This window comes from Streptomyces sp. NPDC051913 (assembly GCF_044593635.1).
In the GTDB taxonomy this organism is placed as follows: domain Bacteria; phylum Actinomycetota; class Actinomycetes; order Streptomycetales; family Streptomycetaceae; genus Streptomyces.
On sequence record NZ_JBIUCI010000006.1, the window covers coordinates 477,289 to 534,959 of the forward strand.

The 57,671-nt window shown below is 72.3% G+C and carries 48 protein-coding genes and 1 pseudogene (2 of these 49 only partly in view); 27 read left to right on the top strand and 22 right to left on the bottom strand.

Annotated features, from left to right (window positions below; genetic code table 11):
* Positions 1–800, bottom strand: the beginning of a protein-coding gene (locus ACIHIX_RS21530) for an AAA family ATPase (RefSeq protein WP_399958417.1). Its footprint begins 1,057 nt before the window's first position; the window shows 800 of its 1,857 coding nt (coding positions 1–800); it begins with the start codon at positions 798–800; the stop codon falls past the left edge of the window.
* A 432-nt stretch (positions 801–1,232) separates the two neighbouring features.
* A complete protein-coding gene (locus ACIHIX_RS21535) occupies positions 1,233–1,853 on the bottom strand; it encodes a uridine kinase (RefSeq protein ID WP_399958420.1) in 621 nt (206 codons plus the stop codon).
* A gap of 199 nt (positions 1,854–2,052) precedes the next feature.
* Here ACIHIX_RS21535 and ACIHIX_RS21540 point away from each other — a divergent pair, with 199 nt between their 5' ends.
* The 3 genes from ACIHIX_RS21540 to ACIHIX_RS21550 all read left to right on the top strand — a co-directional run bounded on the left by ACIHIX_RS21540 (position 2,053) and on the right by ACIHIX_RS21550 (position 4,367).
* Complete coding sequence (locus ACIHIX_RS21540; protein WP_399958423.1) at positions 2,053–3,417, top strand: peptidase C39 family protein; 1,365 nt, start codon at positions 2,053–2,055, stop codon at positions 3,415–3,417.
* A gap of 84 nt (positions 3,418–3,501) precedes the next feature.
* Complete coding sequence (locus ACIHIX_RS21545; RefSeq protein WP_399958425.1) at positions 3,502–3,642, top strand: SCO1431 family membrane protein; 141 nt, start codon at positions 3,502–3,504, stop codon at positions 3,640–3,642.
* A 65-nt stretch (positions 3,643–3,707) separates the two neighbouring features.
* The gene (locus ACIHIX_RS21550) at positions 3,708–4,367 is read left to right on the top strand and encodes a TetR/AcrR family transcriptional regulator (protein ID WP_399958428.1); all 660 of its coding nucleotides are present in this window, start codon (positions 3,708–3,710) and stop codon (positions 4,365–4,367) included.
* A 59-nt stretch (positions 4,368–4,426) separates the two neighbouring features.
* On the opposite strand, the gene ACIHIX_RS21555 is transcribed toward ACIHIX_RS21550, so the two are convergent.
* Positions 4,427–5,665: a glycoside hydrolase family 18 protein gene (locus ACIHIX_RS21555; RefSeq protein ID WP_399958430.1), complete on the bottom strand. Its 1,239-nt coding sequence runs from the start codon at positions 5,663–5,665 to the stop codon at positions 4,427–4,429.
* A 338-nt stretch (positions 5,666–6,003) separates the two neighbouring features.
* On the opposite strand from ACIHIX_RS21555, the gene ACIHIX_RS21560 reads away from it, so the two are divergent.
* From ACIHIX_RS21560 to ACIHIX_RS21570, 3 genes and pseudogenes are all read left to right on the top strand, one after another.
* On the top strand, positions 6,004–7,176 hold the full coding sequence (locus ACIHIX_RS21560) for an acyl-CoA dehydrogenase family protein (protein ID WP_399958433.1): 1,173 nt from the start codon (positions 6,004–6,006) through the stop codon (positions 7,174–7,176).
* Positions 7,177–7,516: 340 nt separating this feature from the next.
* Entirely contained in the window at positions 7,517–8,617 is a 1,101-nt protein-coding gene (locus tag ACIHIX_RS21565) for a hypothetical protein (protein WP_399958436.1), read from the top strand.
* An 11-nt stretch (positions 8,618–8,628) separates the two neighbouring features.
* Positions 8,629–9,730 (top strand): annotated as a pseudogene (locus ACIHIX_RS21570) (phosphotransferase family protein).
* Between the two features lie 28 nt (positions 9,731–9,758).
* On the opposite strand, the gene ACIHIX_RS21575 reads toward ACIHIX_RS21570, so the two are convergent.
* Complete coding sequence (locus ACIHIX_RS21575; protein ID WP_329341442.1) at positions 9,759–10,193, bottom strand: hypothetical protein; 435 nt, start codon at positions 10,191–10,193, stop codon at positions 9,759–9,761.
* 267 nt (positions 10,194–10,460) lie between these two features.
* On the opposite strand from ACIHIX_RS21575, the gene ACIHIX_RS21580 reads away from it, so the two are divergent.
* The 4 genes from ACIHIX_RS21580 to fxsA all read left to right on the top strand — a co-directional run bounded on the left by ACIHIX_RS21580 (position 10,461) and on the right by fxsA (position 14,646).
* Positions 10,461–10,901, top strand: coding sequence for an Lrp/AsnC family transcriptional regulator (locus ACIHIX_RS21580; RefSeq protein WP_030677853.1), 441 nt, complete (start codon positions 10,461–10,463; stop codon positions 10,899–10,901).
* A gap of 107 nt (positions 10,902–11,008) precedes the next feature.
* Positions 11,009–12,607, top strand: a complete 1,599-nt coding sequence (locus ACIHIX_RS21585; RefSeq protein WP_399958439.1) for an amidohydrolase — start codon at positions 11,009–11,011, stop codon at positions 12,605–12,607.
* Positions 12,608–13,143: 536 nt separating this feature from the next.
* Positions 13,144–13,998, top strand: a complete 855-nt coding sequence (locus ACIHIX_RS21590) for a polyprenol monophosphomannose synthase (protein WP_399958441.1) — start codon at positions 13,144–13,146, stop codon at positions 13,996–13,998.
* Between the two features lie 93 nt (positions 13,999–14,091).
* Complete coding sequence (gene fxsA, locus ACIHIX_RS21595; protein ID WP_399958444.1) at positions 14,092–14,646, top strand: FxsA family membrane protein; 555 nt, start codon at positions 14,092–14,094, stop codon at positions 14,644–14,646.
* Between the two features lie 96 nt (positions 14,647–14,742).
* Here the strand turns inward: fxsA and ACIHIX_RS21600 are convergent, their stop codons facing one another.
* The 4 genes from ACIHIX_RS21600 to ACIHIX_RS21615 all read right to left on the bottom strand — a co-directional run bounded on the left by ACIHIX_RS21600 (position 14,743) and on the right by ACIHIX_RS21615 (position 18,179).
* The gene (locus ACIHIX_RS21600) at positions 14,743–15,117 is read right to left on the bottom strand and encodes an RNA polymerase-binding protein RbpA (protein WP_003977404.1); all 375 of its coding nucleotides are present in this window, start codon (positions 15,115–15,117) and stop codon (positions 14,743–14,745) included.
* Positions 15,118–15,372: 255 nt separating this feature from the next.
* The gene (locus tag ACIHIX_RS21605; protein WP_399958447.1) at positions 15,373–16,707 is read right to left on the bottom strand and encodes an MFS transporter; all 1,335 of its coding nucleotides are present in this window, start codon (positions 16,705–16,707) and stop codon (positions 15,373–15,375) included.
* Between the two features lie 54 nt (positions 16,708–16,761).
* Complete coding sequence (locus ACIHIX_RS21610; RefSeq protein WP_399958449.1) at positions 16,762–17,529, bottom strand: glycerophosphodiester phosphodiesterase; 768 nt, start codon at positions 17,527–17,529, stop codon at positions 16,762–16,764.
* Entirely contained in the window at positions 17,526–18,179 is a 654-nt protein-coding gene (locus ACIHIX_RS21615) for a YitT family protein (RefSeq protein WP_399958451.1), read from the bottom strand. Before ACIHIX_RS21615 ends, ACIHIX_RS21610 begins: the two co-directional genes overlap by 4 nt.
* 99 nt (positions 18,180–18,278) lie before the next feature.
* Between ACIHIX_RS21615 and ACIHIX_RS21620 the strand changes: the two genes are divergently transcribed.
* Positions 18,279–19,778 (top strand): PLP-dependent aminotransferase family protein, encoded by a 1,500-nt coding sequence (locus ACIHIX_RS21620; RefSeq protein ID WP_399958452.1) that lies wholly within the window; start codon positions 18,279–18,281, stop codon positions 19,776–19,778.
* A 73-nt stretch (positions 19,779–19,851) separates the two neighbouring features.
* On the opposite strand, the gene ACIHIX_RS21625 is transcribed toward ACIHIX_RS21620, so the two are convergent.
* Together ACIHIX_RS21625 and ACIHIX_RS21630 are read right to left on the bottom strand one after the other, a co-directional pair.
* A complete protein-coding gene (locus ACIHIX_RS21625; protein ID WP_399958455.1) occupies positions 19,852–21,420 on the bottom strand; it encodes an ATP-binding protein in 1,569 nt (522 codons plus the stop codon).
* A 43-nt stretch (positions 21,421–21,463) separates the two neighbouring features.
* Positions 21,464–21,658, bottom strand: coding sequence for a hypothetical protein (locus ACIHIX_RS21630; RefSeq protein WP_059196315.1), 195 nt, complete (start codon positions 21,656–21,658; stop codon positions 21,464–21,466).
* Between the two features lie 260 nt (positions 21,659–21,918).
* On the opposite strand from ACIHIX_RS21630, the gene ACIHIX_RS21635 reads away from it, so the two are divergent.
* The 5 genes from ACIHIX_RS21635 to ACIHIX_RS21655 all read left to right on the top strand — a co-directional run bounded on the left by ACIHIX_RS21635 (position 21,919) and on the right by ACIHIX_RS21655 (position 27,461).
* On the top strand, positions 21,919–22,311 hold the full coding sequence (locus ACIHIX_RS21635; RefSeq protein WP_399958458.1) for an ankyrin repeat domain-containing protein: 393 nt from the start codon (positions 21,919–21,921) through the stop codon (positions 22,309–22,311).
* A 301-nt stretch (positions 22,312–22,612) separates the two neighbouring features.
* The gene (locus ACIHIX_RS21640; RefSeq protein WP_399958461.1) at positions 22,613–24,034 is read left to right on the top strand and encodes a HEAT repeat domain-containing protein; all 1,422 of its coding nucleotides are present in this window, start codon (positions 22,613–22,615) and stop codon (positions 24,032–24,034) included.
* Between the two features lie 159 nt (positions 24,035–24,193).
* Positions 24,194–25,321 carry a glycosyltransferase family 4 protein gene (locus ACIHIX_RS21645; RefSeq protein ID WP_399958464.1) on the top strand — a complete coding sequence of 376 codons (1,128 nt, stop codon included), beginning with the start codon at positions 24,194–24,196 and terminating at the stop codon, positions 25,319–25,321.
* The gene (locus ACIHIX_RS21650) at positions 25,318–26,622 is read left to right on the top strand and encodes a glycosyltransferase (RefSeq protein ID WP_399958466.1); all 1,305 of its coding nucleotides are present in this window, start codon (positions 25,318–25,320) and stop codon (positions 26,620–26,622) included. Before ACIHIX_RS21645 ends, ACIHIX_RS21650 begins: the two co-directional genes overlap by 4 nt.
* Complete coding sequence (locus ACIHIX_RS21655; RefSeq protein ID WP_399958469.1) at positions 26,619–27,461, top strand: SGNH/GDSL hydrolase family protein; 843 nt, start codon at positions 26,619–26,621, stop codon at positions 27,459–27,461. The genes ACIHIX_RS21650 and ACIHIX_RS21655 overlap by 4 nt, the downstream gene beginning before the upstream one ends.
* Positions 27,462–27,477: 16 nt before the next feature.
* Here ACIHIX_RS21655 and ACIHIX_RS21660 read toward each other — a convergent pair whose 3' ends face one another.
* Genes ACIHIX_RS21660 through ACIHIX_RS21680 form a run of 5 tightly spaced genes read right to left on the bottom strand, consistent with a single transcriptional unit; the run spans position 27,478 to position 31,876 of the window.
* Positions 27,478–28,347 carry a biotin-dependent carboxyltransferase family protein gene (locus tag ACIHIX_RS21660; RefSeq protein WP_399958472.1) on the bottom strand — a complete coding sequence of 290 codons (870 nt, stop codon included), beginning with the start codon at positions 28,345–28,347 and terminating at the stop codon, positions 27,478–27,480.
* Positions 28,344–28,967, bottom strand: coding sequence for a 5-oxoprolinase subunit PxpB (gene pxpB / locus ACIHIX_RS21665; protein ID WP_399958475.1), 624 nt, complete (start codon positions 28,965–28,967; stop codon positions 28,344–28,346). Before pxpB ends, ACIHIX_RS21660 begins: the two co-directional genes overlap by 4 nt.
* Positions 28,964–29,722, bottom strand: a complete 759-nt coding sequence (locus ACIHIX_RS21670) for a LamB/YcsF family protein (RefSeq protein WP_399958478.1) — start codon at positions 29,720–29,722, stop codon at positions 28,964–28,966. The genes pxpB and ACIHIX_RS21670 overlap by 4 nt, the downstream gene beginning before the upstream one ends.
* Before the next feature lie 40 nt (positions 29,723–29,762).
* The gene (locus ACIHIX_RS21675; RefSeq protein WP_399958480.1) at positions 29,763–30,584 is read right to left on the bottom strand and encodes a putative hydro-lyase; all 822 of its coding nucleotides are present in this window, start codon (positions 30,582–30,584) and stop codon (positions 29,763–29,765) included.
* Positions 30,581–31,876, bottom strand: a complete 1,296-nt coding sequence (locus tag ACIHIX_RS21680) for an MFS transporter (RefSeq protein ID WP_399958483.1) — start codon at positions 31,874–31,876, stop codon at positions 30,581–30,583. Before ACIHIX_RS21680 ends, ACIHIX_RS21675 begins: the two co-directional genes overlap by 4 nt.
* A gap of 140 nt (positions 31,877–32,016) precedes the next feature.
* Here ACIHIX_RS21680 and ACIHIX_RS21685 point away from each other — a divergent pair, with 140 nt between their 5' ends.
* The 4 genes from ACIHIX_RS21685 to ACIHIX_RS21700 all read left to right on the top strand — a co-directional run bounded on the left by ACIHIX_RS21685 (position 32,017) and on the right by ACIHIX_RS21700 (position 39,903).
* Positions 32,017–32,712: a GntR family transcriptional regulator gene (locus tag ACIHIX_RS21685; RefSeq protein WP_399958486.1), complete on the top strand. Its 696-nt coding sequence runs from the start codon at positions 32,017–32,019 to the stop codon at positions 32,710–32,712.
* Between the two features lie 82 nt (positions 32,713–32,794).
* The gene (locus ACIHIX_RS21690; protein WP_399958489.1) at positions 32,795–34,321 is read left to right on the top strand and encodes a hypothetical protein; all 1,527 of its coding nucleotides are present in this window, start codon (positions 32,795–32,797) and stop codon (positions 34,319–34,321) included.
* 31 nt (positions 34,322–34,352) lie between these two features.
* A complete protein-coding gene (locus ACIHIX_RS21695; protein WP_399958492.1) occupies positions 34,353–35,243 on the top strand; it encodes a hypothetical protein in 891 nt (296 codons plus the stop codon).
* 37 nt (positions 35,244–35,280) lie between these two features.
* Positions 35,281–39,903 (top strand): hypothetical protein, encoded by a 4,623-nt coding sequence (locus ACIHIX_RS21700; protein ID WP_399958494.1) that lies wholly within the window; start codon positions 35,281–35,283, stop codon positions 39,901–39,903.
* Between the two features lie 88 nt (positions 39,904–39,991).
* On the opposite strand, the gene ACIHIX_RS21705 is transcribed toward ACIHIX_RS21700, so the two are convergent.
* Positions 39,992–40,534, bottom strand: coding sequence for a hypothetical protein (locus ACIHIX_RS21705; RefSeq protein ID WP_399958497.1), 543 nt, complete (start codon positions 40,532–40,534; stop codon positions 39,992–39,994).
* 418 nt (positions 40,535–40,952) lie between these two features.
* On the opposite strand from ACIHIX_RS21705, the gene ACIHIX_RS21710 reads away from it, so the two are divergent.
* From ACIHIX_RS21710 to ACIHIX_RS21730, 5 genes are all read left to right on the top strand, one after another.
* The gene (locus ACIHIX_RS21710; RefSeq protein ID WP_399958500.1) at positions 40,953–44,219 is read left to right on the top strand and encodes a nitrate- and nitrite sensing domain-containing protein; all 3,267 of its coding nucleotides are present in this window, start codon (positions 40,953–40,955) and stop codon (positions 44,217–44,219) included.
* A complete protein-coding gene (locus tag ACIHIX_RS21715) occupies positions 44,216–44,653 on the top strand; it encodes a roadblock/LC7 domain-containing protein (protein WP_399958502.1) in 438 nt (145 codons plus the stop codon). The genes ACIHIX_RS21710 and ACIHIX_RS21715 overlap by 4 nt, the downstream gene beginning before the upstream one ends.
* 9 nt (positions 44,654–44,662) lie before the next feature.
* The gene (locus ACIHIX_RS21720; protein WP_399958505.1) at positions 44,663–45,058 is read left to right on the top strand and encodes a DUF742 domain-containing protein; all 396 of its coding nucleotides are present in this window, start codon (positions 44,663–44,665) and stop codon (positions 45,056–45,058) included.
* A gap of 138 nt (positions 45,059–45,196) precedes the next feature.
* Complete coding sequence (locus ACIHIX_RS21725; protein WP_399958508.1) at positions 45,197–48,847, top strand: hydantoinase B/oxoprolinase family protein; 3,651 nt, start codon at positions 45,197–45,199, stop codon at positions 48,845–48,847.
* A complete protein-coding gene (locus ACIHIX_RS21730; protein WP_399958510.1) occupies positions 48,828–49,436 on the top strand; it encodes a GTP-binding protein in 609 nt (202 codons plus the stop codon). The genes ACIHIX_RS21725 and ACIHIX_RS21730 overlap by 20 nt, the downstream gene beginning before the upstream one ends.
* A 109-nt stretch (positions 49,437–49,545) precedes the next feature.
* Here the strand turns inward: ACIHIX_RS21730 and glpK are convergent, their stop codons facing one another.
* The 5 genes from glpK to ACIHIX_RS21755 all read right to left on the bottom strand — a co-directional run bounded on the left by glpK (position 49,546) and on the right by ACIHIX_RS21755 (position 55,812).
* On the bottom strand, positions 49,546–51,057 hold the full coding sequence (gene glpK, locus ACIHIX_RS21735; protein WP_399958513.1) for a glycerol kinase GlpK: 1,512 nt from the start codon (positions 51,055–51,057) through the stop codon (positions 49,546–49,548).
* Positions 51,058–51,079: 22 nt separating this feature from the next.
* Positions 51,080–51,805 carry an MIP/aquaporin family protein gene (locus ACIHIX_RS21740; RefSeq protein ID WP_399958516.1) on the bottom strand — a complete coding sequence of 242 codons (726 nt, stop codon included), beginning with the start codon at positions 51,803–51,805 and terminating at the stop codon, positions 51,080–51,082.
* A 644-nt stretch (positions 51,806–52,449) separates the two neighbouring features.
* Positions 52,450–54,075 carry an EAL domain-containing protein gene (locus ACIHIX_RS21745; protein WP_399958519.1) on the bottom strand — a complete coding sequence of 542 codons (1,626 nt, stop codon included), beginning with the start codon at positions 54,073–54,075 and terminating at the stop codon, positions 52,450–52,452.
* A gap of 121 nt (positions 54,076–54,196) precedes the next feature.
* Entirely contained in the window at positions 54,197–55,387 is a 1,191-nt protein-coding gene (locus ACIHIX_RS21750) for a lipid-transfer protein (protein ID WP_399958602.1), read from the bottom strand.
* On the bottom strand, positions 55,384–55,812 hold the full coding sequence (locus ACIHIX_RS21755; RefSeq protein WP_399958603.1) for a Zn-ribbon domain-containing OB-fold protein: 429 nt from the start codon (positions 55,810–55,812) through the stop codon (positions 55,384–55,386). The genes ACIHIX_RS21750 and ACIHIX_RS21755 overlap by 4 nt, the downstream gene beginning before the upstream one ends.
* A 98-nt stretch (positions 55,813–55,910) precedes the next feature.
* Between ACIHIX_RS21755 and ACIHIX_RS21760 the strand changes: the two genes are divergently transcribed.
* Together ACIHIX_RS21760 and ACIHIX_RS21765 are read left to right on the top strand one after the other, a co-directional pair.
* The gene (locus ACIHIX_RS21760; RefSeq protein ID WP_399958522.1) at positions 55,911–56,720 is read left to right on the top strand and encodes a M15 family metallopeptidase; all 810 of its coding nucleotides are present in this window, start codon (positions 55,911–55,913) and stop codon (positions 56,718–56,720) included.
* A 47-nt stretch (positions 56,721–56,767) separates the two neighbouring features.
* Positions 56,768–57,304: an NUDIX domain-containing protein gene (locus ACIHIX_RS21765; protein WP_399958525.1), complete on the top strand. Its 537-nt coding sequence runs from the start codon at positions 56,768–56,770 to the stop codon at positions 57,302–57,304.
* Between the two features lie 3 nt (positions 57,305–57,307).
* On the opposite strand, the gene ACIHIX_RS21770 is transcribed toward ACIHIX_RS21765, so the two are convergent.
* Positions 57,308–57,671 carry the end of a glycoside hydrolase family 31 protein gene (locus ACIHIX_RS21770; protein ID WP_399958528.1) on the bottom strand. It continues 2,003 nt past the right edge of the window, so 364 of the gene's 2,367 nt are visible here — the last part of the coding sequence; the start codon falls outside the window, past its right edge — the gene reads right to left on this strand; the stop codon is at positions 57,308–57,310.

Sequence of the window (57,671 nt, forward strand, 5' to 3'; positions counted from 1 at the left end):
AGCGTGATCGCCGCGAGGTCGGCCGCGTCGTCGTACCCGTCGGACTCGGCGATCGCCGCCAACCGGGCCGAGGTGTCCATGAACGCCGGGTCGACCCGGTGCACGGCGCGGTAGAGGGGGAGCGCGGCGGCGGAGCGGCCGGTGCCCTCGTGGGCCCGGGCGAGCCAGTAGCGCAGTTCCTTGCGCTGCGGCTGCTCGCTGCGGCAGCGCATCAGCGCCGCCGACAGCAGTGGTTCGGCCTGGCCGTACATCTCCAGGCGCACCCGGGCCATGCCACCGAACAGCCCCGCCTCGATGCCGAGCAGTGGATCGTCGATCAACGGGTCGGTGTGCCGGACGAGTTGGTCCCAGTCCTTGACCAGATAGGACCGGCACGCGTGCAGAAAACGCACCTGCGGATCGGCGTCCACGGGCGGCAGACCCGCCAACGCCCGGTCCAGCTCCGGGACATGGCGTCCGTCGAGCCAGTGCGAGGCGTGCGCGAGCAACAGGTCGCGCGGGCTCTCCAGCACCGGCTGCACCCACCAGCCCAGCCAGTACCAGGAGTTGAGGGTGCGGCGATGCCGGGCGCGCTGTTCGCCGAAGCGCTCCCGGTGCCGGAACATGCGCAGCAGCGCGGTCGTCGTGTCGACGCGCAGCGCGTGCAGCCCGAGCCAGCCGTCGGCCATCCCCGGGTCCATCCGCACCGCGGTGCGGAACTCCTCCTCCGCCTGCGGATAGGCGCCCATCGTGTAGGCATCCACACCTCGCAGCCAGGCGAGGTCGGCCGGGGCCTGCGGGCCCTGCGTGCCGAAGTCCATCACGTCCCCCACAAACCGTGCCCCCGCTGGTTGGTCACCGAGCCGTCGCCCGCCGACCGCCTTGATCGAACCGCCTTGCGGCGGACCGGAGTTGCGACGGTGCGCAGAGCTGCTGTCCGTAGGTCGCACCGAGGGCATCGTACCCGCGGGGGTGGGGCCCGCCGAAGGGTGCCGCACTGGACGTTTGACGAGGTGGGAGCAGATGGGGCGCATTCCCGATGGTGACCGAGGGTGAGCGAATCGCGCCTCGGAGCGCCCGAAAAGGGGGCCCAGGGCAGAACGAAGCCCCCGATCACGGGGGAACAACCGGGGGCTTCGCGACTGCGGGCGGCTGCGAAAGGCCGCACATTGAGAACGTAAGTCCTGTACGGCCCCTCGGTCAAGCGGAGTTGAGGCACTCCGGGAAGTTCGGCCGCAAGGGTCTTCACAAGTTCAGCACATTGCGGATGGTTCGTCACCCTGAGTGATTTCCCGGTCCGGTCCAGCGGTCCCAGAAGGCCCGGGAAGCACCTCGTACCCCTTCTCTCCCTGTCGCACCAGAAGATCGGCGAAGGGTCGGGAAGGGTCCTCCGCGAAGTGCGCGCGCTCCGCCCGGACCCACCCGGCCCAGAACTCCCGCTGCTCCGCCCCGTCCCGGGAGCGCCCCCGGTCCCAGGACTCCGCACGGGGCAACTCCATCCACAGCAGCTGTGCGAGGTGCGGCCGCAGCGCCCGGCGCCCCGCACCGACGCCCTCGACGAGGAGCACGGGGGCCGGGGCCAGCTCCCGGACCGGTCCGAAGCGCCGCGCGTGCCAGTCGTAGGGGGCGTAGCGCGCGCTCTCCCCTCGCCGCAAGGGCTCGATCACCTGCTCCAGCAACCGCCCGGTCCAGCCGAACAGCTCCTCATGGCTCGCGATGTCGTCGAGATGCAGCACCGGCGCACCACCGAGCGCGACCGCCAACTCCCCGGCGAACGTGGACTTCCCGGACCCGGCGTGCCCATCGACCCCCACCAGCCGGACCGGCCCGCAGGACGGGGGCAGCCGACGGAGCCGGGAGACGAGCTGGTGCATGGCCGGTTCCTGGGTGTCGAGCGGCGGTGAGCGCTGTGCACTTTAGCCCCCGCAGGTCATGCCAGTGGTCGAGGCCAATATTCGTGGGCGTGGCATGGGGCGAAGTGCTGGCAGGAGCCTGTCGGGTGTGGTCATAGTGGGCGCACAAACGTGCAGGGGATCTGCCCGAACTCGGACACACTTGGGGGTCGTTCCACCCATGAGCAGAGCCGAACAGCCGTCCCGGAGAACCGTTCTGGCCGCCGCGGTCGCCGCCGCGGTGGCGGGCAGTGCGGGCCCGGCCGTCGCCGCCGACGCCAAGACCGACGCCGGTGGGCCCGCCCAGGCGCCCGCCCGCCTGGTCGACAACCGTTTCTGGACGTCGTACGCCGACTGGCGCGGCGGCCTCGCGAAGGGCACGCGCGCCGTCGCGGGCGCCCGTCCGGGGCTGGTGATCGGCGCCGCGGCCGGCACCGTCGACTACACCGACCCGCACACCGGCACGACGGCCTCCTGGGAGTACGGGACCTGGACGTCCCCCGTCCACAAGCTGGCCGTCCCCTCCACGGAGGCCATCGCGTCCTGGAACGCGCACACGCCGGACGGCACCTGGCTCCAGGTGGAGCTGAAGGGCACGTACTCCGACGGCACGGCGACCCCCTGGTACGTGATGGGCCGCTGGGCGGCCGGTGACCTGGACATCCGTCGGACCTCGGTGGACGACCAGACCGACGACAAGAGCAGCGTCTGGACGGACACCTTCTCGATCGACGACCCGGCGACCGGGCTGCGCCTCACCTCGTACCGGCTGCGGCTGACCCTCTACCGCAAGCCGGGGACGAAGAAGACCCCCACGGTGTGGCGGCTCGGCGCGATGGGGTCCGACATCCCCGACCGGTTCTCCGTGCCCGCCTCCACACCGGGGCTCGCCCAGGAGCTGAGCGTTCCGCGGTACTCGCAGGAGATCCACGCCGGTCAGTACCCCGAGTACGACAACGGCGGCGAGGCCTGGTGCAGCCCCACCTCCTCGCAGATGATCATCGAGTACTGGGGCGGCCGGCTCACTCCCGAGCAGCTGGCCTGGGTCGATCCGACGTACGCCGATCCGCAGGTGTGCCACGCGGCCCGGTACACGTTCGACTACCAGTACGCCGGCTGCGGCAACTGGCCGTTCAACGCCGCCTACGCGGCCACCTTCGACGGCCTCCAGGGCGTGGTCACCCGGCTCGGCTCACTCACCGACCTGGAGACGCTGATCGCGGCCGGCATCCCGGCCATAACGTCCCAGTCCTTCCTCAAGGAGGAGCTCACCGGCGCGGGATACGGCACCTCCGGGCACCTGATGACCGTCATCGGCTTCACCGCCGAGGGCGATGTGATCGCCAACGACCCGGCCTCGCCCAGCGACGAGGCGGTGCGGCGCGTCTACAAGCGGGCCGAGTGGGAGAAGATCTGGCTCCGCACCAAGCGGTACAACGCCAGCGGCAAGGTGGTCTCCGGCACAGGCGGCGTCTGCTATCTGTACTTCCCCGCGCGCCCGACCCCGCGGCAGTGCAAGGCGCTCGCGGCGGTGGGAGTGCGCTGAACCGATGCGGGGCCCCGGTGCGTGCCGGGGCCCTGTGACCAAGCTCTCGGCCGCAAAAGCCCCGGGCGGTGGCAAGGTGGACGAATGACCGCATCAGCAGCCACAGCCACCCGCACCCGCACCGGCGGCCCCCGGGACGACGGCCCGAAGGCCCTCGAACACCTCGCGGGCTGGACGCTCGTCCTGGTGATCGCGATGCTCGTGACCCAGCTCGGCCTTCTGTGACCTGACTCCCGCTTGACCTGACATACTGCGGGAGTCCCGCCACCAGCCCGAGACCAGGGTCGAAATTGAATATCAGTGATCAGCGTGCAGCCGCCCGGCCACGGGCGCGCGGCACCGAGCGCTCGGTCGCACGCCGCGCCGAACTCATCGCGATCGGGCGGCGGTTGTTCGCCGACACCTCGTACGACGCGCTCTCCATGGACGACATCGCCCGTCAGGCGCATGTCGCCAAGGGGCTGATCTACTACTACTTCCAGTCCAAGCGCGGCTACTACCTGGCGATCATCCAGGACTCCGTCGCCGACCTGGTCACCTTCGCGGCGAGCGGTCTCCAACTGCCCCAACTGGACCGGGTCCAGCGCACGATCGACAGCTATCTGCGCTACGCCGAGCACAACCAGGCCGCCTACCGCACCGTCGTCAGCGGCGGCGTCGGCTTCGACACCGAGGTGCACGCCATCCGGGACGGCGTGCGTGAGGCGATCGTCGCGACCATAGCCGAGGGGGCGTACGGCCGCACCGACATCGCCCCACTGGCCCGCATGGGCCTGCTGGCCTGGGTGTGCAGCGTCGAGGGCGCCACCCTCGACTGGATCGACCGTCCCGAACTGCCCCGCGACACCATGCGCGAGCTCCTCGTGAGGACCCTGGGCGGCGCCCTGCGCGCCATCGAGGAACTGGATCCGTCCTACCCGGCCCCGGAACCGGCCCGCCGGGACGTCTGAGCCCGACGCCACTCGGGGCGGAGGCCGCGGCCCCCACCCCAAGTACGCTCACTCCGGGGTCAGTTGATGGCCTTGATCAGCTCCCCGCCCGTGGTGTCACCGCTCAGCTCCCAGAAGAAGGTGCCGCCGAGCCCCTGCTGGTTCTTGTACGCCATCTTCGTCCCGATGGTCGCGGGCGTGTCGTAACTCCACCAGTTGGTCCCGCACTTGGCGTACGCGGTGCCGGCCACGGTCCCGGTCGCCGGGCACTTCGACTTCAGCACCTTGTAGTCCTCGATGCCCTGCTCGTACGTCCCCGCCGCCGGGCCGGTCGCCGTCCCGCCGGGCGCCGCCTGGGTGACGCCGGTCCAGCCGCGGCCGTAGAAGCCGATGCCGAGCAGCAGCTTCGAGGCCGGGACGCCGAGGCCCTTGAGCTTGGCGATGGTCGCCGAGGTGTAGTAGTTCGCCGTCGGGATGCCCGAGTAGGAGTTCAGCGGCGAGTGCGGTGCCGTCGGCCCGGTCGAGGCCCAGGCGCCGAAGTAGTCGTACGTCATCGGGTTGTACCAGTCGACGTACTGGGCCGCGCCCGCGTAGTTCGCCGCGTCGATCTTGCCGCCCGAGGTGGCGTCGGCGGTGATGGCGGCGGTGACCAGGTTGCCGCCGCCGAACTTCGAACGCAGCGCCGCCATCAGGTTCTTGAACGCCTCACGCCCACTGGTGTCACAGGTGTTGCCGCAGGCGTTCGGGTACTCCCAGTCGATGTCGATGCCGTCGAAGACATCGGCCCACTTGGAGTTCTCGACCAGGTCGTAGCAGGACTGGGCGAACGCGGCCGGGTTCTTCGCGGCCTCGCCGAAGCCGCTCGACCAGGTCCAGCCGCCGAAGGACCACAGGACCTTGAGGCCGGGGTGCTTCTTCTTCAGCTCCCGCAGCTGGTTGAAGTTCCCGCGCAGCGGCTGGTCCCAGGTGTCGGCGACCCCGTCCACCGACTCGGCGGCGGTGTAGGTCCGGTCGGTGGCGGCGTAGGCGTCGCCCATCGCGCACTTGCCGCCGGTGACGTTGCCGAAGGCGTAGTTGATGTGCGTGAGCCTGGCCGCGGAGCCGGAGGTCTCGATGTTCTTGACGTAGTACTTGCGGTCGTAGGTGCCCCATTCGGTGAAGTAGCCGACGACCTTCGAGCCGGCTTTCACCGTGGGCTGCGCGGCCGGCTCGGCGGTCGCGGTACCCGCGCCGGCCAGCAGTCCGGCGCCCAGGACCGCGCAACAGGCGGCCGACACGAGCGCCCGGAATCGGGTGCGGGGACGGGGGGAGTCGTGCATCGGGTGTCTCCTCGTGGGGGAGAGGGGAGCGTGCGCCGATTGGCATGAACGCGGTAAGGCGTGTGGTCCGTCACGGTAGGAGGACTAGACCAGTACGTCAATGGTTCGGACCAATTTCGCTCTCTTCGAGCCCCGCTCCAGGTTTCCTGAAGTAAGCGGTCGTTAACTGGTGACTCGGTGCCGCCGATCGGGCATACTCTCAGCGCAGAGCCGCTGGTCAGCAGCTTCCGAGACCCGGGAGTGCGAGCATCGGCACAGCCCTCAGCAAGACCCGGCGGAGTCGCCCCCACCCAGGGCGCACATCCGTCGAAGTGCCCGACAGGGAGGAGAGCGTCGCCATGCCCGACCGCGCCCCGCAGCCGGTGGACCGTCAACTGCCCACGGACGAGGCCCGGGATCTGATCTCACTCGTCCGCGACATCGCGCAGCGAGAGATCGCCCCGAAGGCGGCCGAGGAGGAGGACGCCGGACGGTTCCCGCGCGAGGTCTTCACCCTGCTCTCGGAGTCCGGCCTGCTCGGACTGCCCTACGACACCGAGTACGGCGGCGGCGACCAGCCGTACGAGGTCTACCTCCAGGTCCTCGAAGAGCTCGCCGCGGCCCGGCTCACCGTGGGCCTCGGAGTCAGCGTGCACACCCTCGCCTCCTACGCCCTCGCCGCCTACGGCAGCAAGGAGCAGCAGGTCGAGCACCTGCCCGCGATGCTCGGCGGCGGCCTGCTCGGCGCGTACTGCCTCTCCGAACCGGCCTCCGGCTCGGACGCGGCCTCCCTGCGGACCAAGGCCGTCCGGGACGGCGACCACTGGGTCATCACCGGCACCAAGGCCTGGATCACCCACGGCGGCATCGCCGACTTCTACACCGTCATGGCGCGCACCGGCGAGGAAGGCGCCCGCGGGATCACGGCCTTCCTGGTGCCGGGTGACGCGGCGGGCCTCAGCGGGGCGGTGCCGGAGAAGAAGATGGGCATGAAGGGCTCGCCCACCGCCCAGGTCCACCTCGACGGCGTGCGCGTGGGCGACGACCGGCGGCTCGGCGACGAGGGCCAGGGCTTCGCGATCGCCCTGTCCGCGCTGGACTCCGGGCGCCTCGGCATCGCGGCCTGCGCGATCGGCGTGGCCCAGGCGGCGCTGGACGCGGCCGTGGGGTACGCGACGGAGCGGCGGCAGTTCGGCAAGCCCATCGCCGACTTCCAGGGGCTGCGGTTCATGCTCGCCGACATGGCCACCCAGATCGAGGCGGGCCGCGCCCTGTATCTGTCGGCGGCACGGCTGCGGGACGCGGGCCGGCCGTTCGCCAAGCAGGCCGCGATGGCCAAGCTGATGTGCACCGACGCGGCGATGAAGGTCACCACGGACGCCGTCCAGGTCCTCGGCGGCTACGGCTACACCGCGGACTTCCCGGCGGAGCGCTATATGCGCGAGGCCAAGGTCCTCCAGATCGTCGAGGGCACCAACCAGATCCAGCGGATGGTCATCGCCCGTCACCTGGCGGGGCCGGAGACGCGCTGAACTGGCCCGGTCTGACCTGCGGCGCCGCGAGCCGGACCCACTCCGGATCGTGGCGCCCGGGCAGGGTCCGGCCCCGGTCGGCCCACATCCGCAGCAGATCGCGGTAGATCGGCGGATCCTGCTGCTGTGGCGGCGGAACCGATTTTGCGGGGGGTGGCACGAACACTCGGCGCTGACGCCCGGTCGCTGAATATGTGGGGGTCATACGAGGGCAACGCGGTGACGGCCGGGCAGGTCACCCGACGACGGAATCGACCGTGAGTTCACGGCCGTCCCCGTGTCTGGCCTCCTACGCCTGTCTGACGTACCGTCAGCCCAGCCGTCTCCAGGGAGGTTGGCCGTGGCCGACGACCGCCCCGTACCGCTCGACGAGTACCCGGTGCACCAGGTCCCCCTCTCCATGAAGCATGTGGCGACCGGCGACCGGAACGCCTATGACCGCTGCATCTTCCACGTCCTCGACCACGAGGGCCGCGCCCTGCTGATCCTCGGGCTCGGCGTGTACCCGAACCTGGGCGTGATCGACGCGTACGCGACCCTGCGCACCGGCGAGGTCCTGCACGCCGTGCGCGCCTCGGACGCCCTCGGCGAGGACCGCATGCGGCTCACCGTCGGCCCGCTCCGGATCGAGGTCGAGGACCCCCTGCGCCGGCTGCGCCTCGTCTGCGACGACGACGCGCTGTCGTACGACCTCGTCTGGAGCGCCGACTTCCCTGCCCTCTGGGAACCCCACCACGTCCAGCGCCGGGGCGACCGGCTCACCCTGGAAGGGCGGCGGTTCGTGCAGGCCGGGAGCGTGGCGGGGGTCGTGCGCGCGGCCGGCGAGGAGTTCCGGGTCGCGCCGGGGGAGTGGACCGGCACGCGGGACCGCAGCTGGGGTGTGCGACCGATGCCCGGCGAGGACGGCGGCCGACTCGCCGCGGATAACCCCACGGAGGGCTTCCACTGGATCTGGTGCCCCGTCCGCTTCCCGGACCGGTTCCTGATGGTGATCGTCCAGGAGGACGCCGACGGCTACCGCACCCTCAACGACGCCACCCTCGTCCGCCCGGGCCATCGAGACCGCCAACTCGGCTGGCCCCAGCCGGAGATCGCCTACCGCCCCGGCACCCGCCACCCCGAGCGAGCGCTCATCCACCTCGGCGACCCGCGCAAGCCCCAGGAACTGGAGGTGGAGATCCTCGCCTCCTCCCCGCTGGCCCTCGGCGCCGGCTACCCGCCCGCCGACGACTGGCAGCACGGCACCTGGCGCGGCCACGGCTGGACCGACCGTCGCACCTACGACCTCACCGAACCGCACCCGCTCGCCGGGTACGGGGTCACAGACCACGCCGCCCGCTTCCGCCTCGACGGACGGATTGGCCACGGCATCTTCGAGCACGGCTCCTTCGGCCGGCACGACCCGAGCGGGTTCACCGGCTTCGACTCAGTCGCACCGTAGGGGAGTTGACGATGACGTCCCGGCAAGAGCCACGCCCTCGTACGACCACCCGCGACCCGGAGGACCTCGCCCGCCGCCTCACCGCCTGGCTCGACACCCGGCTGCCCGGCGCGAAGGCCACCGGCGTGACCGCGCCCGCCTCGAACGGCATGTCCAGCGAGACCCTCCTCTTCGACATAGAGCACCCCGAACCGCCCCTGTGCTCCTGCGCGTTGAGACTGGCGGCGGACCCGGCGGCGTACACCGTCTTCCCGGTCTACGACATGGTCCGCCAGTACCGCACGATGCGCACCGTCGGCCAACACTCGGACCTGCCCGTACCGCGGGTGCTGTGGCTGGAGGAGGACCCGGGCCCGCTCGGTGCGCCCTTCTTCGTCATGGAGCGTGTGGAGGGCCGCGTCCCGCCGGACGTCATGCCGTACACCTACGAGGGCAACTGGCTGCACGCGGCGAGCGACGAGGAACGCGAGCACCTGGAGGCGGACACCGTAGGGCTGTTGGCCCGCCTGCACGACCAAGTGCCGGCGCGCGCTGCCGAGTTCCTGACGCTTCCCGGGCGAGGGTGACGCGCTTCGCCGCCATGTCACGGCCCAACGGGCCTACTACGACTGGGTGATCGACGGCACGGCCCGCTCACCGCTCATCGAGGCGGGGTTCGACCGACTGGAGGAGACGTGGCCCGACGATCCGGGCCCACCCGTCCTCAACTGGGGCGACGCGCGGATCGGGAACATCGTCTACGACGGCTTCGCGCCCGCCGCCGTCCTCGACTGGGAGATGGCGGCCCTCGCTCCACGCGAGGTCGACCTCGGCTGGACCGTCTATCTGCACCGCTTCTTCCAGGACCTGACCGAGGCCTTCGGGCAGCGCGGACTGCCCGGCTTCCTGCGCCGCGACCGCATCGAGGCGCGCTACGCCCAACTCACCGGCCACACCCCGCGCGACATGGACTTCTACATCCTCTACGCCGCTCTGCGGCAGGCCGTCGTCATGCTGCGGGTCGCCTATCGGCAGGTGTACTTCGGCGAGGCCGTCGTCCCGCCCGACCCGGACACGCTGATCCTGCACCACGGCAGCCTGCGAGCCATGGTGCAGGGCAGCTACTGGGGCTGAGCGACGAACGACCGGCCGGCCCGTGGGCTCAGGCGGCGTGGCGTCGCATCTCGGGGACCCTCATGGGGCGCGAGCCCGGTCCGCCGACGTGCGAGAAGGGCTGGGTCCGCCAGTCGAGACCCTGAGGGAGCGTCAACAGCAGGGCGGTGTCCTGCTCCTGGGGCTCGACGTCCTCGTCCGCGGGGCGCGCCTCGGCGGCGCGGCGGCCCGTACCGGCGCAGACCGTGAGACCGAAGGGGTTCCAGGGCGAGGCGCACAGCGCGTGCTCCGGCAGGACCTCCTCGTCCGCCAGCAGCGCGATGGGCTGCGCACAGTCCGGGCAGATCACCCGGAACATCTCGAAGGTGTCGTACGCGTCGAACTCGTCGTCGAGGGCGTCGGGTTCGACGCCCTCCGGCTCGGGCTCGGCGACCGCCTGGAGTCGCTTGGGTGCGGTACGACCAGGGCGCTGAAGACTCTGCATGGGTTCTCCCCCTCGGGCTGGGCCGTGAAGGCGCTGCGGCCTCGACCACAGCAAGCACTTCCCGCCCGGTCTCGGCGGTAATCACGAGAACATCACGGAGACCGTTCGGGGCCTGTGTCCTTCGTCACATGCCCCGCGCAGGTGCCCGGCGCGGCCGTTTTGTCCCTCAGTCGGCTCACAGGCTGCTCTCGGCCACATCACGAACCGGGTATGACCTGGGCTGCTCAGGTATCCGAGGAGATCACCCGCGCTGTAAGTTCTTGCGCCATGGAGGAGCTGGACCGTCAAATCGTGCAGCTGCTCGTCAAGGACGGGCGGATGAGCTACACAGACCTCGGCAAGGCCACGGGCCTGTCCACGTCGGCCGTGCACCAGCGGGTGCGCCGGCTGGAGCAGCGTGGCGTCATCCGTGGCTATGCCGCCGTCGTCGACCCGGAGGCCGTCGGGCTGCCCATGACCGCCTTCATCTCGGTGAAGCCGTTCGACCCCAGCGCACCGGACGACATCGCCGAGCGACTCGCGGGCGTGCCGGAGATCGAGGCCTGCCACAGCGTCGCCGGTGACGAGAACTACATCCTCAAGGTGCGGGTGGCCACGCCGCACGAGCTGGAGGAGCTGCTGGCGCGGCTGCGGTCGCTGGCGGGGGTGTCGACGCGGACGACGGTGGTGTTGTCGACGCCTTATGAGGCGCGGCCGCCGAGGATTTGAGTTCGGCTGCGGGCGCGTGGGGGCTGGTCGCGCAGTTCCCCGCGTCCCTGGGGGTTGATGGCGGCCCCTGTGTGGAAGAGCCGGCATGAGGCGCGAGACTGGTCCCCATGAGTGAGCGCAGCCCCGAGTCCAAGACCGTTCTTCTTCGCCGAGGCGAGGTCCACAGCCCCGCCGATCCCTTCGCCACCGCGATGGTCGTCGAGCGGGGCCAGGTCGCCTGGGTGGGCTCCGAGGGCGCCGCCGACGCCTTCGCGGAAGGTGTCGACGAGGTCGTCGACCTGGACGGCGCCCTGGTCACCCCCGCGTTCACCGACGCCCACGTCCACACCACCGCCACCGGCCTCGCCCTGACCGGCCTCGACCTGTCCGACGCGCCCTCCCTGGAGGCGGCCCTCGCCCTCGTCCGGGACTTCGCCGCCTCCCGGCCGGACGACCGCGTGCTGCTCGGCCACGGCTGGGACGCCGCCCGCTGGCCCGGTGGCCGTCCGCCCACGCGCGCGGAGCTCGACGCGGCCACCGGAGGCCGCCCGCTCTACCTCTCCCGCATCGACGTCCACTCCGCGGTCGTGACGACGGCCCTGCTCGACCTGACCTCCCTGGGGCACGTGGACGGGCCGCTCACCGCTGACGCCCACCACGCCGTACGCGCCACCGCGCTCGGTGCCATCACCCCGGCCCAGCGCGTCGAGGCCCAGCGCACCGCCCTCGCCCACGCCGCCTCCCTCGGCATCGGCTCCGTGCACGAGTGCGCCGGGCCGGACATCTCCTCCGAGGACGACTTCACCGGGCTGCTGCGGCTGGCCGCCGAACAGGCCGGGCCGCGGGTCGTCGGCTACTGGGCCGAGCGGGACGTCGACAAGGTGCGCGAGCTGGGCGCTCTCGGCGCGGCCGGGGACCTGTTCGTCGACGGCGCCCTCGGCTCCCACACCGCCTGTCTGCACGGTCCTTACACCGACGCCGAGCACACCGGCATCGCCTACCTGGACGCGGCCGCCGTCGCCGCCCATGTCGTGGAGTGCACCGAGGCGGGCCTCCAGGCGGGCTTCCACGCCATCGGCGACGCCGCCGTGGCCGCCGTGGTCGAGGGCGTCCGCGCCGCCGCGGAGAAGGTCGGCCTGGCCCGCCTCCGCGCCGCCCGCCATCGTGTCGAGCACGCCGAGATGCTCACGCCCGAGACGATCGCCGCCTTCGCCGAGCTGGGCCTCACCGCCTCCGTGCAGCCCGCGTTCGACGCGCTGTGGGGCGGTGAGGACGGCATGTACGCCCAGCGTCTGGGCGCGGAGCGGGCCCGCACCCTGAACCCCTTCGCGGCCCTCCTGCGCGCCGGCGTACCGCTCGCCTTCGGCTCCGACAGCCCGGTCACCCCGCTCGACCCGTGGGGCACGGTCCGCGCCGCCGCCTTCCATCGCACGCCCGAGCACCGGGTCTCGGTCCGTGCCGCGTTCACCGCGCACACGCGGGGCGGCTGGCGGGCGGTCGGCCGGGACGACGCGGGCGTCCTGGTACCGGGCGCGCCCGCCGATTACGCGGTCTGGCGCACCGACGAGCTGGTCGTCCAGGCCCCGGACGACCGGGTCGCCCGCTGGTCCACCGACCCCCGCTCCGGCACCCCGGGCCTGCCCGACCTCTCCCCGGGCGCCGACCTGCCGATCTGCCTGCGGACCGTGGTCGGCGGACGGACGGTGTTCGTGCGGCCGAGCGAGTGATCTCCGGGGGTGGCGCAGCTCCGTTCGGCTGCCGTCGCCGCCTCTCGCGACCTGCGCATCCTCCGCACTGACCTGGGCATTGAGGAGAGAGTCGCAGGTCAAACGGCTGTTGACAGCCAACGGCAGGGGGCCGGTAGGTTCGGCCCAGTCCACCACCGGACGCCCTACCGGGGAACGTCCGTGAACTCGTCGCCGCGCCGCTGGGTCAGGGACGGTGTGCCGCACCGGGGCACCGCCACTGGGAGCCAGGCTCAGCGCCCGCGCCGCTGCGAGGGAACGTTCCGGCCGGTCGGGGAGGTGTGACCCGGGTGGGGCCCGGGCGCTCAGTAGACAACGGCTTTCGGTCGATCCGCAGCCAGCGGGTCCCAGGTCGGCCCGAAGGGCGCCGGGCCCCCATCCGCCGTACGCACAGGCGTCGAAAAGCGGGTACTTACCCAGCTCTTGTTAAAACGACACCACCATACGAACCTCCTGTCACGTCGGTGCACGCGCCGCGCACTATGGTGGACGCCTGCGGACGGACTGAAGGGGCAGTAGTGAACGACGGCGACGGGACCCTGGCGGGGAGGCAGTTCGGCCCGCTCGGCACGGCCTTGGTGATCATCCCGACCTACAACGAGGCGGAGAACATCAAGAAGATCGTCGGCCGGGTCCGCGAGTCGGTCCCCGACGCGCACGTGCTCGTCGCCGACGACAACAGCCCCGACGGCACCGGCAAGCTGGCCGACGAACTCGCCGCCTCGGACGACCATGTGCAGGTCCTGCACCGCAAGGGCAAGGAAGGCCTCGGCGCCGCCTACCTCGCGGGCTTCCGCTGGGGCCTGGACAACGGCTACGGCGTCCTGGTCGAGATGGACGCCGACGGCTCGCACCAGCCCGAGGAGCTGCCCCGGCTGCTCACCGCCCTCAAGGGCGCCGACCTCGTCCTCGGCTCGCGCTGGGTGCCTGGCGGCCGCGTGGTGAACTGGCCCAAGTCCCGGGAGTTCATCTCCCGCGGCGGCAGCCTCTACTCGCGCGTCCTGCTCGACGTCCCCATCCGGGACGTCACCGGCGGCTACCGGGCCTTCCGCCGCGAGACCCTGGAGGGCCTCGGCCTCGACGAGGTCGCCTCCCAGGGCTACTGCTTCCAGGTCGACCTGGCCCGCCGCGCCATCAAGGCCGGCTATCACGTGGTCGAGGTGCCCATCACCTTCGTCGAGCGCGAACTCGGCGACTCCAAGATGAGCCGCGACATCCTGGTGGAAGCCCTGTGGCGGGTCACCACCTGGGGTGTGGGGGAGCGGGTCGGCAAGGTGCTGGGCAGCGACAAGAAGCCGGACACGAAGCCGGACACGAAGCCGGACACGAAGCGGGACACCAGGGCGGACGTGAAGGCCGACGAGAAGGCCTGACCTCGGCCTGACCTCGGTCGTCGTACGGCCGCACCGGGCCCCGTTGATCGCCCCCTTATCCCGTGTTGAGCCGGGCCCAGGCACACTGGACGCATGACGACTGGCGCTCCGACCCCCACGTACCCCGCCCGGCCCCGGCGCTCCCGACTGCGCACCTTTCTGCCGCTGGGGATCGCGGCATGGCTGGTGCTGGAGATCTGGCTGCTGACCGTGGTCGCCGGCGCCGCGAGCGGGTTCACGGTGTTCCTGCTGCTGCTCGCCGGGTTCGTGCTCGGCGCGGTGGTCATCAAGAGGGCGGGCCGGCGTGCCTTCCAGAACCTCAACCAGGCGCTCCAGCGTGGCACGGCCCCCTCCAGCGGCGGTGGCAACGGCCTGTTGATGCTGGGCGGCCTGCTCCTGATGATCCCGGGCCTGATCTCGGACGTGATCGGCCTGGCGCTGCTGATCCCGCCGGTCCAGAAGGCGCTGAGCCGCTACACGGAGCGCACGGTGGAGCGTCGGCTGCGCGAAGCCGCCCCGGGCACCCTGGGTGACGCCTTCCAGCAGGCCCGGATGCGCCGCCCCGACGGCAAGGTGGTCCAGGGCGAGGTCATCCGTGACGAGCCGGGCCGCACCCCCGAGGAGCCGCGCCCGCCGCTGACGGGCTGACGGCCCGCGGACATGACTTCGGGCGCCGTACGTGAAACTCACGTACGGCGCCCGAAGTCATGTCGTGCGCAGTGTTTTCCGCTCAGGCCCTGGGGACTATGCGGACTTGCGGCTGTCCCGGGGGTGAACGGCGATGTTCATCGCCCCCGAGCGGAGTACCGCCAGACGCTCCTCGAGGACCTCTTCGAGTTCCTCGCGGGTGCGTCGCTCCATCAGCATGTCCCAATGTGTACGCGCGGGCTTGGCCTTCTTCTCTTCAGGGCCATCGCCGTCAACGAGGAGTGCCTGGGCCCCGCAGACCTTGCACTCCCACTCCGGCGGGATCTCCGCCTCGACCGAGAAGGGCATCTCAAACCGGTGCCCCTTCTCGCATGCGTACTCCACGGCCTGGCGCGGGGCCAGGTCGATGCCGCGGTCCGTCTCGTAGCTGGTCACCACGAGGCGCGTGCCGCGAAGAGCTCGCTCACTCATGAATCGTGCCTCCCGGGCTTGTCGCCCACAGGACAGGTGTCGCTGTCGTCGTCATCCGGTCAACGTCCGGTCGGCGGTAAAGATTCCCGTTCTGGGTCATGCGTCGCCGTCGTAGCCGCCCCTTGTTGTACCCACCGGCGCCCGGTTTGTCACATCTGCTAGCAGATGTCACCCAGCGTTTCGGCATCTTTGACGCGCAGTAACGGTACGCCAGGCAGGCCAAACGCGTACACTACCGCCCTTTCGCGTCGAACGCTAAATCTTCTCCGGAACGGGATTGCCCGCGTCGCCGATCGCCTGCCGTACAGGTACCCGCGCGAGCAGGACGAACCCGATCGCGAAGAAGGCGACCAGGGAGATGATCGCGTCCCGATAGCTCCCGGTCAGCTGGTAGGTGATCCCGAACAGCAACGGGCCCAGCCAGCTCATGCCCCGGTCGCTCATCTCGTACGCCGAGAAGTATTCGGCCTCCTTGCCGGGCGGTACGAGATGGGAGAACAGGGAGCGGGACAGGGCCTGGCTGCCGCCGAGGACGAGGCCGATCCCGGCGGCCAGCACGAAGAACCACACGGGTGCCCCGGCGGGCAGGAAGTAGCCGGCCGCCAGGGTCACCGTCCACGCCACCAGCGAGCCGAGAATCGTCCGCTTGGCGCCGTACGTGCGGGCCAGTCGGCCCATCCCGAGCGCGCCCGCGACCGCGAGCACCTGGACCAGCAGCACCGCCCCGATGAGCGTCGACTGGCCGAGGCCCAGTTCCTCGGAGCCGTAGACCGACGCCTGGGAGATCACGGTCTGGATGCCGTCGTTGTAGACGAGGTACGCCAGCAGGAACGACAGCGTCAGCGGGTGGCGGCGCATGTCCCGGACGGTGGCCGCCAGCTGCCGGAAGCCCGGCGCCGTCGCCTCCCGCGCCGGTGCCCGGCGGTCGCGCAGTCGCCGTAGTGGTACCAGGGTGAACGCGCCCCACCACAGGCCCGCCGAGGCCAGACAGATCCGGACGGCCATGCCCTCGGAGAGGCCGAAGGATTCGTGACCGGTGTAGAGGACCAGGTTCACGACCAGGACGAGGGAGCCCGCCGCGTAGCCGAAGGCCCAGCCGCGGGAGGAGACCGCGTCACGCTCCTCGGGCGGGGCGATCTGCGGGAGATAGGAGTTGTAGAGCATCGTCCCGACGGCCGACGCGGCGTTCGCGACGATCAGCAGCAGGCCGCCGAGCAGATAGCGGTCGCCACCGAGGAAGAACATGGCCGTGGTGGCCGCGGCTCCCGTGTAGGCGGCGGCCGCCAGGAGCGGCTTCTTGCGGCCCGTGCGGTCGGCCGCCGCGCCCACCAGGGGCATCACGAGGACGGCCGCGATCACCGACAGGGACACCGAGTACGCGAACAAGGACCCCGCGCGCACCGGGATCCCCAGGGGATGGACATAGCCGTCCGCGTCGGCGGCGTCCTCGGCCACCGAGGTCAGATAAGGGCCGAGGAACACGGTGAGCACGCTCGTCGAGTAGACGGAGCACGCCCAGTCGTAGAAGTACCAGCCGCGCTGTTCGCGCCGCCGGTCGGCGGCCTCCGCCACCAGGGTGTCCGTGCCCATCCCGCCCCTCGCTGGTCCCGCGCGCGGGTGGCGGTTCCGGGGGCGTGAGGTCGCTCAGACCCAGACGCCGCGGTCCTCCATGACCTTGCGCAACGTGTCGATGTGATCGGTCATGATGCCATCGACTCCCAGGTCCAGAAGACGGTGCATGCGATCGGGATCATTGATGGTCCACACGTGCACATGCAGCCCGCGCGCGTGGGCGGCGCGGACGAAGCGGTGGTCGACCACCTGGATGCCCGACTGGGCCTCCGGCACCTGGGCGGCGACGGCGGAGCGGCGCAGCGCGGCCGGCACGCCCCAGGAGCGCAACCGAAGGTTGAGGACGCCTCGGGTGCCGTACGAGGTGGCCAGGCGAGGGCCCGCCAGCCGCTGTGCGCGCATGACCCGGGCCTCGGAGAACGAGCCGACGCAGACGCGGTCCCAGGTCCGGGTGCGCTCGACGAGGTCGAGGAAGGGGCGGAGCGCCGACTCCGCCTTCAGATCGACGTTCCAGCGCGCGTCCGGGAAGGTCTCCAGGAGCTCCTCGAACAGCGGCACCGGTTCCTGGCCCGCCACGCGCGCGCGGCTCACGTCCGCCCAGGGCAGATCAGCGATCCGGCCCGCGCCGTCCGTCACCCGGTCCAGGGTCGCGTCGTGGAAGGCGACGAGCTTGCCGTCCGTCGTGGCGTGGACGTCGGTCTCCAGATACCGGTAGCCCGTCTCCACCGCCCGCCGGAACTGCGACAGGGTGTTCTCCAGGCCGTCCGCGGCCCCGCCCCGGTGGGCGAAGGGGATCGGGCCGGGATGGTCGAGGTAGGGGTGACGTATCCGGGTGCTCACCGACGCAGTATCGCTCCCCGGGGTTGCCCGCCGGCAACGACCGTGCTGCCGCCCGATGCCGACGGGACGTCGAAGACCCGCAGGAAGAACTGGGCGAGGGGGCCGATGGAGACCGCGTACAGCACCGTCCCCACGCCGATCGTGCCGCCGAGGAGGAAGCCGGTCACGACGACCGCGATCTCGACGGCTGTCCGCATCAGCCGGACCGAGCGTCCCGTGCGCCGGTGCAGACCGGTCATCAGGCCGTCCCGGGGGCCGGGTCCGAAGCGGGCGGCGATGTAGAGGCCGGTCGCCACACCGTTCAGGACGATGCCGGCGACGAGGAGGGGTACCCGCACGGCCAGGGTGTGTGCCTCGGGGACCACCGCGAGCGTGCCGTCCATCACGACGCCGATCACGAAGACGTTGGAGACGGTGCCGAGGCCGGGCCGCTGACGCAGCGGGATCCACAGGAGCAGCACGGCCGCGCCCACGATGATCGACACCATCCCGATCGTCGGCCCGGTCAGCTCGGCGAGGCCCTGGTGCAGCACGTTCCAGGGCTCAAGTCCCAGACCCGCCTCTACGAGCAGCGCGGAACTCGCTCCATAGAGGGCGAGACCGACATACAGCTGGATCAGCCGACGCCCGAGTCGGCTCTGTGCGGACAAGTGGTGCCCCTTGTGGTCGTGGTGGCCTGCTCCATGACACCCTGGGGCTTGGGTGGAAGCCTCATCCATGGCCAATTCCGGGAAGGTGGACTGATTTCCATGGTGCAGTGGACCTCGGCGGTGGGACCGGCGCAGCTCGCTCGGCTGCTCAACTCCCAGCAGGACCGCCCCGCGGGCCCCGGCACCCGCCGCCCGCCCGCCTACCGCGCCCTGGCCGACGGCATCCGGCTGCTGGTCCTGGAGGGCCGCGTCCCGGTGGCCGCCCGTCTGCCCGCGGAACGCGAACTGGCCCTGGCCCTGTCCGTCAGCCGTACGACGGTGGCGGCGGCCTACGAGGCGCTGCGCACCGAGGGATTCCTGGAGTCACGGCGTGGGGCGGGAAGTTGGACGGCGGTACCGGCCGGGAACCCGCTGCCCGCGCGCGGCCTCGAACCCCTGCCGCCCGAGGCCCTGGGCTCGATGATCGACCTCGGCTGCGCGGCCCTGCCGGCGCCCGAGCCGTGGCTGACCCGAGCGGTTCAGGGCGCCCTGGAGGAGCTGCCGCCCTACGCCCACACCCACGGTGACTACCCCGCGGGACTGCCCGCGCTGCGCTCGATGATCGCCGAGCGGTACACCGCGCGGGGCATCCCGACCATGCCCGAGCAGATCATGGTGACGACCGGTGCGATGGGTGCCATCGACGCCATCTGCCATCTCTTCGGGGGGCGCGGCGAACGCATCGCCGTCGAGTCGCCGTCGTACGCCAACATCCTCCAGCTGATGCGTGAGGCGGGCGCGCGGCTCGTGCCGGTCGCGATGGCCGACGGGCTCGCCGGATGGGACATGGACCGCTGGCGCCAGGTGCTGCGGGACGCGGCGCCCCGGATCGCCTATGTCGTCGCCGACTTCCACAACCCGACCGGCGCGCTCGCCGGCGACGACCAGCGGCGGCAGCTGGTCGACGCGGCGCGCTCCGCGGGGACCGTGCTGGTCGCCGACGAGACGATGACGGAGCTGTGGCTGGAGGAAGGCGTCGAGATGCCGCGCCCTGTCTGCGGCTTCGACCCGGCGGGCTCCACCGTGATCACCGTCGGCTCGGCCAGCAAGGCGTTCTGGGCGGGGATGCGCATCGGATGGGTGCGGGCCGCGCCGGACGTGATCCGCAGCCTCGTCGCCGCGCGGGCCTACGCGGATCTGGGCACGCCGGTGCTGGAGCAGCTGGCGGTGAACTGGCTGTTCAGCACGGGCGGCTGGGAACAGGCCGTACAGGTGCGGCGGGAGCAGGCCCTGGAGAACCGGGAGGCCTTGGTGACGGCGGTACGCAGGGAGCTGCCGACCTGGGAGTTCGACGTGCCGCGCGGCGGTCTGACGCTCTGGGTACGGGCGGGCGGCCTGTCCGGGTCCCGGTTGGCCGAGGCGGGCGAGCGCGTCGGGGTACGAGTACCGTCCGGGCCGCGCTTCGGGGTCGACGGCGCCTTCGAGGGCTATGTGCGGCTGCCGTTCACCGTGGGAGGCGCGGTCGCGGACGAGGCGGCGGCGCGGTTGGCGGCCGCGGCACGGATCGTGGAGAGCGGGGGGACGGGGGGCGGGGAGGCGCCGCGTACTTTCGTGGCTTAACGGCGCCCGGACCAACCTAGGGGCGCGGGGAACTGCGTGCGCAACCCCCACGGAACCGCACGCGGACGACTGCTTATGGCGCTTCGACAGCGACAGCTGGCGCTTCCGCCGGAATCTGCTCCGCCTCCACGGGAGTGGTCCGCGGCGGCAACAACGCCAGCACCGCCTGCCGGTCCGCGTCACTCGTCTCGTCGTCGTACGGATCCGGCGTCGACGGCACCTGGAGCCGATGGACCGGCCCCGTGCCCAGGCGGGCGTAACCCCGGCCCGGCGGGACGTCGGAGACCGGAGTGGTGCGCGGGGGAGCGCCCAGGACCGCCTCCAACTGCGCCGGCGTCGCCGGGCCGAGGACGACCCGCGCGCGCGTGTGCTGGCGTACCGCGTCGCTCAGCGCGTCCGCGCCGTCGAACTGGTCGGCCACGACGACCGTGACGCTCGCCGCGCGGCCGTGCCGCAGCGGGACCTGGAGGAGGGACTGCGGGTCACGGTGGCCGTCGGCCGTGGCCAGGTGCGTGAACGCGCTGGGACGGTCCAGCAGGATCCACAGCGGGCGCCGGGTGTCGTCCGGCGCCGGATGGCCCGCCTGGCGAGCCCGGTTGAGGGCGATCAGGCGCCGTTCCGTCTCGGTGGCCGCCCACTCGAGGCTGGCCAGCGCTCCGGTCAGCCCGCACTCGACCGCCAGGACGCCGTCCCGGCCGGTGAGGCAGGCGTACTCGCCGGTGCCGCCGCCCTCGACGATGACGATGTCGCCGTGCGGCAGGGCCTGGAGGGCGATGGAGCGCAGCAGGGTCGAGGTGCCGCTGCCCGGCTGGCCCACGACCAGGAGGTGGGGCTCCGTGGAGCGGACGCCGGTGCGCCAGACGACGGGGGGCACGTCGCGCTGTTCCTCGCCGTGGGTGAGGGGGAGTGTGCGCTGGACCTCGGTGGGATCGGTGAAGCCGAGGACCGTCTCGCCGGGTGCCGTGACGAATCGCTGGGCGGCGATGTCGGTGGGCAGCGGTGGCAGGACGGAGACGGAGAGCTGGTTGCCCTCCTCGTCCCACGCGAAGCGGTACTCACGGCCGCGGCCCGACTTGGCGTGCAGCAACTGCTCGATACGCGCGCGTGAGTCGGCCTCGCCGTCCGTGAAGTAGGCGGGGTAGCGGATCACCAGCTGGGTGATCCGGCTCGTCTCGTCGAACTCGTACTCCGGGAAGGCCTTCTCCCACTCGCCGCCGTGGGCGTAGAGCGGGGCCGGGTCCTCGGCGGTCGAGAAGTACGGCACCAGGGCGTCGTAGAGGGACTTCAGCCGCTGGGTCTGCGACTCGTCCGGGCCGTCCGGCGCGGGCGGGGTGCGGTCCCTGCCCTGCCACGCTGCCGCCGCCATCAGGGCGATGACGGCGAGCAGCGGACCGTACGGCACGAGTGCCACGACCAGGACCACCGACGCGACCAGGAACAGCAGCGGCCCGCGCTTGTCCTTGGGGGTGTCGGCCCACCTGCGCCGCCCGGCCGAGGCCAGCCGGCGCAGTCCGCGGGTGATCGTGATCAGCGGGTGGAGGACGTCGGTGGCGCTGTCGGCCGCCGTCCGGGCCAGCTCCCGGCTCCGGGCGATCTGCGCGCTGCCTGTGCTCAGGATGCGGGGGAGGGGGCGCCGGGCCACTGCAGTCTCCTGGTTGTGCGTACGGACGGGACGAGGGACGGGGTCAGAACTTGATGCCGCCCAGCAGGCTCGCCAGGCTCTCCCCGCCGGCTCTGATGCTCGGAGCGATGGCGGTGCTCGCGAGATAGAAGCCGAAGAGGGCGGCCACGAAGGCATGCGACGCCTTGAGTCCGTCCTTGCGGAAGAAGAGGAAGACGATGATGCCGAGCAGGACCACGCCTGAGATGGACAGGATCATTTGAGGTCTCCTGGTTCGGGGGGACAGTCACCATGAGTACTTCCAGGCTCACAGGATGTATCCATACGATAAAAGGTGCAACTGGGTGAATTCCGGGATGTTTCACCCGTCTGACGGTGCCGACTTGGGCCGGATGGGCAGGGGACTTGCGTCCGACCGGGTCAGTGGTGATCTTTACCTCCGGCACATCGGGTCATGTGCCGCGCGAGCCAGTACCCTGGCGATTCACCTGAACGGTTGTATGAGAGGCGGTCCGGCCGATGACTGAAGCCCCCGACCCCGAGGTCGTGGAGCTGGCGACCAAGATCTTCGATCTGGCCCGCAGGGGACAGACCGAGGCCCTCGTGTCGTACGTCGACGCGGGTGTTCCGGCCAACCTCACCAACGACCGCGGTGACTCCCTCGTGATGCTCGCCGCCTACCACGGCCACGCCGAGGCGGTGCGCGCGCTGCTCACCCGCGGGGCCGCGGCCGACGAAGTCAACGACCGAGGCCAGACCCCGCTCGCCGGGGCGGTCTTCAAGGGGGAGACGGACGTCATCAAGGCACTGCTCGAGGGTGGTGCCGACCCGGCCGCGGGGACCCCGTCGGCCGTCGACACCGCCCGGATGTTCGGCAAGACGGAACTGCTGGAGTTGTTCGGCGCACACTGATCCGAACGTTCTGACCAGCGAAGACACGGAAAACGGGGGAGGCGGTACAGGGCCGCCGAAATTTCGGTCGCGGCAGATGTAAGTGCCGAGTCATCATGACGTCGTGATTCACGGACGCGATGGCTGGGCAGGTGTTGCCGCACCGCGCGGGCCGTGATGCGGCCCGCATGGGCCACCGACGAGAGGCAGAGGAAAATGGTCTACAGCAAGCAGGAAACGGCGGGCGCCCCGACGTGTTGTCACGCGGCCAGGTGAAGCAAGAACCCCGGTTGCGTCGACGCTTGATGTGAGGCTGTTTCCCATGTTCGAACCGGTCATAGCGCCCAGCGGTACGCTGCTCGGCCTGCTTCAGCGGGGCCGCGGCGACGGCACACTGCACGCGCTCACCGCCCCGCGAGCCGAAGCGCTCGCGGCCCTGAACCACTGTGTGCTGCGGGACCCCCGCCACGACTGGCAGGTGGAGAACCGCTCCCTTTACTACGCCCGTCTCTACCTCGACCTCGGCGGCGAGCTGGACCGCATCGAGGCTCACCTCTTCGACGTCGAGGACCACTTCGACGACGAGGAGTCACGGACGGGGCTCGCCCTGGCCGTCCTCGGGCACCTCGCCTCCTACGGCAGGCAGGACGCGCTCGAACTGCTGCGCAGGTATGCCGCCTCGGGCACCAACTGGGCCTGGGCCCTGGACGAGCTGGCCCTCAGGGACGACGACGCGGGGCTGCGCGCCCTGGCCGCGCCCGTGCTGGCCCGTTTCACCACCGACGCCGAGGGCGAGGCCGAGCTGGCCGCGACCGTACGCGACGCCTTCGAACCCCGGCCCTGGCGGCTGTGGGCCGAGGATCCGCGCGAGGAGATCGCCGCGCGCGTGCGTGCCGCCCACGAGGCTGGCTGCTTCGACCGCTGGCAACGGCAGATGCGACCTACCGGGCCCCGTCCGGGGTGGAGCGTGCAGGCCGTCTTCGAGTGGGCCGAGCAGGGCGTCGAACGCGGCGCCGCGCTCCATGTGCCCGCCGCCCGCTGCCTCATGGCGGTCGCCGGACCCGAGGACCGGCCCGAGATCGTCGCCGCCGCGAAGGACGGCACCGAGGGAGCCCGCTGCACCGCACTGCGCTACCTCGCCGACAGCAATGATCCCGACGCCCTCGATCTGATCGAGGTGGCCGTGGTCACCGGCACGGCGCCGGTCGTCGAGGCCGCCGTCGACGCCTTCGAGCGGATGCGCAGCATCGCCGCCGTCGACCGTGCCCGCGGCTGGGCCCACCGGCCCGATCCGCTGGGCGCCGCCGCCGGACGCATGCTCGCCTGCCGCGGCGGGGTCGAGGACAAGGACCTGGTCCTCGCCGCCCTGCGCGAGGCCGTACGGGGCGAGGGGCCGGACGCACCGACCCTGTGGACCCTCGTCGACGGGACCGGACGGCTCGGCATCGCCTGCGCCGCCCCCGTACTGCGCCACATCTACCGTGAGACGGCCTCGTCCCATCTGCGCGGCAGGGCCGCCCGGGCCCTCGCCGCCACCGACCCCTCCTTCGCCACCGGCTTCGCCGTCGAGTGCCTCTGGGACTGCGAGGAGACCACCCGAGAGATCGCCGCCCGGCACGCCGAGACCGCCGACGCCCGCGTCGTCGAGCAGCTCCGCCGGCTCGCCGCCGACCCGGCCGAGGAGGCCGAGGTCCAGACCGCCGTACGCAGCCGGATCGGCCCCCCGGACGCCGCCGCCATGTGACCGGCACGCCCTCAGGGTGAACTCGGGACGACCCGCGGGTCAGGCGCGTATGGACACGGCCTGACCTGCGCGGGTGCGCGACGGAACGCTCACGGGACGTTCCTCGTCCGGAAAGATCCACGTTGACGCGTCCACGTCCGGTGCGGCGACAACACCGGTATGCGTGTCGTCATCGTGACCGAATCCTTTCCCCCCGACGTGAACGGCGTGGCCCACTGCGCGCTCCAGACCGCCCGGCACCTCGTGGATCGCGGTCATTCCCCGCTCGTCGTCGCGCCGGCCACCGCGGCCGGTACCGGGACCGACGCCTCGGCGCCGTGCCCCGTCGTCCGTGTCCCCTCCCTCCCCCTCCCGGGCTACCCCCAGGTCAGGGTCGCCCTGCCCAGCCGCCGCGTCGCCGCGGCCATCGCCGAGCACCGCGCCGACCTCGTCCATCTGGCCAGCCCCTTCGTCCTCGGCGTCCGCGGCATGGCGGCGGCCGCCCGGCTCGGCATCCCCGCCGTCGCCGTCTACCAGACCGACCTCGCGGGGTACGCCCGCACCTACGTCCACGCGGGCGAGGCGGCGGCGTGGCGCCGCATCCGCTCCGTCCACGCCGCCGCCGACCTCACCCTCGCCCCGTCCGGTGCCGCCCTGCACGACCTCGAGTCCCACGGCGTGCCCCGGGTACGGCTGTGGCCGCGTGGCGTGGACACCGCCCGCTTCCGCCCCTCACTGCGCGACGAGGCACTGCGCCGTGAACTCGCCCCGAACGGCGAGCTGATCGTCGGCTACGTCGGACGGCTCGCCCCCGAGAAACAGGTGGAGCTGCTGGCGGGTGTGTGCGGCCTGGAGGGCGTCCGTGTGGTCGTGGTGGGCGACGGGCCGAGCCTGCCTTCGCTCACGGCGGCCCTGCCGGGCGCGGTCTTCCTGGGGCGTCGCACCGGCGACGAACTGGCGCGGATCTTCGCCTCCTTGGACGTCTTCGCGCACACGGGTCCCTTCGAGACCTTCTGCCAGACCGTGCAGGAGGCCATGGCCAGCGGGGTCCCCGTGGTCGCGCCCGCCGCGGGCGGTCCGCTGGACCTAGTCGCCCACGGCCGCACCGGCCTGCTGGTCCCCCCGCGCGACGCGGCCGCCGTACGGGACGCCGTCTGGGCCCTGGCCGCGGATCCCGGTCTACGGGCCGCGTACGGCGCCGCGGGGCGGGCCACGGTCGAGGGACGCACCTGGGCGGCCGTCGGCGATCAGCTGCTCGGGCACTACGCGGGCGTGCTGGCGACGCGGCGGACGGCGGTGGCGGCGTGACCGGTTCATGGACCGACGCCGGGGGCGGTGTCCGGCCGTTGCGGATCGTCCGGCTCGCGAACTTCGTGGCGCCCGCCTCGGGCGGTCTGCGGACCGCGCTGCGGGAACTCGGCAAGGGCTACCAGGCGGCCGGGCACGAGCCCGTGCTCGTCGTGCCGGGTGAGCGGGTCAGTGACGTCGCGACCGAGCAGGGACGGGTGATCACCCTCCCCGGGCCGCTGCTCCCGGGTACCGGCGGCTATCGCGTGCTCGCCGACCGGCGGCGGGTGGCCCGGCTCCTGGAGGCGCTGGCCCCCGACCGCCTGGAGGTCTCCGACCGTACGACGCTGAGGTGGACCGGGAAGTGGGCGCGTCGGGCGCGGGTGCCTGCCGTGATGGTGTCCCACGAGACCGCCGACGGTGTGCTCCGCACCTGGGGCGTCCCGGAGGGCGCGGCCCGGCGCACCGCGGACGCCCTGAACCTCCGTACGGCACACACCTACGCGCGCGTGGTGTGCACCACCGAGTTCGCCGAGCGGGAGTTCGTGCGGATCGGCGCGCGCAACGTCGTACGGGCGCCGCTCGGCGTCGACCTGGCCGAACGGCATCCCGCGCTGCGGGACGCGCGGCTGCGTGGCGTTTACGCGCGCGTGGACGAGGCGCTGCTGGTGACGTGCACCCGGCTGTCGGTGGAGAAACGACCCGGCACCGCGCTGGACGCCTTGGAGGCGCTCGTACGGCGTGGTCGGCGGGCGGTGCTGGTGGTGGCGGGGGACGGGCCGTTGCGGTCGCGGCTCGAACAGCGGGCGCGGGAGCGTGGGTTGCCGGTCGTGTTCCTCGGGCACGTCGCCGACCGCGGGCTGCTCGGCGCGCTCCAGGCCTCCGCCGACATCTGTCTGGCTCCCGGACCCGCCGAGACCTTCGGGCTCGCCGCGCTGGAGGCGATGGCCTGCGGTACACCCGTCGTGGCGAGCGCCTCGTCCGCGCTGCCCGAGGTGATCGGGGCGGCGGGAGCGGTGGCGGCGGACCACGGGGGCGGCTTCGCGGACGCCGTGGAGTCGCTGCTCGGCCGGCCGGTGGCGGAGCGCCGAGAGGCCGCACGCGCGCGTGCGGAGTGCTTCGGGTGGGGGGCGGCTGTCGAGGCGTTCCTTGCGGCGCATGACGCGGTGGTGGGGCTGCGGGGGGCCGGGGCTGGTGTGGACGGTGCCTCGGTTCGCGGGCGTTCGGCTCACGGCGGCTCGGCCGGTGGCGGCTCGGTGGCCGGCGGCTCGGTCGGTGGCGGCTCGGTCGGTGGCGGTTCGCTTCATGGAGGTCCGCGGTGAGCGCTCTGCGGTTCGTCGCCCTCGGAGACTCGCTGACCGAGGGGGTGGGCGACCCCGTCGGCGACGGCCGGCGGGGGTGGGCGGCCCTGCTCGTCGGCGGCCTGGGGCGGTCCGTGGAGTTCACCAACCTCGCGGTGAGCGGGGCGCAGACGCGGGACGTGCTGGAACGGCAGCTGCCCGCCGGGCTGGCCCTGCGCCCGGATGTCGTGTCCGTCGTCATCGGTGTCAACGACACCCTGCGCTGCACCTTCGACATCCATGCCGTGGCCGCCCGGCTCGACGCGGTGTACGCGGCCGTCACCGCACAGGGCGCGGTGCTGCTCACGGCCTGTTTGCCCGATCCCGGCGCGATGCTGGGACTGCCGGGGGCGCTGGCGAGTCCGCTGGCCCGGCGGCAGCGCGCGGTCAACTCCGTCGTCCACGCGCTGTCCGAGCGGTACGGGGCGGTGCATCTGCATGCCGCCGAGGGGGCCTGGATCAGCGACCGCGCGATGTGGAGCGCGGACCGGCTCCACCCGGGTGAGCGGGGGCACCGGCAGCTCGCCGTACGGTTCCACGCGCTGCTGGCGGAGGCGGGGCTGGCGGCGGGGGCAGCGCCCTCGGCCGAGCCGGAGTTCCCGGTTCCCACCAGGTCGGCGAGCCTTTGGTGGCTGGCGACCGCGGGGACGGGGTGGGTGGCTCGGCGGTGTACGGATCTGTTGCCGCAGTTGCTGAGGCTCGCGGCTGATGAGATACGGCATCGGGCGCGGGGGAGCAGTGCGTGGCTGGATGTGCGGGCCGCGCACGCGGTTTCCGCCGCGCTGGCGGCGTTGTCCGTGGACGCCGCCCAGGGGCACTGAGGTGGCCCTGGGCGGGTCAGCGTCGCCGCACCGCCAGGAAGCGCACCGGGGTGCCAGGAACCGCCTGGCCGGCCGCGGGGAGGTCTGCTGTGCGGACCACCGCTATCACCGGATACCCGCCCGTCGTCGGATGGTCCGCCAGGAACACCACCGGCCGGCCGTCAGGCGGGACCTGCACCGCGCCCAGGACCATGCCCTCGCTGGGGAGTTCACCCGGTCGGGCCCGCTCCAGCGCGGGGCCCTCCGTGCGCAGGCCGATGCGGTTGCTCGCGGGGGACACCCGGTAGGCACGGGACGTGAAGGCCCGTACCGCCTCGGGCGTGAACCAGTCGTCGCGCGGGCCGAGCGTCACCCGTAGGACGAGCTCCGCCGGGGGCGCCGGCTGGGGAGCCACGTCCACGCGCGCGGGGAGGGCGCTCGGGGTGCCCAGGGGCAGGACCGCCCCGTCCGTGAGCGGGGCCGGGCCCAGGCCCGAGAGGAGGTCCGTGGAGCGGCTGCCGAGCACCGGCTCGACGGCGATGCCCCCGGAGACGGCCACATAGCCTCGTACGCCGCCGCGGGCGGTTCCGACGTCCAGGAGCGCCCCGGCGGGCACGTGCACCGGCGCACCCCAGGCGGCCGGGCGGCCGTCCACCCTGACCGCGCAGGGGGCGCCCCCGATGGCCACGGTGACCGCGGAACGCGGCCGTACCGAGCAGCCGTTGAGCGTGGTCTCCAGGACGGCCGCCTCCGGTGGATTGCCGACCAGGCGGTTGACGAGGGCCGCCGTGGGCCCGTCCAGGGCTCCCGAGCGGGGTACGCCGAGGTGGGCGTGGCCGGGGCGGCCCAGGTCCTGCACGGTGGTCAGTGCTCCGGCGCGTACGACGCAGAGCGCGCGGTCCGTCACGCCTCCACCGCCCCTGCCGGCACGAACCTCACGCGCGTGCCGGGCGACAGCAGTGCGGCCGGTACGCGCGCGTGGTCCCAGAGAACGGCCTCCGTGGTGCCGATCAACTGCCAGCCGCCGGGGGAGGAGCGGGGGTACACACCCGTGTAGGGCCCCGCCAGCGCCACCGCCCCGGCGGGGACGGCCGTGCGCGGCGTCGCCCGGCGCGGGACGTCGTACCGCTCCGGCAGACCGGTCAGATAGCCGAAGCCGGGGGCGAACCCGCAGAAGGCGACGGTGAATTCGGTGCCCGCGTGGATACGGGCCACCTCGTGCGGGGGGACGCCCCAGTGCGTGGCCACGTCGGCCAGGTCCGGACCGTCGTAGCGCACGGGGAGTTCGACGACGGCACGCCCGCGTGGGGGAGCGGGCGGTACGTCCGCGGCGGTGAGCTCGGCGGCCAGGCGGGCCGGGTCGGCGAGGCCGTCGAGGAGGACCGTGCGGGCCGCGGGGACGATCTCCCGGACGGACAGGGAGCCCTCCGCGCGGCGGCGCAGCAGCTCCGCGTGCAGGGCCTGGGCCTCCTCGCCCGAGGACACCTCTACGAGCAGTGCGGTGTCGCCGACGGGCAGCGCCCTCATACGAAGGCCTCCACACGGATGCCCGACCCGGTCAGCCGCGCGCGCACCCGTCGGGCCAGTTCCACGGCCCCCGGGGTGTCCCCGTGGAGGCACAGCGAGCGCGCCCGGACCGCCACGCGCGAGCCGGAGTGCGAGGTGACCGCGCCGTCGCGGGCCAGGCCCAGTGAGCGCTCCACGACGGCCTCCGGGTCGGTCACCACGGCTCCCTCCTCGGCGCGCGGCACCAGCGTGCCCGCCGCGGTGTACGCGCGGTCCGCGAACGCCTCCGTGACCGTCGGCAGACCGGAGTCGCGCGCCAGCTCCAGCAGGCGTGAGCCGGGCAGGCCGAGCACGGGCAGGGTGGCGTCCGCGAGGCGGATCCCGTCGACGACGGCTCCGGCCTGCTCCTGGTCGTGCACGACGCGGTTGTAGAGCGCGCCGTGCGGTTTGACGTACGACACGCGCGTGCCGGCCGCTCGCGCGAAGACCTCCAGGGCGCCGATCTGGTAGGCCACCTCGGCCGCCAGCTCGGCGGGCGGCACGTCCATCGCGCGCCGCCCGAAGCCGGCCAGGTCCCGGTAGGAGACCTGGGCCCCGATCCGTACGCCGCGCTCGGCCGCCTGCTCGCACACCCGCCGCATGGTGGCCGCGTCCCCGGCGTGGAAGCCGCAGGCCACGTTGGCGCTGGTGACGACGGAGAGCAGCTCCTCGTCGTCGGTCAGCCGCCAGCGGCCGAAGCCCTCGCCGAGATCGGCGTTCAGATCGATCGAGACCATGGAACTTCTCAATCTCCTTCCGTGCTTGGACCGGCGGCGCTCACGCCACGCGGTACTGCTGGTCGCGGGCGTCGGTCAGGAACATCTGGCCCGGCGCGTGCGTGAGGGCGAACGGCGGGCGCGAGGCCATCACCGCGGCCTGCGGGGTCACTCCGCAGGCCCAGAACACGGGGATGTCGTCCGGTTCGACGTCCACCGGGTCCCCGAAGTCGGGGCGGGCGAGGTCGTCGATGCCGAGGGTCGACGGGTCGCCGCAGTGCACGGGGCCGCCGTGGACGGCGGGGAGCAGACTGCTCTCCCGGATCGCCGCCGACAGATGTTGCGGCGGCACCGGCCGCATCGAGACCACCATCGGGCCGTGCAGCCGCCCCGCCGGCCGGCACTGCCAGGTCGTCTCGTACATCGGCACGTTGCGCCCCTGCTCCAGGTGGCGCAGGGGTACGCCCGCCTCGGCCAGCGCCCACTCGAAGGTGAAACTGCACCCGATGAGGAACGACACGAGGTCGTCCCGCCAGTGCGCCCGCACGTCGGTCGGCTCGTCCACGAGTTCGCCGTCCTGCCACACCCGGTAACGCGGCAGGTCGGTACGGAGGTCGGCGCCGGGGGCCAGGACCGTCGTAGGAGATCCGGCGTCGGTGACGTCGAGCACGGGGCACGGCTTCGGGTTGCGCTGGCAGAACAGGAGCATGTCGTACGCCCAGTCGGCGGGCACCGAGATCAGGTTGGCCTGGGTGTGGCCCGCGGCGACGCCGGCGGTGGGGCCCGTGAGTCCGTCCCGGAAGCGGGTGCGGGCCTCCCGCGGGCTCCACGCGTGCGCGTGCTCGTCGGCAAGGGTCAGGGGGCGGTCTTCCGTACGGTTCACGCGAGTTCCTTCCCACGGGTCTCCGGCAGCCCGAACAGCGCCAGCGCGGCGAGCGCGTAACCCAGTGCGCCGAAGACCAGCGCGCCGCCCACGCCCCAGCTGTCGGCCAGGAAGCCGACCGTGGTGGGGAAGACGGCACCCACGGCCCGTCCGGCGTTGTACGTGAAGCCCTGTCCGGTGCCGCGCACCGCCGTCGGATACAGCTCGGCCAGGAAGGAGCCGAAGCCGCTGAAGATCGCGGACATGCAGAACCCGAGCGGGAAGCCGAGCACCAGGAGCAGGGTGTTGGCGCCGTCCGGGATGTTGGCGTACGCCAGGATGCAGATCGCCGAGAGCAGGGCGAAGAGCCAGATGTTGCGGCGGCGGCCCAGCCGGTCGGTGAGGTAGCCGCCGGTCAGATAGCCGAGGAAGGCGCCGGAGATCAGGAAGGTGAGATAGCCGCCCGTACCGACGACCGACAGTCCGCGGTCGCTCTTGAGGTACGTCGGCACCCAGGTGGCGAGCGTGTAGTAGCCGCCCTGGACGCCGGTCGACAGCAGCCCCGCGAAGATCGTCGTACGCAGCAGCCCCGGCTTGAAGATCGCCGTGAAGGAGGTCGCGCCGCGGCTCTTCTCGCGTACCGCGATCGCCTCGGGCGCGTCCTGCACACGGCGGCGCAGCCAGACGACGAGCAGCGCGGGCAGTGCGCCCGTCCAGAACATCACGCGCCAGGCCAGGTCGTCGTCGAGGAACGAGAAGACCAGCGTGTAGACGACGGCGGCGAGCGCCCAGCCCACCGCCCACGAGCTCTGGACGGCGCCGAGGGTGCGGCCCCGGTGCTTCGCGCTCGCGTACTCGGCGACCAGGATCGCGCCGACCGCCCACTCGCCGCCGAAGCCGAGCCCCTGGAGGGCGCGGAAGACCAGCAGGGACTCGAAGTTGGGCGCGAAACCGCAGGCCACGGTGAAGACCGCGTAGGTGATCACCGTGATCATCAGGGCCCGGACCCGCCCGGCCCGGTCGGCCAGCACCCCCGCGAGAGCTCCGCCGACGCCGGAGGCCAGCAGTGTGACGGTGGTGAAGAGCCCGGTCTGGCCGCTGTCCAGGCCGAAGTAGGCGGCCAGCGCGACCATGCTCAGCGGCAGCGTGAAGTAGTCGTAGGAGTCCAGGGCATAGCCGCCGAACGCGCCGGCGAAGGCACGCCGGCCGCGCGGACCGAGGGCGCGGAACCAGCCCAACGCCCCGTCATCGGCGGGGCGTTCGGTCGTCGTGGGGTGAGCGGTCAGGGCCTGCGGTGGAGGAGTCGTGCTCATGTGCACCTCGCAGTGGGAGGACGGAGGGTGCGGAACTGAGCCGTGCGGTGCGGTGTGATGGGGATGAAGGTAGAGGATCGTTGAACGATCCTTCAATACCCCTGTTGTTTCGTTCTCGTGTCTGCGGTTGAATTCCGGGCATGGCAGAGCAGCTGAGCGGACTGGCCGACGACCGCGCCCTCCTGGGCCGTACCAGCACGGCGGAGCGGGTCTCGGACATCCTCAGGAGCCGCATCGCCGAGGGCTACTTCCCGCCCGGTACGCGGCTGTCGGAGGACAGCATCGGCGGCGCCCTCGGGGTGTCCCGCAACACACTGCGCGAGGCGTTCCGACTGCTCACCCATGAACGCCTGCTCGTCCACGAGCTGAACCGGGGGGTGTTCGTCAGGGTCCTGACCGTCGAGGACGTCGAGGACATCTATCGCACCCGCCGGCTCGTGGAGTGCGCGGTGGTGCGGGGCCTCGGCGAGCCGCCGTACGCCCTGGAGGGGCCCGCCGAAGCCGTGGCCGAGGGGCTGCGGGCGGTGCGCGAAGGTGACTGGAAAGCGTTGGGTACGGCCAACATCCACTTCCACCGGGAACTGGTCGCTCTCGCCACCAGCGAGCGCACCGACGAACTCATGCGCAGCGTCTTCGCCGAACTGCGGCTCGCGTTCCACGTCGTGGACGACCCGCGGCGGCTGCACGAGCCCTACCTTGCGCGCAACCAGCAGATCCTCGGGGCGTTGGAGGCGGGCGACAAGGAGGAGGCGGAGAAACTGCTCGCGGTCTATCTGGAGGACTCGTTGGAGCGGGTGGTGGAGGTCTACCGGCGGCGGGTGGGGGAGGACGGCTAGCGTCCGGATCCTGTCGCCGGCGGGTGGGGTGTGATCTGCGTCGTTTTAGTCGTTGTCAGACCGAGGACCTAGTCTGTGCACCGTGACTTCGCCTGCACCGACGGACCGCGTTCCGCCCCAGCTCAGCGCAGCGTCCCGCCCCGCTCCGGGACCGGCCGCCGACGAGGGGCTGGCGCGGCGGCTGCGCGCGCTCGCGTGCACCGCGCCGCTGCACGACCTGGACGCGCGCAAGGCGAACCTCGCGGGTGAGTACTCGGTGTACGGCATGGCGGAGGTCGCCCTCGCCGCCATCGACCTGGTCACCCTGAACATGGACTTCGACACGGGCGCGGACCACGACCAGATCGTCGCCCGCCTCATCCCGCGCATCGCCGCCCAGGCACCCCAGCGGCCCGTCGCCGAGCACGAGCGCGTGGCCCGCTGGGTCCTCGAGAACCTGATCAACGTCGGCAGCGTCGACCGCGGTTTCCGCGCCGTGTACGGCACGTTCGCGCAGGACGGCACCTATGTGCGCCGCGACTACGACTTCAAGCTGATCGAGGAGGTCCCCGGGCCCGGCGGTTCGGTGTACCTCCGTACGACGGACGAGGCGGTCAACGTCCTGGTCGGCGCCCTGGACACCGACGTCACCAGCGCCCAGATCGCCGCCGAGGTCAAGCTGGAGGTGCTGATCAGCCGCGGGCGGCTCGCCGACGCCCAGCTCGCCGCCGAGCAGGCCCGGTACCGGACCGTGCAGTACTCGGAGACCCTGCGCCGGGCCCTGGACGCGACGCGGCGCAATGTCCGCGCGGTGGACTGGCTCAACGCCGTCCCCGACATGATCACCGAGGCGCTGGACCACGTCGCCGACCGCTACCGCCATGAGAACGCGATCCTGACCAACATCCGCAAGGCGCGCGACGAGTCCGAGGACCCGGAGCAGAAGCGACGGGCCGCCGAACTGGTCGACATCGTCAAGGACTGCATCCGGCGCCACACCCAGCTCCAGTCCCGGCTCCTGGAGGCCGGACCGCTGTTCCGCGCCGAGCAGGACCGGCAGGCCTTCGCGACGCCGATGACGACCTCGGGCATAGACCTGTACGGGCACCTGGTCGCGCCCGTGCTGCCGCTGCCGCTGGAGCAGGCGGTCCGGGTCACCGACGCCTTCTTCGCGCGGGGGACCGGGCTGCGCACGCCCGTGTCGGTGCGGGTCGGCGACCTCGTCGACATACTGCTGACGCCGCCGGCGGAGCGCGAGCATCTGGGCGCAGAGATGCCCGAGCCGGACCTCATCGCCACGCCGGACGACAGCCGCTTCAGCGAGGAGCAGCTGGCCTCGGCGATGGAGCTGCTGGACCTGCCGGCCGACGCGCCCCGCCGGCTGTCCGGGCTGCTGACCGAGGCGCGGCGGCAGGACCCCGATCTGCCGTATCTCGTCGCCCTGTTGGCCGTGCACGCGGCCAGTCCGGCGGTGGGCACCGCCTACCGGCAGGGCGAGGAGAAGCTGCTGTTCGCCGTGGACGACGGGACCGAGCTGGACGACCCCGAGTTCGGCGGGGCGGATCTCATCGTCGGGACGGCCCTGCTGGACGCGGTGGGCATGGCGGCGGACAGGACGGAAGCAGCATGAGTCGAGGAACAGTGGACCGAGGAGACCGACCGTGACAGAGCACGTCGAGTGGAGTGAGCCGGAAGCCGGGTCAGCCCCCGTCTCCGCCGCCGTCACGCCCGCCGACGCCGCCGACGCGGCTCGGCTCGTCGCCTTCGGCCTTCAGCCCAAGCTCCAGCCGGCCCGCGACCAGGAGTACACCGACCTGCTGCGGCGCTACCGCGAGGACGGGGCGTTCGCGCGGCTCGCCGACGCCGTGGCCGCCGGGCTCGGGCTCGTCGTGCTGGAGGTGTCCCCGCGCGCGGGCATGGCGGTGACCGCCGCCGAGGACTCCGTGTTCGCCGTGCGGATGGGCGACTACGCGCGTCGGACCTCCGCCGACGGCAGCGACCGGTTCCTGCACGGCCTCGCCCATCTCGCCGTCGCCGCCATGGCCTACCCGCGCCCCGAGGACCTCGCCGACGACGGCTACATCGGACGCGTCAGCGTCAACGGCGTCGACGCGTTCGTCCGGCAGGCGTGCAGGCGCCTGGAGGAGCGCGCCGAGGAGGTGGGCGAGAACACCGACCCCGCCACCGAGGCACCCGGCCTGGAGTCGGCCTGGCGGATCTGGGCGAGACGCAGCGCCACCGGCGCCACCAAGGACGCCCGCCGCCTCGCCGGTTCGACCACCGGCATCGTCGGCAAGGCCGCCGCGTTCCTCACCGACTCCGGCTTCCTCCAGCGCACCGGCGACGACAACGGCGGTACGTACCGCACCACGGCCCGCTATCAGCTCCAGGTGCGTGACATGGCCGGCAGCGCCGCCATGGCCGAGCTGCTGGAGCTGGGCGTCGTCCCGGTCACCGACGGCACGCCGACGCTGCTGCCCGCGGAGAACACCGAGGACCTGGAGCTGGTGGCCGACGCCGGGCTGCCGTTCCACACGCCTTCCCCGTCCTGAACTCCCCCCACCTGCCGAAGACTTACGAGAGTCCGCCATGTACGAGCTGTCCCGGGTCCGCCTCTACTCCATCGGTCCCGCCGGTGCGCGCTACGCCGACACCGTGCTTGACCTGCGGGGCGTGGGCGATGTCGTGCCCGATCCCGCGCCCGCCCAGGCGGAGTTCTTCGAGGAGGAGCCGGTCGGCCCGCCGCGCCGCCCGGCACCCGCCGGCGTGCTCTTCCTGGAGAACGGCGGCGGCAAGTCCGTACTGCTCAAGCTGATCTTCTCGGTGATGCTGCCCGGTCACCGCAACACACTGGGCGGCGCCAGCTCCGGCGTGCTGCGCAAGTTCCTGCTCGCCGACGACTGCGGGCACGTCGCGCTGGAGTGGCAGCACACGCTGACCGGTGAGTGCGTGGTCGTCGGCAAGGCCAGCGAGTGGCGGGGGCGGCAGGTCTCCAACGACCCGCGGAAGTTCGCCGAGGCCTGGTACTCCTTCCGGCCGGGCCCCGGGCTCTCGCTGGACAATCTGCCGGTCGCCGAGTCCACCGCCGTACGCAGGCCCGTCGAGGGCGCGTCCGGGGCGCAGGGCCGCCGGCGCACCATGAAGGGCTTCCGGGACGCCATCACCGAGGCGGGCAAGGCGTATCCGCACCTTGAGGTGCACTGGGAGGAGATCCACGACCGCTGGATCGAGCACCTCGGCGACCTCGGCCTCGACCCCGAACTCTTCCGCTACCAGCGGGAGATGAACGCCGACGAGGGTGAGGCCGCCGGTCTCTTCGCGGTCAAGAAGGACTCCGACTTCACCGACCTGCTGCTGCGGGCCGTGACCGACACCCGGGACACCGACGGGCTCGCCGACCTGGTCAGCGGCTTCGGCAACAAGCTGGGGCGACGCGCCGAACTGATCGCCGAACGGGACTTCACGGCAGGGTCGGTCGATCTGCTCGGGCGGATCGTCGAGGCGGCCGAAGCCCGGGCACGCGCGCGTGACATCCACGCCGGAGCCGAGCGCCGTACGCGCACCCTGGCCCGGCGGCTCTCCGCGCGCGGCACCCAGGAGCGGGTGCGGGCCGCCGACCTCGCCCAGCGGGTCACCGCGGCGGCCTACGCCGTCACACATGCCGAGGGGGCGCGTGAGCGCAGCGCGCTGATCGCCGCCGAACTCGCCTACCGGCACGCTTCCTTGGCGCTCGCCGGGGCCGAGAAGTCCGCCGCCGCGCAGAAGCGCGAGCTGGCCGACGCCCGCACGCTGCACTCGGCCTGGCAGGCCGCCGAGGCCGTCCTGCGTCACCGCGCCGCCGCCGACCGCGTCGCGCGCGTGTCGGCCGCCATCCAGGAGGCCGAGCGGGACGCGGCCCCCGCGCTGGCCGCCCGCGCCAAGGCCGCCGTGGACCTCGTCCGGGCCCTGCACGCGGCCGCCGAGAGCGCCGAGACCCTCGCCAACGAGGAGGAGGAGCGCTCCGCCGCCCTTCAGGAGGTCGGCGAGTCCGCGCACCGGGACGCCACCGCCGCCGCCACCGAGGCCCAGCGCGCCCGCAGCGAGGTCGGGCATCTGCGCCAGCGCCTCACCGAGGTCGAGCAGGAGACCGCCGAGGCGGTACGGGCCGGCTGGCTCGACGACAGCGCACCCGACGCCGATCCCGCGCGCGCGGCCCTCGCGGCCAGCGACGCCGAGAAGACCGCCGTCGCCGCCTGGGACACCGCCCGGGAGACGGCCCGCCGGGCCACCGAGCACGCACGCGAGGCGGGCGCCGCCGAGTCGAGGGCCGAGCTGACGGCGGCCCGCGCGGCCGACGCCGCGACGGCCGCCGAGCGGTCCTACGACGCGGAGCGACGCCTCGCCGAGGCGCTGGCCGCGGAGCCCCGGCTGGCCGAGCTGCTGGGCCTGACGGGCGGCGAGGCGCGCTCCGTCGTCCCGCAGCCCCGGCAGGACGGCGACGACGAGGACGGCACCGGCCTCACCCCCGAGGACCTCGACCGCTTCGCCGACGAATTGCGTGAACTGCTCGACGACTCCGTGTCCTCCGCGGAACGCCAGCTCTTCGAGCTGCGCACCGCCGCCGCCGACGACTCCCGGATCCTCGGCGCGCTCGGCGACGGCGGGCTGCTGCCGCCCGGCCCGGACGTGCTGGCCACCGTGGAGTTCCTGGGGGAGCACGGCATCCCGGCGCTGCCCGGCTGGCGCTACCTCGCCCAGGCCGTCGACCCCACCGACCACGCGCGCGTGCTGGCCGCCCGGCCCGAGCTGGTCGACGGCGTGATCATCACCGATCCGGACACCCACGCGCGCGCCCGCGAGGCCCTCGGCGAGGCGGCTCTCCTGCCGCGCTCAGCCGTCGCCGTCGGTACGGCCGCCGCCCTGCTCGCCCCTACCCCCGCCGCCGACTCGGCGGGCAGCGAGGCCGTCTTCCTCGTACCGCCGAACCCGGCCATGCACGACGAGCACGCCGCCGACGAGGAGCGGCAGGCGCTGCGCGCGCGGGCGACCGAGCGCGACGAGGAGATCCGCTCGCTCGCCGCCCGGCTCGGCAAGGACCGGGAACTCGCGGCGCGGCTCGCCTCCTGGCGCACCGGCTGCCCGGCCGGTCGCCTCGTCGAACTCGCGCAGACGGCGCACGAAGCACGCGCCTTCGCCGAGGAGTCCGAGGCCGAACTGGCCGAGGCGCGGACCGTGCGGGCCGAGGCCGACGAGGTCGCCGCCGAGGCCACGCAGGTGCGCGACGAGCGACAGGAGGCCGCACAGAAGGCACGGCGGGCCGCCGACGCCCTCGCCGGACTCGCCTTCCGGCTGCGGGAGCGGGCCGGCTGGCAGGTCAAACTCCGTGAACTGGCCGACGAGGCCACCGAGTCGGAGGCCCGCGCCCAGACCTGCCTGGAGCGGGCCCGCGCCGCCGACGAGGACCGGCGCGCCGCCCAGCGGGCCGCCGACGACGCCCGCCGCACCGCACGTGCGCTGCGCTCCGAGCGCTCCGAGATCGCGGGCGCCCCCGACGACGTACCGGACAGCGACCCGGACGCGCCGAAGACGTCCCTGCCCGCGCTCCGCGAGGCCTACCGCGCCGCCTCCCAGGTCTACGAGAAGGTCGGCGTCGGAGCGGATCTGCGCGCCGAGCAGGCGCGGGCGGAGAGCGACGAGAGCGCCGCCCTGGCCGAGCTGAACCGGCTGAGCAACAAGGTCCGCACGCGCGCCGAGCAGCTGCTTCAGTCACCCGACGGCTCCGACGGGCCGTCCCGGCAGGCCGCCGCGGCCCGCGCCGAGGAGCTGGTGCAGCTCCTGGAGACACGGATGTCCAGCGCGAGCGAGCAGCTCGGCCGACTGCGCGGCGAGGCGGAGCGGCACGCGCCCGAGGACGGCGAGGCCCACACCGAGCTCGCGGAGGAGCTCCAGCCGCGCGACGCCGACCACGCGCAGGCGCTGCTGCGCACGGCCACCGCGGAACTCGCCTCCCGCACCGAGGCCTTGACGCAGGCCCGGGAGGCGCACGCCGAGCTTCTCGACGCCCATCGCGCCGCCGAGGACGCCGCCGGCGGCTTCGACGAGATCGCCGCGATGCTCCGCGACCTGCTGCGCGAACACGTCTCGGAGGAGGAGCAGGAGGAAGCCGAGGCCTACCCCGGAAGCACCGAGGAGGCCAGGCAGTCCGCCGCCGAGGCACGCCGGTCGCTGCGCGGCTGCGCCGCCGACCTGTCGGCCGCCGAGGGCGCCGTGCGTGAGGCGAGCGATGTCCTCGTGCGGCACGCCAACTCCACGCGCTACGAGCAGGTCCGTACCCCCGCCCGCCAGCAGATCCGCGAGCTGCCCGCCTCCGCGCTGCCGGAGCACGCGCAGAAGTGGGCCGATGCCTTCGCTCCCCGACTCCGCGTCCTCACCGACGAGTTGGCGCAGCTGGAGCGGAACCGGGACTCCATCGTCGACCGGCTCAGGGGGCTGGTCGAGTCGGCGCTCGCGACCCTGCGGTCCGCTCAGCGGCTGTCCCGGCTGCCCGAGGGCCTCGGCGAGTGGTCCGGGCAGGAGTTCCTGCGGATCCGTTTCGAGGAACCCGACCAGGCGACGCTGACCGAGCGGCTCGGTGACGTCATCGACGAGGCGACGCGCGCGGCGGTGAAGAAGAACTCCGACCTGCGGCGCGACGGCATGTCCCTGCTGCTGCGGGGCGTGGGCGCGGCCCTTGAGCCCAAGGGCGTCGCCGTGGAGATCCTCAAGCCGGACGCGGTGCTGCGCGCGGAACGGGTGCCGGTCGGGCAGATGGGCGACGTGTTCTCCGGCGGTCAGCTGCTCACCGCGGCCATCGCCCTGTACTGCACGATGGCCGCGCTGCGCTCCAACGACCGGGGCCGCGACAAGCACCGGCACGCGGGCACGCTGTTCCTCGACAACCCCATCGGGCGCGCCAACGCCACCTATCTGCTGGAGCTCCAGCGGGCCGTCTCCCGCGCTCTCGGTGTCCAACTCCTGTACACCACGGGCCTGTTCGACACGACGGCCCTCGCAGAGTTCCCGCTGGTCATCCGCTTGCGCAACGACGCCGACCTCCGGGCCGGGCTGAAGTACATCAGCGTGGAGGAACACCTCCGTCCGGGGCTTCCGCAGCAGGCGGAGGGCGAGGAGTCGGTGCACAGCGAGATCACGGCGACGCGCATGTTCAAGCGACCGGCGCCGAGCGTGTCGTAGCGGCACGTCGGGCGGTGTGAGAGGTGCCCTGCCCCGCCCCGACCTGGGCGCACGGATGTGAGGGCTGCCGCGCCGCCCCGACCCGCGCTCAGGGGTGTGAGAGCTGCCCGGCCCCGCCCCGGCGGCGTATCCGCGCCTGCGCGCGCTCGGTCGCCCTGGCCTGTCGCCGTGCCTTGCGCCGCTCACGCCCCAGGGCACGCGCGGTGCTGCTGGGTGCCGACACCACGCCGTTGCGCTGGTTCCAGACCTGGCGGGTGACCCAGACGTCGAGGGCACCCCACGTCGCCACGACGGTGCTCGCCACGCTGCTGAGAACCATCGGGAACGCGAGCCACGATCCGGCGAGTGTGCACAGGAAGGCCACCATCGCCTGGACCAGGGTCACGGCGATGAGCAGCACCGCCCGCACCGCCGCCGTACGCACCGGATCGGGCATCCGGCGACGCGGCGCCTGCTCCTCGATCCACAACGGCCGGTAATACGGCTCTTCCCGCTCCGCGGTGCGTTCCTCGCGTCCGCCCCCGCCGCCGGGCGCCGGAATGTCGCGATCCAGTGCCTCGGGGCTCCGCCGCGCCGTCAGGTGCGCCGCAGTGGCGTCCGTAGGCGCCTCGTGCCGCTCCGCCGTGCCCATCAAGGTGTCACTCCCCACCGCCAGCAGACCGCTCGCCCGTGCTCGAACACACGGCTCCCCAGTGGCTGCCCGGCTTGCGCTGTTTTACGCCGCCCGGTTGCGGGATGCGGCTCGTGTGGCCGATTCCGCCCCCATTTCCCGAAGAGAAGGACGAACAACACGCCCCGAAGATTCCCAGGAAACGAAAAATTCTGGCCAACTGCCCACCTGTACCGGTCGGATCCGGACACGGCGTTGCCCCGCAAATGCGGGAGGCAATCTCCCGCAATGCCCGGACAACTCCCCATCTCGCGCCACCGGTGCGGAAGTTCGGCCTCCGGAAGGGTCTTCGAGTTAACTGTGCGTCGGTAGTAGGCTCGCGGCGTTTGTTGACGCACATGTGTACCCCCGGCCGGCGGGGGTCCAGCTGGGGGAGGCCATGCGCTTTCGCGGGAAGTCGATCCGCCGGAAGATCGTGGCGCTGCTTCTCGTGCCGCTGGTGTCCCTGGCCGCGGTCTGGGGCTTCGCCACGGTACTCACGGGGCGGGCGGTCACCCAGCTCTTCCAGGTGTCGACCGCCGTGGAGGAGATCGGGTATCCCACCGAGGACACTGTCCGCATCCTCCAGCAGGAACGGCGCCAGACACTCGTCTACCTCGCCGACCCGAGGGCGTCGGACGCGCTCTCCGCGCTCCGCAGCACCCGCGGCGCCACCGACGAGGCCATCGCCAAGCTCCGCAAGAGCGCGCGGGACCCCGACATCCGCGACGGGCTGGACGCGGACGACGACGAACGTCTCACCGGCGTGCTGGACGCCTTCGACAGCGTCGACTCCCTGCGCCGCAGCGTCCAGGAGGGAACGGTCACCCGCTCCCAGGCCCTCGGCCGCTACAACCGCCTCGTGGACCCCTGTTACGCCCTGCTGGCCTCCCTCGACGGCATCGACAACGTGGAGATGGACAAGCAGGCCCGCGCCCTCGTCAACATCACCCGGGCCCGCGAACTCCTCTCCCGCGAGGACGCCCTCCTCGGTTCCTCCCTCGTGGTCGGCAAGCTCACCCGCGACGAGATCCAGGACGTCGCCGACCTCATCGCGCAGCGCAACCTGATGTACGACATCAGCCTTCCGGTGCTGCCCGCGAGCGAACGCGAGCGGTACGACAGGTTCTGGAAGAACGCCTCCACCGCGTCCCTGCGCTCCGTCGAGCGGACCGTCATCACCTCCGAACCCGGCACCCCCCGCACCCTCACCGCCAAGGGCTGGGACGCGGCCGCGGGCGGTGTGCTCGAAGGGCTCGCGACCCTCAACGACCAGGCGGGCGACCGCTATCAGGACCGGGTCCAGCCGGTCGCGGTGAGCGTCATCGTCAAGGCGGCCGTGGTCGGCGTCCTCGGCCTGCTCGCCCTGCTCTTCTCGGTCTTCCTCTCGGTGCGTGTCGGCCGAGCCCTCATCCGCGACCTGCGCCAGCTGCGCCTGGAGGCCCACGAGGCGTCCGGAGTGCGGCTGCCCAGCGTCATGCGCCGCCTCTCGGCCGGTGAACAGGTCGACGTGGAGACCGAGGTCCCGCGCCTGGAGTACGACAGGAACGAGATCGGCGACGTCGGCCAGGCCCTCAACACCCTCCAGCGCGCGGCCGTCGAGGCCGCCGTCAAACAGGCCGAACTGCGCGCCGGTGTCGCCGAGGTCTTCGTGAACCTCGCCCGCCGCAGCCAGGTGCTCCTGCACAAGCAGCTCACGCTGCTCGACACCATGGAGCGCCGCACCGAGGACACCGACGAACTCGCCGACCTGTTCCGCCTCGACCACCTCACCACCCGTATGCGCCGGCACGCCGAGGGCCTGGTGATCCTCTCCGGCGCCGCCCCCTCCCGGCAGTGGCGCAAGCCCGTCCAGCTCATGGACGTCGTACGGGCCGCCGTCGCCGAGGTCGAGGACTACGAGCGCATCGAGGTCCGTCGCCTGCCCCGGGTCGCCGTCACCGGCCCGGCCGTCGCGGACCTCACGCACCTCGTCGCCGAACTCCTGGAGAACGCCACGGTGTTCTCCCCGCCGCACACCGCCGTCCAGGTCCTGGGCGAGCGCGTCGCCAACGGCTTCACCCTGGAGATCCACGACCGCGGTCTCGGTATGGCGGCGGACGCCCTGCTGGACGCCAACCTCCGGCTCGCCGAGACCCCGGAGTTCGAGCTGTCCGACACCGACCGGCTCGGCCTGTTCGTGGTCAGCCGGCTCGCCCAGCGGCAGAACGTCCGTGTCTCCCTCCAGCCTTCGCCCTACGGGGGCACGACGGCCGTCGTGTTCATCCCCAACACCCTGCTCACGGACGACGTCCCGGACACCAACGGCATCGGCTTCCGCCTCGACCGGCCCCGGCCCTCCAAGGAGGCGGAGCTGGAGGAGGCCCGCCGGGCGGAACTCGCCCACGTGCCCGCGCAGTTGCCCGGGCTTCCCGCGGCACTTCTGGACGGCCCCGTGGAGCTGGAGGCCCCGGTCGACCTGGACGCCATCGACGACTTCCCGGGCGCCCTCGACGACGAGGACAGCGAACGCGGCGGCCTGTTCCGCCCCCGTCGCGGGCTCGTCCGCGCCGATGACACCTCGCCCTCGACCGACGTGTCCCGCGAGGCCTCCGGTACCGGCACCGCGGGGCGCGGCGCCGACGCGGTCGACGACCTGAACGCTCCGGTGCCGCTGCCCCAGCGCCGCACCCCCAAGCTGGTCAGCTCGCACGGCCGCCCGGTGACCGAGGAGCCCTCCCGACGCCAGGAGCCCGACGAGGAGCCCGTACGAGGATCGAACCGGTCCTTCTCGGCCACCCCGCCCCCGCTGCCCGCCCGCAGACGCGCCACGGGCCCGCAGCGCCGGACCACCGGCGTCGCCGACCACCCCGACGAACAACGCACCGAGACCTCGGCACCGCTGGGCCGCGACCAGGACGGGCCGGCCTCCAGGGGCGGCAGCCAGGACCTGACGGCCTTGACGGGCGGCGGCCAGGCCCGTACGGCCCCCTGGAACGGCGGCCAGGACGGTACGGCCTCCACGAACCGCGAGCCCGGGACCCCGACGCCCCTGGGCCGCGCAGCCGACACGTCGGCATCGGCCGGCCGCGCCTTCGAGACGCCGACCTCCATGGACGGTCTCGACGCGCCCGCCTCCATGGACCGTCTCGACGCGACGGCATCCATGGGCCGCTTTGACCCGCAGCGCGCCGGCGCCCCCACATCCAGCTCCCGTGACCTCGACACGGCGCCCGGTTCCCCGGCCCTGCCCCGACGCACCCGGCGCGCCGAGATCGCGGCCAGTGGCGGCTCGGGCGACGCCGCGCGCTCCACCGGCGGCTCCGAGGCCGCCCACCCCACCGCGGACCCCGGAACCCCGCACCTGGACGGCACCGCACCCGGGTCCGGGATCACCGGCGGCCCCGACCCGCGGCCCCTCGGCAGCCCCGGGCCCCGGCAGGACGCGCCCGGCACGGCCCCGCTGCCCCGGCGGGTCCGGCAGGCCAACCTGGCTCCGCAGCTCAAGCAGAGCCCCGAGCGCCGTCCCGACCGGGAAGCCGGGTTCGAGGAGCGGGACGCCGACCAAGTACGCAACCGCATGGCTTCGCTCCAGCGTGGCTGGCAGCGCGGCCGTGAGGAGAACGCCGCGGGCGAGGACGCCCACAGCGGCACAGCACCACGAGGAACTAAGGGGGACGGTCGATGACCGCACCGAAGACGACCGGCCACACCGCGACGCCCAGGTCCGGCGAGCTCAACTGGCTCCTGGACGAACTGGTGGACCGCGTCGCCAGCATCCGCAAGGCCGTCGTGCTCTCCGGCGACGGACTGGCCACGGGGGCGTCCAAGGACCTGACCCGGGAGGACAGCGAGCACCTGGCCGCCGTCGCCTCCGGGTTCCACAGCCTCGCCAAGGGCGTGGGCCGGCACTTCGAGGCGGGCAGCGTCCGGCAGACCGTCGTCGAACTCGACGACGCCTTCCTGTTCGTGACCGCCGCCGGCGACGGCAGCTGCCTCGCCGTCCTCTCCGACGCGGACTCCGATGTCGGCCTCGTCGCCTACGAGATGACGCTCCTGGTCAAGCGGGTCGGTGTACATCTGGCCTCCGCTCCACGCACCGATCTGCCCCAGGGCGGGTAGTGGGATGACATGAGCACTGACGGTCAGGGAAGAAGTCACTGGTTCGACGACGAGGCCGGACCGGTCGTCCGTCCCTACGCCATGACGCGCGGCCGCACCACCAGTGCGGCCCAGCACCGCCTGGACCTCATCGCGGTGGTCGTCACGGAGCCCCAGGCGGACGACGCGGAACGCGATCATTCGCTGTCCCCGGAGCACGTGGACATCGTCGACCTGTGCCGCGAGACCCCGCAGTCGGTCGCCGAACTGTCCTCCGAACTCGACCTGCCCATCGGCGTGGTGCGGGTGCTCATCGGCGATCTCGTGGACAGCGAGTTCGTTCATGTGAACCGGCCGGTGCCGCCCGCCGAGCTCCCGGACGAGAGCATCCTGCGGGACGTGATCAACGGCCTCAGGGCGCTGTGAGACAGCGGTCTGCCCGCGCGGAGCGGGCGGGCGCCGGCCCGGCCCTCCCGATAGGATTCGACTGATCGTCGACGACCTCCGCGGGCGGCCCGCCGGCCCGCGGACGCGGTGCCGAACAGCACGATCGGGGAGACGGACGTGACGACAGGCTGGCAGTTCTGGGTGGACCGGGGCGGCACCTTCACCGACATCGTCGCGCGTCGCCCGGACGGCCGACTGCTCACGCACAAGCTGCTCTCCGACAACCCCGGCCGCTACGCCGACGCGGCCGTCACCGGCGTGACCGAACTCCTGGACGGTTCCGCGGACCCGGTGGAAGCCGTCCGCATGGGCACCACCGTCGCCACCAACGCCCTGCTGGAACGCAAGGGTGAACGCACCCTCCTCGTCGTCACCCGCGGCTTCCGCGACGCCCTGCGCATCGCCTACCAGAACCGGCCCCGCATCTTCGCCCGCCGCATCGAACTCCCCGAACTGCTCCACGAGCGGGTGATCGAGGTCGACGAACGCATCGCCGCCGACGGCGCGGTCCTGCGCGCCCCCGACCTGGACACCCTCTCCGGGCCCCTGCGGCAGGCCTACGACGACGGGATCCGCGCGGTCGCCGTCGTCTGCCTGCACAGCCACCTCCACCCCGCCCACGAACAGGCCGTGGGCAGGCTCGCCGCCCGCATCGGCTTCCCGCAGATCTCGCTGTCCAGCGAGGTCAGCCCGCTGATGAAGCTCGTCCCGCGCGGGGACACCGCCGTCGTGGACGCCTACCTCTCGCCCGTGCTGCGCCGGTACGTCGAGCGGGTCGCCGGTGAACTCGACGGCGTACGGCTGATGTTCATGCAGTCCAACGGCGGTCTCACCGAGGCCGGTCAGTTCCGCGGCAAGGACGCGATCCTGTCCGGGCCGGCGGGCGGCATCGTCGGCATGGCCCGCATGTCGCAACTCGCCGGCTTCGACCGGGTCATCGGTTTCGACATGGGCGGCACCTCCACCGACGTCTCGCACTTCGCCGGCGAGTATGAACGCGTCTTCACCACACAGCTCGCCGGAGTCCGGCTGCGCGCGCCGATGCTCGACATCCACACCGTCGCCGCCGGCGGCGGTTCGGTCCTGCACTTCGACGGCTCCCGCTACCGCGTAGGGCCGGACTCGGCGGGCGCGGACCCGGGCCCCGCCTGCTACCGCGGCGGCGGCCCGCTGGCCGTCACCGACGCCAACGTCATGCTCGGCCGCATCCAACCCGACCATTTCCCGCAGGTGTTCGGCCCCGACGGCGACCAGCCCCTCGACGCGGAACTCGTCCGCGAGCGCTTCGCCGAGCTCACCCGCGAGATCCACGAGCGGACCGGCGACGACCGAACTCCCGAGCAGGTCGCCGAGGGCTACCTCCAGATCGCCGTCGCCAACATCGCCAACGCCGTGAAGCGGATCTCCGTCCAGAAGGGCCACGACGTCACCCGCTACGCGCTGACGACCTTCGGGGGCGCCGGTGGCCAGCACGCGTGCATGGTCGCCGACTCGCTGGGCATCCGCACCGTCCTCGTACCCCCCATGGCCGGGGTGCTCTCCGCGCTGGGCATCGGCCTCGCCGACACCACCGCCATGCGCGAACAGTCCGTCGAGGCACCCCTGGAGGCCGCCTCGATGCCGGGCGTCCGCAAGACCGCCGACGACCTGGAGAGCGCTGCCCGCGCCGAGCTCCTCGCCGAGGACGTCCCCGAGGACCGCGTCCGGGTCACCCGCCGCGCCCAACTGCGCTACGACGGGACCGACACCACCCTCACCGTCGAACTGACCGAGCCCACCGCGATGCGCGACGCCTTCGAAGCCCGTCATCGCGCCACGTACTCCTTCAGCCTCGACCGCCCGATCGTCGTCGAAGCCCTCTCCGTGGAAGCCACCGGCATCACACAACCCCCCGATCTCTCGGCCCTCGCCCCGTACGAAGGCCGACCCGCCGCACCCGAGCCCGTCCGCCTCCACACGGGCGGCGCCTGGCGCGACGTACCCCTCCACCGCCGCGAGGAACTGCCTCCCGGCGAGACCGTCACCGGCCCGGCGATTATCACCGAGGCCAGCGCGACGACCGTCGTCGACGACGGTTGGCAGGCCGTGGCGCGAGACGACGGGCATCTGGTCATGGAACGCGTGACGGTCACGCAGAGTTCCGATCTCGACACGGAAGTCGACCCGGTCCGGCTCGAGGTCTTCAACAACCTCTTCATGTCCATCGCCGAACAGATGGGCGCCCGCCTCGAGTCCACGGCCCAGTCCGTCAACATCAAGGAACGCCTCGACTTCTCCTGCGCACTCTTCGACCCCGCCGGAAACCTGGTGGCCAACGCCCCGCACATCCCCGTCCACCTGGGCTCGATGGGCACCAGCGTCAAGGAGGTCATCCGGCGCCGCGGCACCGGAATGCGGCCGGGGGACACCTACGCCGTCAACGACCCGTACCACGGCGGCACCCACCTGCCGGATGTCACGGTGATCACCCCGGTCTTCGACGCGCCGGACCCCGAGGACACGGAGAGTGACGGGAGTATCAGGAGGATCCTCTTCTACGTCGCCTCCCGCGGCCACCACGCCGAGATCGGCGGCATCGCCCCCGGCTCCATGCCCGCCGACAGCCGCAGCATCGAGGAGGAGGGGATCCTCTTCGACAACTGGCTCCTCGCCGAGAACGGCCGCTTCCGCGAGGAGGAGACCCTCCGCCTGCTCACCGAGGCGCGCTACCCGTCCCGCAACCCGGCGACCAACCTCGCCGACCTGCGGGCCCAGATCGCCGCCAACCAGAAGGGCGTCGACGAAGTCGCCCGCATGATCGAGGACTTCGGACTCGACGTCGTACAGGCCTATATGCGGCACGTCCAGGACAACGCCGAGGAAGCGGTGCGCAGAGTCGTCGACTCCCTCGACGACGGCGAGTACGCCTACGAGACCGACTCGGGCGCCGTGATCCGCGTACGCGTACGCGTGGACCGCGACAACCGCTCCGCGACCGTCGACTTCACCGGTACGTCCGCGCAGCTGGACAGCAACTTCAACGCCCCGTTCGCGGTGGTCAACGCGGCCGTCCTGTACGTCTTCCGCACCCTGGTCGCCGACGACATCCCCCTCAACGACGGCTGTCTGCGCCCCCTGAGGATCATCGTGCCGCCCGGCTCGATGCTCGCGCCCGAGCCGCCCTGCGCCGTCGTCGCGGGCAACGTGGAGACCTCGCAGGCCATCACCGGCGCCCTCTACGCGGCGCTCGGCGTCCAGGCCGAGGGCTCCGGGACCATGAACAACGTGACGTTCGGCAACGCCCGCCACCAGTACTACGAGACGGTCGCGTCCGGTTCCGGAGCGGGTGACGGCTTCCCGGGCGCACCCGTCGTGCAGACTCACATGACCAACTCGCGGCTCACCGACCCCGAGGTCCTGGAGTGGCGGCTGCCCGTCCGGCTCGACGAGTTCGCGGTCCGGCAGGGCAGCGGCGGCGCCGGACGCTGGCGCGGTGGCGACGGCGCGGTGCGCCGCATCCGGTTCCTGGAACCCATGACCGTCTCCACGCTCTCCCAGCACCGCAGGCTCCCGCCGTACGGCATGGCGGGCGGCGAACCCGGCGCGCTGGGCGCCAACCGCGTGGAGCGGGCCGACGGGACGGTCACCCCACTCCTCGGCAGCGACGCGGCCGACGTCCGTCCCGACGACGTACTTGTCATCGAAACCCCCGGCGGTGGAGGCTACGGCCCACCGCCGCCCCACCCCCATCCAGCAGGAGAAGAGATCAATGATCTTCGGGCGTTCTGAGCGCGGAAAGCCCCCGGTCGAGCCCGTCACGCTCAAGATCCTCGTGGCCGGCGGCTTCGGCGTGGGCAAGACCACGCTCGTGGGCGCGGTCAGCGAGATCCGGCCGCTGCGTACCGAGGAACTGCTCACCGAGGCAGGACGCCCGGTCGACGACACGAGCGGCGTGGAGGGCAAGCGCACCACCACGGTGGCCATGGACTTCGGGCGCATCACGCTCCGCGAGGACCTGGTGCTGTACCTCTTCGGTACGCCCGGCCAGGAGCGGTTCTGGTTCATGTGGGACGAGCTCTCCGAGGGTGCCCTCGGCGCCGTTGTCCTCGCCGACACACGCCGCCTGGAGGACTGTTTCGCCGCGATCGACTACTTCGAGCGGCGCTCCATACCCTTCCTCGTCGGCGTCAACTGTTTCGAGGGATCGGCCCGTTACCCCGTCGAGGACGTCCGCCAGGCTCTCGACCTCGACCAGGACGTGCCGGTCGTGCTGTGCGACGCCCGGGACCGCGAGTCGGTCAAGGAGGTGCTGATCGGCGTGGTCCGGCACGCGATGGCGTACGTGGCGGAGCGCCGGCAGGCCGCCGTCACGAGCTGACAGCCGACAGCCGACACGGGAGCGGCCCGTACCCCCGCCGACCGGGGTACGGGCCGCGTTCACGACCACACGCGCGTGGCTGGTTCTACGTCCTCACGCGCGCGTGCGGCTAGTTCTCCCCGTCCTCCTCCCAGCCGAAGCTCTTCTCCACGGCCTTGCGCCAGTTGTGGTACTCCCGGTCACGCGCCGACGACTCCATCGACGGCGTCCACTCGACGTCCTTCTGCCAGTGCGACTTCAGTTCGTCCAGGTCGTTCCACACCCCCGTGGCGAGCCCGGCCGCGTAGGCGGCCCCCAGGCAGGTCGTCTCGGACACCTTCGGCCGTACCACCGGCACGTCGAGGACGTCCGCCTGGTGCTGCATGAGCAGGTTGTTCTTGGTCATGCCGCCGTCCACCTTGAGGGTGGTGATGTGCACGCCCGAGTCCTGGAACATGGCGTCCACGACCTCGCGCGTCTGCCAGCTCGTCGCCTCCAGCACCGCGCGCGCGAGATGCGCCTTGGTGACGTACCGGGTGAGCCCGGTGACGACCCCGCGTGCGTCGGAGCGCCAGTAGGGGGCGAACAGACCGGAGAACGCGGGCACGATGTAGGCGCCGCCGTTGTCGTCGACGCTCGCCGCCAGCGGCTCGATCTCGTCGGCGGTACGGATGATGCCGAGCTGGTCCCGGAACCACTGGACGAGCGCGCCCGTTATGGCAATCGACCCCTCCAGGCAGTAGACCGGCGCCTCACTCCCGATCTTGTAGCCCATCGTCGTCAGCAGCCCGCTCTTCGAAGGCACCGGCCGGTTGCCGGTGTTGAGTAGCAGGAAGGAGCCCGTCCCGTACGTGTTCTTGGCCGTGCCCACGTCGTAGCAGGCCTGTCCGAACACGGCCGCCTGCTGGTCGCCCAGTGCGGACGCCACCGGCACGCCCGCGAGTTGGCCGACCGCCGTGCCGTACGCCTCGGCCGAGGACCTGATCTCCGGGAGGACGGCCTCGGGGATGTTCATCGCGGAGAGGATGGACTGGTCCCACTGGAGGGTCTCCAGGTTCATCAGCATGGTGCGGCCGGCGTTGGTCACGTCGGTGACGTGCCGGCCGCCGTCCGTGCCGCCGGTGAGGTTCCAGATGAGCCAGGAGTCGATGGTGCCGAAGGCGATCTCACCGTTCTCGGCACGCGCGCGCAACCCCGGCACGTTGTCCAGCAGCCAGGACGCCTTCGGCCCGGAGAAGTAGGTCGCCAAGGGCAGGCCGGTCTGCTCACGGAAGCGGTCCTGGCCGTCGGAGCCGCCGAGCTGATGGGTCAGCGCCGCGGTGCGCGTGTCCTGCCACACGATCGCGTTGTGGACGGGCTTGCCCGTGGCGCGGTCCCACAGGACCGTCGTCTCGCGCTGGTTGGTGATGCCGAGCGCGCTCAGCTGGTCGGCGCGCAGCCCCGCCTTGGCGAGCGCCCCGGCCACCACTGCCTGCACTTTGGACCAGATCTCGGTGGCGTCGTGCTCCACCCAGCCGGGCTTGGGGAAGATCTGCCGGTGCTCGCGCTGGTCGACGGCGACGATGGCGCCGTCCTGGTTGAAGACGATGCAGCGGCTGGAGGTGGTGCCCTGGTCGATTGCGGCGACGAACTTGTCCGTCATGACGTCCCCTTCGTCGGATCCTTCAGAAGGCTGCGTTGAAGATGAGCCCGGACAGCGCTCCGCCGATCAGCGGTCCGACCACCGGGATCCACGCGTAACCCCAGTCCGAGGTGCCCTTGTTGGGGATCGGGAGCAAGGCGTGGGTGATACGTGGGCCCAGGTCACGGGCCGGGTTGATGGCGTAACCCGTGGGCCCGCCGAGGGACAGGCCGATGCCGGTCACGAGGAACGCGACGATCAGGATCGCGGTGCCGGACTCGCCAAGCCCCTTGGTCAGGCCGAAGGCCAGGATGGGCAGCACCAGTCCCATCGTCGCGATGATCTCCGTGACGAGGTTCGCCACGGGATTGCGGATCGCGGGCGCCGTGGAGAAGATCCCCAGTGTCGGCTGCGCCTTGTCCTCCTCGGCGTTGGCCTGGAACTGCGCGTAGTACACCAGCCAGCACAGCACCGCGCCGAGAACGGCGCCGACCATCTGCCCGGCGATGTAGATCGGGACCTTGTCCCAGTCGCCGGTGTCCACGGCGATGCCGATCGTCACCGCCGGATTGAGATGGCCCCCGGACAGCGGCGCGGCGGTGTAGGCCCCGGCCAGCACGCCGAAACCCCAGCCGAACGCGATGACCACCCAGCCCGCGTCCTTGGCCTTCGAGTCGTTCAGTACGACGGCGGCGACCACTCCGGCGCCGAACAGGATCAGGATCGCGGTGCCGATGATCTCACCGACGAATATGTCTCCGTTGCTCATGGCGGCTCCTAGGCCCCGGCCCGGGGTGTTCGACCCCGGTCCTCCGTGCAGGGTGCGTTTCCCATGGCGACTTCAGCCGGGGACGAGGAGGTCCCGCGCCCCGCCCGGCATCCGTGACGAGCGTGCCGTCGCAGTCGAATCACCCGTGGGGGAGCGGGCCTTGGAGCAGCCGTGCCCGCATGGCGCAGTGCGTGGATACGCCGAGAATGTACGGCGATGTCGACTGACATCGGAAGTGTTCACCGGTGTCCAGGGGGCGTCAAGGACGCGGACGACAACGGTTGAGGGCAGGCGCCTGCCGCACAGGCGGACCGGGCGGCGGTGACCGAGGGCGGGCGACCGCCGCTCATGCGGGCCGCATGGCAATGGTCGAGGGCGGACGACAGCGCGCAGGCGCGCCGGGCGGCGACGGTCGAGGGCAGCTGACCCTCGCACAGGTGGGCCGGATGGCGCGATGGTCGAGGGCAGGCTGCCGACGCGCAGTCGGGCGGGCCCGTGGTGGTGAACACAACGGCCGACGCGCAGCCGAGTGAGGCCGCAGTCGTGAAGGCAACGGCCGACGCGCAGCCGGGTGAGGCCGCAGTCGTGAAGGCAACGGCCGACGCGTGGGCGGGCCGACGACGTGGCCCTCACGTCGGCCGGGGTCACCCCGCCGGGGCGGCGGCAGCCTGCGTACCGCGCCGGACCTCGTGTCCGGGCAGCCCCGCACGCCCGAGGACCCAACTCGCCCCGGGCAGCGACTTCGCCGCCTTCTTGAGCGGGGCGAGCCAGGCGGCCGCCTGCCGGTGGTCCAGGACGCTGCCCGGCGCGCACACCACGGTGGCCAGGGACAACGACACGGGCCGCCCGCCCGCCGACCAGGGCGCGTCCAGCACCGACGCGGCCACCGGATCCAGGCCCTCCGGATCGGCCAGGACCAGGAAGTCGTCGCCCCCGATATGGCCCACGCGCGTGCTGTCCGACGCAGAGCGCTGCAACGCCCGCCCCACCGACCGGATCAACTCGTCGCCCGCGGCGAACCCGGCCCCGTCATTGACCTGCTTGAAGTGGTCGACGTCCAGCCAACTCAACGCGAACGCCCGCCCGTCCGCGATCCGCCGGTCCACCTCGCCCGTGATCGCGTCCGAACCGGGCAGCCGCGTCAGCGGATTGAGCCCGGCCGCCTCCTCCACCCGGGACTCGGCCAGCGCTCGCACGAGATCGGCGAGGCGTACGACGCCCACGCACCGGCCGTACCGGTCCACGACGGCCACGTCGTCCGACGTCCGGTCCCGCCCGCCGACGGCCACCACGTCGAGGACCTCCCACGCGGTGGCGTCGACACCCACCGTGCGGGGCGCGTCACCGAGCTTGGCGGCGGGCCGGTCGGCGTACAGGGCGTGCCCGTAACGCCCCGACATCGACAGCAGGAAGCGGGAGCGGTGCACCGACCGGACCGGCACCCCGTGCGCGTCCACGAGCAGCACCCCGGACACCTCGGGCGATCCCGTCAGAAGCGCCCGCACGTGCCCCGCCGACACGGTCGCGGGCAGCAACGCGGCGGGCCGCACGAACTGCCGTACGGACGGCCCCGACCGCTGCGGTCCCGCGGTGGCGGGGGAGCGGGGCGGAACGTATACGTCCGCAGCGGGGAGCCGGGCCGGCGGCGCGAACAACTCGCCCTGCGCCAGCTGCGCACCGGCCGACACCGCCGCCGCGCACTGGAGCTCCGTCTCCACCCCCTCCACCGACAACAGCGCCCCGAGCTGCTCGCACAGCGTGCGCATCGCCCGTACCGCCGCGGGCCGCGAGAGCAGGGAGGCGTCGAGTTTCACCAGGTCGGGCGCCATGTCGGTGAGCAGCCGTAGGGGTACGTCACCGTCTCCGACCCCGTCCGCGCTGATCCGGAAACCCTGGCTTCGCAGCGCCGCCACGGCCTCCAGCAACGCATGCTGCGGCACGTGCGTGTACGGGGGCCCGATGTCGATGGTCACCTCCCACGGCAGCCTGCCCGCTTCCCGCACCGCGGTGTGCAGCGGGGTGAGGCCGCCGAGGTCGGCGAGGGTCGCCGCGAACACGTTGACGTGCAGCGGCAGCAGCGTCTCCCTGCGCGCTGCCGCGCGGACCGCCGACACCGCCAGCCTGCCGTCGAGTTCCGGATCGCGACGGGCTTCGGCGAGGACGTCGCCGGTCTCCGGGCGGGCGAGTATCTCCAGCCCCGCGACCCCGCCGGTCGCCAGGTTGACCACCGGTTGGAAGGCGAAGCGGAGAGTGTCCGTCCAGGAGTGCACGGGAGCATGATGGCGCTCCTCGCGCACGCCCGAGCGCAGTTCACGCGACGTTCACGCAGGATTCCCAGGCGATCACGCAGCGTACGGGAAAGCCCTTGCGGTTCCGCTGCTCCACCCGGCCTCACCGCACGGCGACCACCGCCGATCCGTGTCCGAACAGCCCCTGGTTCGCCGTGATCCCCACCCGTGCGTCGGCCACCTGCCGGTCGCCCGCGGTGCCCCGCAACTGCCACGTCAGTTCGCACACCTGGGCGATCGCCTGAGCCGGCACGGCCTCTCCGAAGGACGCCAGCCCTCCGCTCGGGTTCACGGGTATGTGCCCGCCGATGGCCGTCGCACCCTCCCGCAGCAGCTTCGCCCCCTCACCCTCGCCGCACAGTCCCAGATCCTCGTACCACTGCAACTCCAGGGCGGTGGACAGGTCGTAGACCTCGGCGAGGGACAGGTCCTCCGGGCCGACGCCCGCCTCCTCGTAGGCGGCCGTGGCGATCGACGCGCGGAACGTCCGGTCGGGCGGCTCCACGGCCACCGCGGAGTCGGTGGCGATGTCCGGCAGGTCAAGCACCGTGTTGGGGTACCGCGGCGTCACCGTCGACACCGCGCGGAGACGCACCGGTGCCGCCACGCCGTGCCGACGCGCGAACTCCATACTGGACAGCACCAGGGCCGCCCCGCCGTCCGAGGTCGCGCAGATGTCCAGCAGCCGCAGCGGATCGGCGACCACCGCGGAGGCGGCGACCTCCTCGCCGGTGACCCGCTTGCGGTAGCGCGCGTACGGATTCAGCGCGCCCATCGCCGAGTTCTTCACCTTGACCTGCGCGAAGTCCTCCAACGTGTCCCCGTGGACCGCCATCCGCCGACGCGCGTACAGACCGAAGTACGTCGGATTGGTCGCCCCGAGCACACGAAAGCGCAGCCAGTCGGGGTCATCGGGCCGGTCCCCACCCGCGGGCCGGAAGAACCCCTTGGGTGCCGCGTCGGCACCCACCACGAGCACCACATCCGCCAGCTCCGAAAGGATCTGCGCCCGCGCGGCGTTGACCGCCTGCGCCCCCGACGCGCACGCCGCGTACACGCTGGTGACCCTGGCCCCCTGCCAGCCCAGCGCTCTGGCGAACGTCGCCCCCGCCACATACCCCGGATATCCGCCACGCACCGTGTCCGCGCCGACGATCGAGTCGACCTCCCGCCATTCCACTCCGGCGTCGGTGAGCGCCGCGCGGGCCGCCGCCACCCCGTACTCGACGAAGCCGCGCCCCCACTTGCCCCAGGGATGCATGCCCGCACCCAGCACCGCCACCTCACCGGTCATGCCCTCACCCCCTTCGCCGGCCGCCACTGCCAGGTCGTCCACACCGTCTCCACGTCCTCATGGAGCACCCCTGGCACGACCTCCACCTCCATGCCCACCGCCAGATCGGCGACGGTCAGCCCCGGTACCCCCTGCCCCAGAACCACGATCCGCTCTTCCGCCAGCTCCACAGCGATCAACGCGTACGGCTCCCATGGAAGTTCCGGATCGGTCACATAGGGTGACGGAGGCCGGTACCGGCCGTCCGTGTAGGACCACACGCGCCCGCGCCGCGACAGGGGGGCCTCCATCAGCTCGCCGCCGGAGCACCGCGGATTGCGGCAGTGCACGTCCTCGCGGGGGAAGAAGACCGAGGTGCAGGCGGAGCAGCGGGTGCCCAGCAGGCGAAACGAATCTCCCTCGCCGCCGAACCATCCCTCGACCACAGGAGTGCGTGAACGCGACAAGATTCCTCCCCGACAGTCGATCTGACGGAACGTCAGAAGTGTGTCACGGGAGACCTGAGATGGGCAGAGGCAGAGGCATGACCCGACTCTCACGCGCACTGCGCGGACTGGGCACCGCACTCGCCGCCCTGCTGACCGTGACCGCCGTCTCCACGACCGCCCGGGCGACCCCGGAACCCAAGGCACCCTCGGACTTCGTGGCGCTGAGAACCGTGGATCCCACGATCATCCAGGAGATGCGCTACTTCACCGCGCACAACTTCGTCGGCGAGCACATCGACGGCTACCGCCAGCCCCTCTGCATCCTCACCCGCCCCGCCGCCGAAGCACTCCACAAGGCCCAGGCGAAACTGCTGAGGCAGGGCTACAGCCTCAAGGTGTACGACTGCTACCGCCCCCAGCGCGCGGTCGACCACTTCGTCCGCTGGGCCGAGGACCTCGACGACCAGGCCATGAAGGACGAGTTCTACCCGAACGTCGACAAGACCCGGCTGTTCGCCGACGGGTACATCGCGGAGAAGTCCGGCCACAGCCGCGGCTCGACCATGGACCTCACCATCGTGCGGCTCCCCGCGCTGCCCACCAGGCCCTACCACCCCGGCGAGACCCTGGTGCCCTGCTACGCGCCCCAGGACCGGCGCTTCCCCGACAACTCCGTCGACATGGGCACCGGATTCGACTGCTTCGACACCCTCGCCCACACCCTCGACCCGCGCGTCCAGGGCGCACAGCGCGCCAACCGACTGCTCCTCAAGTCCACCCTGGAAGACCTCGGCTTCGTGAACCTGGCCGAGGAATGGTGGCACTACACGTACAAGCCCGAGCCCTACCCGGACACCTACTTCGACTTCCCGGTGTCCTGGAAGTCCCTTTCAGGCAAACGCTGAGCCGCCCCCGGAAGACGCTCCTCCGATGATCGGATACAGTCCGCCGCGTGTCCGAAACTCAACACCCCACCCCCAACTCCGCGCCCGACTCACACTGTTCGAGCTGCGGAGCGCCCTTCGGAGAGGGCGTCTCCGGCTGGCCCCGCACCTGCCCCGTGTGCGCCGCCGTCGCCTACCGCAACCCGCTCCCGGTCGCGGTGGCCCTCCAGCCCGTGTACGACACCAAGGGCGCCAGCCTCGTCGTCATCACCCGTACCGTCGCCCCCGCGCGCGGGGGCATCGCACTGCCCGGCGGCTACGTCGACGACCGCGAGGACTGGCGCCAGGCCGTCATCCGCGAGCTCAAGGAGGAGACCGGCATCGACGCGGCGAGCCGCGACGTGCGCCTGGTCGACGCCATGAGCTCGCCCGACGGCCACCTCCTGCTGTTCGGGTCCCTGCCCGAGCGCCCGGCCGAGAGCCTGCCCGCGTCCGCCGCGACGGACGAGACAGAAGGCTGGCACCTCCTGCGCAGGCCTGAGGAGCTCGCCTTCCCCCTGCACACACGGGCCGTACGGTCCTGGTTCGAGGGCCGCTACGTCTGAGCCTCAGCGCTCCTCGACACCCCGCACACGCACCGGGTGAGGCGGCGCGCTCACGCCGTCCTCACCCTCCCGCTCGACGACCACCCGCCGGCCCTGCCACCGGACGACGTACCGCTCGATCTCCGGCTCGTCCCACCCGTCACCCGCGTCCGGCACCACCAGTCCGCCACCGGTCCGTCCCCGTGCCGGCGCCCACACCTCCAGCTCAAGGCCGCCGTCCTCCCCTCGCACGGGCAGGACGGCACCCGCGCGCGCGAGCACCGGAATCCGCGACAAAGGGGCGTCCACCAGAATCTGCCCCGGCCCGTCGTACGCCCGGCCCGTGACCGTGTCGTACCAGCGGCCCCGCGGCAACTGCACCGCCCGC

Coding starts and splice junctions, on each gene's coding strand:
- ACIHIX_RS21535 (WP_399958420.1), bottom strand. CDS start 1,853: ATGCACCAGCTCGTCTCCCGGCTCCGTCGGCTGCCCCCGTCCTGCGGG.
- ACIHIX_RS21540 (WP_399958423.1), top strand. CDS start 2,053: ATGAGCAGAGCCGAACAGCCGTCCCGGAGAACCGTTCTGGCCGCCGCG.
- ACIHIX_RS21545 (WP_399958425.1), top strand. CDS start 3,502: ATGACCGCATCAGCAGCCACAGCCACCCGCACCCGCACCGGCGGCCCC.
- ACIHIX_RS21555 (WP_399958430.1), bottom strand. CDS start 5,665: ATGCACGACTCCCCCCGTCCCCGCACCCGATTCCGGGCGCTCGTGTCG.
- ACIHIX_RS21560 (WP_399958433.1), top strand. CDS start 6,004: ATGCCCGACCGCGCCCCGCAGCCGGTGGACCGTCAACTGCCCACGGAC.
- ACIHIX_RS21575 (WP_329341442.1), bottom strand. CDS start 10,193: ATGCAGAGTCTTCAGCGCCCTGGTCGTACCGCACCCAAGCGACTCCAG.
- ACIHIX_RS21580 (WP_030677853.1), top strand. CDS start 10,461: ATGGAGGAGCTGGACCGTCAAATCGTGCAGCTGCTCGTCAAGGACGGG.
- ACIHIX_RS21585 (WP_399958439.1), top strand. CDS start 11,009: ATGAGTGAGCGCAGCCCCGAGTCCAAGACCGTTCTTCTTCGCCGAGGC.
- fxsA (WP_399958444.1), top strand. CDS start 14,092: ATGACGACTGGCGCTCCGACCCCCACGTACCCCGCCCGGCCCCGGCGC.
- ACIHIX_RS21600 (WP_003977404.1), bottom strand. CDS start 15,117: ATGAGTGAGCGAGCTCTTCGCGGCACGCGCCTCGTGGTGACCAGCTAC.
- ACIHIX_RS21605 (WP_399958447.1), bottom strand. CDS start 16,707: ATGGGCACGGACACCCTGGTGGCGGAGGCCGCCGACCGGCGGCGCGAA.
- ACIHIX_RS21620 (WP_399958452.1), top strand. CDS start 18,279: ATGGTGCAGTGGACCTCGGCGGTGGGACCGGCGCAGCTCGCTCGGCTG.
- ACIHIX_RS21630 (WP_059196315.1), bottom strand. CDS start 21,658: ATGATCCTGTCCATCTCAGGCGTGGTCCTGCTCGGCATCATCGTCTTC.
- ACIHIX_RS21635 (WP_399958458.1), top strand. CDS start 21,919: ATGACTGAAGCCCCCGACCCCGAGGTCGTGGAGCTGGCGACCAAGATC.
- ACIHIX_RS21640 (WP_399958461.1), top strand. CDS start 22,613: ATGTTCGAACCGGTCATAGCGCCCAGCGGTACGCTGCTCGGCCTGCTT.
- ACIHIX_RS21645 (WP_399958464.1), top strand. CDS start 24,194: ATGCGTGTCGTCATCGTGACCGAATCCTTTCCCCCCGACGTGAACGGC.
- pxpB (WP_399958475.1), bottom strand. CDS start 28,967: ATGAGGGCGCTGCCCGTCGGCGACACCGCACTGCTCGTAGAGGTGTCC.
- ACIHIX_RS21670 (WP_399958478.1), bottom strand. CDS start 29,722: ATGGTCTCGATCGATCTGAACGCCGATCTCGGCGAGGGCTTCGGCCGC.
- ACIHIX_RS21680 (WP_399958483.1), bottom strand. CDS start 31,876: ATGAGCACGACTCCTCCACCGCAGGCCCTGACCGCTCACCCCACGACG.
- ACIHIX_RS21685 (WP_399958486.1), top strand. CDS start 32,017: ATGGCAGAGCAGCTGAGCGGACTGGCCGACGACCGCGCCCTCCTGGGC.
- ACIHIX_RS21700 (WP_399958494.1), top strand. CDS start 35,281: ATGTACGAGCTGTCCCGGGTCCGCCTCTACTCCATCGGTCCCGCCGGT.
- ACIHIX_RS21705 (WP_399958497.1), bottom strand. CDS start 40,534: ATGGGCACGGCGGAGCGGCACGAGGCGCCTACGGACGCCACTGCGGCG.
- ACIHIX_RS21710 (WP_399958500.1), top strand. CDS start 40,953: ATGCGCTTTCGCGGGAAGTCGATCCGCCGGAAGATCGTGGCGCTGCTT.
- ACIHIX_RS21715 (WP_399958502.1), top strand. CDS start 44,216: ATGACCGCACCGAAGACGACCGGCCACACCGCGACGCCCAGGTCCGGC.
- ACIHIX_RS21720 (WP_399958505.1), top strand. CDS start 44,663: ATGAGCACTGACGGTCAGGGAAGAAGTCACTGGTTCGACGACGAGGCC.
- ACIHIX_RS21730 (WP_399958510.1), top strand. CDS start 48,828: ATGATCTTCGGGCGTTCTGAGCGCGGAAAGCCCCCGGTCGAGCCCGTC.
- glpK (WP_399958513.1), bottom strand. CDS start 51,057: ATGACGGACAAGTTCGTCGCCGCAATCGACCAGGGCACCACCTCCAGC.
- ACIHIX_RS21740 (WP_399958516.1), bottom strand. CDS start 51,805: ATGAGCAACGGAGACATATTCGTCGGTGAGATCATCGGCACCGCGATC.
- ACIHIX_RS21750 (WP_399958602.1), bottom strand. CDS start 55,387: ATGACCGGTGAGGTGGCGGTGCTGGGTGCGGGCATGCATCCCTGGGGC.
- ACIHIX_RS21760 (WP_399958522.1), top strand. CDS start 55,911: ATGACCCGACTCTCACGCGCACTGCGCGGACTGGGCACCGCACTCGCC.